Annotated in this window: 48 protein-coding genes (2 of these 48 only partly in view); 26 read left to right on the forward strand and 22 right to left on the reverse strand. The window is 69.7% G+C overall.

Annotated elements, in window-relative coordinates; all coding sequences use genetic code 11:
• The 4 genes from HNR01_RS00785 to HNR01_RS00800 form a co-directional block, all read right to left on the reverse strand.
• Positions 1–946, reverse strand: partial view of a microcin C ABC transporter permease YejB gene (locus tag HNR01_RS00785; protein ID WP_183666031.1) — the 5' portion only. 158 nt of this gene lie to the left of the window's left edge; the window shows 946 of its 1,104 coding nt (coding positions 1–946); the start codon lies at positions 944–946; its stop codon lies beyond the left edge, outside the window.
• Positions 947–955: 9 nt separating this feature from the next.
• Complete coding sequence (locus HNR01_RS00790) at positions 956–2,818, reverse strand: extracellular solute-binding protein (RefSeq protein ID WP_183666034.1); 1,863 nt, start codon at positions 2,816–2,818, stop codon at positions 956–958.
• Positions 2,815–4,728, reverse strand: a complete 1,914-nt coding sequence (locus tag HNR01_RS00795) for an extracellular solute-binding protein (RefSeq protein ID WP_183666036.1) — start codon at positions 4,726–4,728, stop codon at positions 2,815–2,817. The genes HNR01_RS00790 and HNR01_RS00795 overlap by 4 nt, the downstream gene beginning before the upstream one ends.
• Before the next feature lie 173 nt (positions 4,729–4,901).
• A complete protein-coding gene (locus tag HNR01_RS00800; protein WP_183666038.1) occupies positions 4,902–5,813 on the reverse strand; it encodes a c-type cytochrome in 912 nt (303 codons plus the stop codon).
• A gap of 296 nt (positions 5,814–6,109) precedes the next feature.
• On the opposite strand from HNR01_RS00800, the gene HNR01_RS00805 reads away from it, so the two are divergent.
• Together HNR01_RS00805 and HNR01_RS00810 are read left to right on the forward strand one after the other, a co-directional pair.
• Positions 6,110–6,853, forward strand: coding sequence for a 3-deoxy-manno-octulosonate cytidylyltransferase (locus HNR01_RS00805; protein WP_017482745.1), 744 nt, complete (start codon positions 6,110–6,112; stop codon positions 6,851–6,853).
• Between the two features lie 14 nt (positions 6,854–6,867).
• Positions 6,868–7,725: a prephenate dehydratase gene (locus HNR01_RS00810; RefSeq protein WP_017482746.1), complete on the forward strand. Its 858-nt coding sequence runs from the start codon at positions 6,868–6,870 to the stop codon at positions 7,723–7,725.
• 72 nt (positions 7,726–7,797) lie between these two features.
• Here the strand turns inward: HNR01_RS00810 and grpE are convergent, their stop codons facing one another.
• Positions 7,798–8,406 carry a nucleotide exchange factor GrpE gene (gene grpE / locus HNR01_RS00815; protein ID WP_153875340.1) on the reverse strand — a complete coding sequence of 203 codons (609 nt, stop codon included), beginning with the start codon at positions 8,404–8,406 and terminating at the stop codon, positions 7,798–7,800.
• 92 nt (positions 8,407–8,498) lie between these two features.
• Positions 8,499–11,321, reverse strand: coding sequence for a [protein-PII] uridylyltransferase (locus HNR01_RS00820; RefSeq protein ID WP_255538576.1), 2,823 nt, complete (start codon positions 11,319–11,321; stop codon positions 8,499–8,501).
• A 124-nt stretch (positions 11,322–11,445) separates the two neighbouring features.
• Between HNR01_RS00820 and HNR01_RS00825 the strand changes: the two genes are divergently transcribed.
• The 9 genes from HNR01_RS00825 (at position 11,446) to HNR01_RS00865 (ending at position 18,196) form a co-directional block, all read left to right on the forward strand.
• Positions 11,446–12,420, forward strand: a complete 975-nt coding sequence (locus HNR01_RS00825) for an aliphatic sulfonate ABC transporter substrate-binding protein (RefSeq protein WP_183666040.1) — start codon at positions 11,446–11,448, stop codon at positions 12,418–12,420.
• Positions 12,421–12,428: 8 nt separating this feature from the next.
• Positions 12,429–13,061: a LysE family translocator gene (locus HNR01_RS00830; RefSeq protein ID WP_183666042.1), complete on the forward strand. Its 633-nt coding sequence runs from the start codon at positions 12,429–12,431 to the stop codon at positions 13,059–13,061.
• Positions 13,062–13,121: 60 nt separating this feature from the next.
• Entirely contained in the window at positions 13,122–13,961 is an 840-nt protein-coding gene (locus HNR01_RS00835) for an ABC transporter permease (protein WP_183666044.1), read from the forward strand.
• A gap of 46 nt (positions 13,962–14,007) precedes the next feature.
• The gene (locus HNR01_RS00840) at positions 14,008–14,307 is read left to right on the forward strand and encodes a nucleotidyltransferase family protein (protein ID WP_153875345.1); all 300 of its coding nucleotides are present in this window, start codon (positions 14,008–14,010) and stop codon (positions 14,305–14,307) included.
• Positions 14,307–14,657 (forward strand): HepT-like ribonuclease domain-containing protein, encoded by a 351-nt coding sequence (locus HNR01_RS00845; RefSeq protein WP_153875346.1) that lies wholly within the window; start codon positions 14,307–14,309, stop codon positions 14,655–14,657. The genes HNR01_RS00840 and HNR01_RS00845 overlap by 1 nt, the downstream gene beginning before the upstream one ends.
• A 28-nt stretch (positions 14,658–14,685) precedes the next feature.
• Positions 14,686–15,465 carry an ABC transporter ATP-binding protein gene (locus tag HNR01_RS00850; RefSeq protein ID WP_183666046.1) on the forward strand — a complete coding sequence of 260 codons (780 nt, stop codon included), beginning with the start codon at positions 14,686–14,688 and terminating at the stop codon, positions 15,463–15,465.
• 72 nt (positions 15,466–15,537) lie between these two features.
• Positions 15,538–16,047: an OsmC family protein gene (locus HNR01_RS00855; RefSeq protein ID WP_183666048.1), complete on the forward strand. Its 510-nt coding sequence runs from the start codon at positions 15,538–15,540 to the stop codon at positions 16,045–16,047.
• A 26-nt stretch (positions 16,048–16,073) separates the two neighbouring features.
• Positions 16,074–16,763, forward strand: a complete 690-nt coding sequence (locus HNR01_RS00860; protein WP_183666049.1) for a response regulator transcription factor — start codon at positions 16,074–16,076, stop codon at positions 16,761–16,763.
• Between the two features lie 5 nt (positions 16,764–16,768).
• A complete protein-coding gene (locus HNR01_RS00865) occupies positions 16,769–18,196 on the forward strand; it encodes a sensor histidine kinase (protein ID WP_183666051.1) in 1,428 nt (475 codons plus the stop codon).
• Between the two features lie 89 nt (positions 18,197–18,285).
• On the opposite strand, the gene HNR01_RS00870 is transcribed toward HNR01_RS00865, so the two are convergent.
• Positions 18,286–18,501, reverse strand: coding sequence for a hypothetical protein (locus HNR01_RS00870; protein WP_017482756.1), 216 nt, complete (start codon positions 18,499–18,501; stop codon positions 18,286–18,288).
• Positions 18,502–18,825: 324 nt separating this feature from the next.
• Between HNR01_RS00870 and HNR01_RS00875 the strand changes: the two genes are divergently transcribed.
• Positions 18,826–21,783, forward strand: a complete 2,958-nt coding sequence (locus HNR01_RS00875) for a bifunctional [glutamine synthetase] adenylyltransferase/[glutamine synthetase]-adenylyl-L-tyrosine phosphorylase (protein ID WP_183666053.1) — start codon at positions 18,826–18,828, stop codon at positions 21,781–21,783.
• A 5-nt stretch (positions 21,784–21,788) separates the two neighbouring features.
• Here HNR01_RS00875 and HNR01_RS00880 read toward each other — a convergent pair whose 3' ends face one another.
• Complete coding sequence (locus tag HNR01_RS00880; protein ID WP_183666387.1) at positions 21,789–23,003, reverse strand: oxalate decarboxylase family bicupin; 1,215 nt, start codon at positions 23,001–23,003, stop codon at positions 21,789–21,791.
• A gap of 150 nt (positions 23,004–23,153) precedes the next feature.
• On the opposite strand from HNR01_RS00880, the gene HNR01_RS00885 reads away from it, so the two are divergent.
• Together HNR01_RS00885 and aqpZ are read left to right on the forward strand one after the other, a co-directional pair.
• The gene (locus tag HNR01_RS00885) at positions 23,154–24,047 is read left to right on the forward strand and encodes a 3'-5' exonuclease (RefSeq protein ID WP_183666055.1); all 894 of its coding nucleotides are present in this window, start codon (positions 23,154–23,156) and stop codon (positions 24,045–24,047) included.
• Between the two features lie 324 nt (positions 24,048–24,371).
• The gene (aqpZ, locus tag HNR01_RS00890; RefSeq protein WP_153875349.1) at positions 24,372–25,112 is read left to right on the forward strand and encodes an aquaporin Z; all 741 of its coding nucleotides are present in this window, start codon (positions 24,372–24,374) and stop codon (positions 25,110–25,112) included.
• A 69-nt stretch (positions 25,113–25,181) separates the two neighbouring features.
• Here aqpZ and HNR01_RS00895 read toward each other — a convergent pair whose 3' ends face one another.
• On the reverse strand, positions 25,182–25,898 hold the full coding sequence (locus HNR01_RS00895; protein ID WP_183666057.1) for a PhoH family protein: 717 nt from the start codon (positions 25,896–25,898) through the stop codon (positions 25,182–25,184).
• A gap of 380 nt (positions 25,899–26,278) precedes the next feature.
• Complete coding sequence (locus tag HNR01_RS00900; protein ID WP_183666059.1) at positions 26,279–28,663, reverse strand: ATP-dependent helicase; 2,385 nt, start codon at positions 28,661–28,663, stop codon at positions 26,279–26,281.
• Between the two features lie 115 nt (positions 28,664–28,778).
• On the opposite strand from HNR01_RS00900, the gene HNR01_RS00905 reads away from it, so the two are divergent.
• The 3 genes from HNR01_RS00905 (at position 28,779) to putA (ending at position 35,934) form a co-directional block, all read left to right on the forward strand.
• On the forward strand, positions 28,779–29,030 hold the full coding sequence (locus HNR01_RS00905; protein WP_017482763.1) for a hypothetical protein: 252 nt from the start codon (positions 28,779–28,781) through the stop codon (positions 29,028–29,030).
• 155 nt (positions 29,031–29,185) lie between these two features.
• Positions 29,186–32,719, forward strand: a complete 3,534-nt coding sequence (locus HNR01_RS00910; protein ID WP_183666061.1) for an AsmA family protein — start codon at positions 29,186–29,188, stop codon at positions 32,717–32,719.
• 107 nt (positions 32,720–32,826) lie between these two features.
• Positions 32,827–35,934 carry a bifunctional proline dehydrogenase/L-glutamate gamma-semialdehyde dehydrogenase PutA gene (putA, locus tag HNR01_RS00915; protein WP_183666063.1) on the forward strand — a complete coding sequence of 1,036 codons (3,108 nt, stop codon included), beginning with the start codon at positions 32,827–32,829 and terminating at the stop codon, positions 35,932–35,934.
• Between the two features lie 97 nt (positions 35,935–36,031).
• On the opposite strand, the gene HNR01_RS00920 is transcribed toward putA, so the two are convergent.
• The 4 genes from HNR01_RS00920 to HNR01_RS00935 all read right to left on the reverse strand — a co-directional run bounded on the left by HNR01_RS00920 (position 36,032) and on the right by HNR01_RS00935 (position 38,065).
• Complete coding sequence (locus tag HNR01_RS00920; protein WP_017482766.1) at positions 36,032–36,274, reverse strand: DUF2188 domain-containing protein; 243 nt, start codon at positions 36,272–36,274, stop codon at positions 36,032–36,034.
• A gap of 90 nt (positions 36,275–36,364) precedes the next feature.
• Entirely contained in the window at positions 36,365–36,592 is a 228-nt protein-coding gene (locus HNR01_RS00925) for a hypothetical protein (protein WP_017482767.1), read from the reverse strand.
• 348 nt (positions 36,593–36,940) lie between these two features.
• Positions 36,941–37,507, reverse strand: coding sequence for a glutathione peroxidase (locus HNR01_RS00930; protein WP_183666065.1), 567 nt, complete (start codon positions 37,505–37,507; stop codon positions 36,941–36,943).
• 87 nt (positions 37,508–37,594) lie between these two features.
• A complete protein-coding gene (locus tag HNR01_RS00935) occupies positions 37,595–38,065 on the reverse strand; it encodes a response regulator (protein ID WP_017482769.1) in 471 nt (156 codons plus the stop codon).
• A 409-nt stretch (positions 38,066–38,474) separates the two neighbouring features.
• On the opposite strand from HNR01_RS00935, the gene argJ reads away from it, so the two are divergent.
• The 4 genes from argJ to HNR01_RS00955 are packed head-to-tail and all read left to right on the forward strand — an operon-like array spanning position 38,475 to position 42,427.
• On the forward strand, positions 38,475–39,719 hold the full coding sequence (argJ, locus tag HNR01_RS00940) for a bifunctional glutamate N-acetyltransferase/amino-acid acetyltransferase ArgJ (protein ID WP_183666067.1): 1,245 nt from the start codon (positions 38,475–38,477) through the stop codon (positions 39,717–39,719).
• A 47-nt stretch (positions 39,720–39,766) separates the two neighbouring features.
• Positions 39,767–40,438, forward strand: coding sequence for an SIMPL domain-containing protein (locus HNR01_RS00945; protein WP_153875386.1), 672 nt, complete (start codon positions 39,767–39,769; stop codon positions 40,436–40,438).
• Complete coding sequence (locus tag HNR01_RS00950) at positions 40,435–40,851, forward strand: (deoxy)nucleoside triphosphate pyrophosphohydrolase (protein WP_017482772.1); 417 nt, start codon at positions 40,435–40,437, stop codon at positions 40,849–40,851. The genes HNR01_RS00945 and HNR01_RS00950 overlap by 4 nt, the downstream gene beginning before the upstream one ends.
• Positions 40,852–40,882: 31 nt before the next feature.
• Positions 40,883–42,427 (forward strand): DUF6880 family protein, encoded by a 1,545-nt coding sequence (locus HNR01_RS00955; protein ID WP_183666069.1) that lies wholly within the window; start codon positions 40,883–40,885, stop codon positions 42,425–42,427.
• Between the two features lie 9 nt (positions 42,428–42,436).
• On the opposite strand, the gene HNR01_RS00960 is transcribed toward HNR01_RS00955, so the two are convergent.
• Positions 42,437–42,793, reverse strand: a complete 357-nt coding sequence (locus tag HNR01_RS00960) for a DUF427 domain-containing protein (RefSeq protein WP_153875360.1) — start codon at positions 42,791–42,793, stop codon at positions 42,437–42,439.
• Positions 42,790–43,683 (reverse strand): methyltransferase domain-containing protein, encoded by an 894-nt coding sequence (locus HNR01_RS00965; RefSeq protein WP_183666071.1) that lies wholly within the window; start codon positions 43,681–43,683, stop codon positions 42,790–42,792. The genes HNR01_RS00960 and HNR01_RS00965 overlap by 4 nt, the downstream gene beginning before the upstream one ends.
• A gap of 196 nt (positions 43,684–43,879) precedes the next feature.
• Between HNR01_RS00965 and HNR01_RS00970 the strand changes: the two genes are divergently transcribed.
• Both HNR01_RS00970 and HNR01_RS00975 read left to right on the forward strand, forming a co-directional pair.
• Positions 43,880–44,107 carry a hypothetical protein gene (locus HNR01_RS00970; RefSeq protein ID WP_017482776.1) on the forward strand — a complete coding sequence of 76 codons (228 nt, stop codon included), beginning with the start codon at positions 43,880–43,882 and terminating at the stop codon, positions 44,105–44,107.
• Between the two features lie 29 nt (positions 44,108–44,136).
• Entirely contained in the window at positions 44,137–44,904 is a 768-nt protein-coding gene (locus tag HNR01_RS00975) for a ComF family protein (protein ID WP_183666073.1), read from the forward strand.
• A gap of 91 nt (positions 44,905–44,995) precedes the next feature.
• Here the strand turns inward: HNR01_RS00975 and HNR01_RS00980 are convergent, their stop codons facing one another.
• The 4 genes from HNR01_RS00980 to HNR01_RS00995 form a co-directional block, all read right to left on the reverse strand.
• The gene (locus HNR01_RS00980) at positions 44,996–46,255 is read right to left on the reverse strand and encodes an MFS transporter (protein WP_183666075.1); all 1,260 of its coding nucleotides are present in this window, start codon (positions 46,253–46,255) and stop codon (positions 44,996–44,998) included.
• Between the two features lie 265 nt (positions 46,256–46,520).
• Entirely contained in the window at positions 46,521–50,267 is a 3,747-nt protein-coding gene (locus HNR01_RS00985; RefSeq protein WP_183666077.1) for an AAA family ATPase, read from the reverse strand.
• Positions 50,268–50,277: 10 nt separating this feature from the next.
• Entirely contained in the window at positions 50,278–51,525 is a 1,248-nt protein-coding gene (locus tag HNR01_RS00990) for an exonuclease SbcCD subunit D (protein WP_183666079.1), read from the reverse strand.
• A gap of 131 nt (positions 51,526–51,656) precedes the next feature.
• Positions 51,657–51,929 carry a hypothetical protein gene (locus HNR01_RS00995; RefSeq protein ID WP_096483339.1) on the reverse strand — a complete coding sequence of 91 codons (273 nt, stop codon included), beginning with the start codon at positions 51,927–51,929 and terminating at the stop codon, positions 51,657–51,659.
• Between the two features lie 341 nt (positions 51,930–52,270).
• Between HNR01_RS00995 and HNR01_RS01000 the strand changes: the two genes are divergently transcribed.
• Both HNR01_RS01000 and HNR01_RS01005 read left to right on the forward strand, forming a co-directional pair.
• Entirely contained in the window at positions 52,271–53,191 is a 921-nt protein-coding gene (locus HNR01_RS01000; RefSeq protein ID WP_153875366.1) for a L,D-transpeptidase, read from the forward strand.
• Positions 53,192–53,262: 71 nt separating this feature from the next.
• Entirely contained in the window at positions 53,263–55,143 is a 1,881-nt protein-coding gene (locus tag HNR01_RS01005) for a S9 family peptidase (protein ID WP_183666081.1), read from the forward strand.
• 110 nt (positions 55,144–55,253) lie between these two features.
• On the opposite strand, the gene HNR01_RS01010 is transcribed toward HNR01_RS01005, so the two are convergent.
• Both HNR01_RS01010 and HNR01_RS01015 read right to left on the reverse strand, forming a co-directional pair.
• The gene (locus HNR01_RS01010) at positions 55,254–55,601 is read right to left on the reverse strand and encodes a hypothetical protein (RefSeq protein WP_017482783.1); all 348 of its coding nucleotides are present in this window, start codon (positions 55,599–55,601) and stop codon (positions 55,254–55,256) included.
• A 138-nt stretch (positions 55,602–55,739) separates the two neighbouring features.
• Complete coding sequence (locus HNR01_RS01015) at positions 55,740–56,774, reverse strand: alpha/beta hydrolase (protein ID WP_017482784.1); 1,035 nt, start codon at positions 56,772–56,774, stop codon at positions 55,740–55,742.
• Between the two features lie 146 nt (positions 56,775–56,920).
• On the opposite strand from HNR01_RS01015, the gene meaB reads away from it, so the two are divergent.
• Positions 56,921–57,399: the start of a methylmalonyl Co-A mutase-associated GTPase MeaB gene (gene meaB / locus HNR01_RS01020; RefSeq protein ID WP_017482785.1), read on the forward strand. The gene runs 511 nt beyond the window's last position; only the first 479 of its 990 coding nucleotides appear in the window; it begins with the start codon at positions 56,921–56,923; its stop codon lies beyond the right edge, outside the window.

Consider the following 57,399-nt stretch of genomic DNA (forward strand, 5'->3'; position numbering starts at 1 on the left):
CGAGGCCGTCGAGGGAGAAGATCGTCTCGATCAGAAGCGAGCCGGTGAAGAAAGCCGTGATGAAGGCGCCGGGGAAGCCGGCGATCACGATCAGCATCGCGTTGCGGAAGACGTGCCCGTAGAGCACGCGCCGCTCGGTGAGACCCTTCATGCGGGCGGTGACGACGTATTGCTTGCGGATCTCGTCGAGGAAGGAGTTCTTGGTCAGCAACGTCGAGGTGGCGAAGGCCCCGAGCACGAGGGCGGAGAGCGGCAGCACCAGGTGCCACGCATAGTCCACGGCCTTGCCCCAGAGGCTCAGCGTCTCGAAGTTCTCGGAAGTCAGCCCGCGCAAGGGGAAGATCTGCAGGAAGGAGCCGCCGGCGAACAGGATGACGAGGAGGATGCCGAAGAGGAAGCTCGGGATCGCGTAGCCGACGATGACGACGGCGGAGGTCCAGACGTCGAAGCGCGAGCCGTCGGCGACCGCCTTGCGGATGCCGAGCGGGATCGAGATCGCGTAGGAGATCAGCGTCATCCACAGGCCGAGCGAGATCGAGACCGGGAGCTTCTCCTTGATCAGCTCCAGCACCGTGACGTCGCGGAAGTAGCTCCGGCCGAAATCGAAGCGGAGATAGTCCCACAGCATCTTGCCGAAGCGCTCGTAGGCGGGCTTGTCGAAGCCGAACTGCGCTTCGAGCTTCTTGATGAAGGCCGGGTCGAGCCCCTGCGCACCGCGGTACTTCGACGTCTCGCTGCCGCCCCCACCGCGGGCCGCACCGCCGCCGAGATCACCCTGGCCGCCGGTGATGCGCGAGAGCGAGCCTTCCTGCTGCCCCTGCAGCTGGGCCAGCACCCGCTCCACCGGGCCGCCCGGGGCGAACTGGATGATGGCGAAGGTGATGAGCATGATCCCGAAGATCGTCGGAATCATCAGCGCGATGCGGCGCAGGATGTAGGCCAGCATGGATGCTCCTCAGCCCCGACCGATGCGGCGCGCCTTCGCCTCGTCGTACCACCACAGCGCCGGCACGCCGAGCCCGTAGGTCGGCAGCTTCGCCGGTCGGCCGAACATGTCCCACAGGGCGAGGCGGTACTCGGGCGAGTACCACATCGGGATCCAGTAGCGGCCGGCCCGCAGCACCCGATCGAGGGCGCGGCAGGCTACCGTGAGGCTCGCGCGCGAATCCGCGTTGGCGATGCGGTCGAGCAGGGTGTCGATCACCGGATCGCTGATGCCGGCGAGATTGTTGGAGCCGGGGACCGCCGCCGCCCGCGAACCGTAGGCCTCGCGCAGCTCCGGTCCCGGCGTCGCGTCGCCCGAAGAGGCGCGGGAGACGATGTCGAAGTCGAAGTCGCGCACCCGCGCCTGAAACTGCGCGGCATCCACCGCCCGCTGGCGCGCCTTGATGCCGATGAGGCCCAGATTTCGGATGAACGGCTGGACGATCGGCTCCCAGACGGAGTCGGAGTCGAGAAATTCGAACTCGATCGGCTTGCCGCCCGGCAGGCGAAGGGTGCCGCCTTCGCGGGTGCAGCCGGCCTCCTTGAGCAGGGCCACCGCGCGGGCGAGCAGCGCCCGGTCCTGGCCGGTTCCATCCGACACCGGCGGCGTCCAGGCCTCGCCGAAGACTTCGGCCGGCACTTGACCGTTGAAGGGTTCGAGCAGGGCTAGTTCCTCGGCCGACGGCTTGCCCGTCGCCATCAGGTCGGTCTTCTGGAAGAACGAGACGGTGCGCTCGTAGGCGCCGAACATCGCCGTGCGGTTGGTCCAGGAGAAGTCGAAGCAGAGGCCGATCGCCTCGCGCACGCGGGGATCCTTGAACACTTCGCGACGGGTGTTGAAGAACCAACCCTGGATGGCTGCGGGCGAGGTGTCGGGCAGGGTCTCGCGCTTGACGCGGCCCTCGCGCACGGCGGGGAAATCGTAGCCCGTCGCCCAGATCCGCGAGGTGAATTCCTGGCGGTAGGTGTAGGCGCCGCCCTTGAACGCCTCGAAGGCGACCTGTCGATCGCGGAAGTACTCGTAGCGGAGCTGATCGAAATTGTTCTGCCCGACCATCACCGGCAGGTCTGCCGCCCAGTAGTCGTTCACCCGCTCCAGTTCGATGAAGCGCCCGATATCGATCCGCCCGACCTGATAGGGGCCGGACCCGAGCAGGGGCGTGAGGGTCTGGGCCTCGAAGTCGCGCCCCTCGAAGAATTTCGCCGAGAAGATCGGCAGCCCGGCGACGATCAGCGGCAGGTCGCGGCTGCGGCCGGGGGCGAAGCGGACGATCAGGGTCCCGTTGCCCTCCGCCGTTGCCTCGGCGACATCGCGGATCACCTGCGAGATCGTCGGATGCCCCTTCTCCTTGAGGATGGTGAGGGAGAAGGCCGCGTCCCGCGCGGTCAGGGGCGAGCCGTCGTGGAAGCGCGCCTGAGGACGCAGGGCGAAGCGATAGGTCAGGCCGTCGGCGCTGATCTCGACCGAGCGGGCGACGAGCCCGTAGAGCGCGTCCGGCTCGTCGAGCGCGCGCACCATCAGGCTGTCGAAGGTAAGATTGATCCCGGCCGCGCCGTTCCCGCGGAAGACGTAGGGGTTGAGCGTGTCGAAGGTGTCGAACGCCTGACTGCCGAAGGTCTGGACGATCTGCGTCGAGAAGCGGCCGCCGCGCGGGGCCATTGGGTTCACGTAATCGAAGTTCGTGAAATCGCGTGCGTATTTCAGCTCGCCGAAGCTCGATAGCCCGTGGGCGGCGCGGGTACCTTCGGCGCGGGCCGGGCGGGGCAGGGCGCTCGCGAGGGCGAGCGCGCCCGTACCGAGGACGACGTCCCGGCGGGTCGCGCCGCCACTCACCGCGGCGCCCCCGTCTTGGCGGCGAGCGTCTCGTCGTACCACCACGTCGTCGGGAAGCCCGAGGCACCGTATTTCGGGAGCACCGCCGGGCGGCCGAAGCGATTCCAGCGCAGGGTGCGCGTGACCGCCGAGGACCATTGCGGCACCACGAAGTTGTGGGCCAGGAGCGCCCTGTCGAGGGCGTGGGTCGTAGCAACCAGCGTCTCGCGGTCCTGGGCGAAGATCAGCTTCTCGATCAGCGCGTCGATGCCCGCATCCTTGATGCCGGCGATGTTGCGCGAGCCCGGCTTGTCGGCGGCGGCAGAGCCCCAGTACTCGCGCTGCTCGTTGCCCGGCGAAAGCGATTCCGGCCAGTTCGAGGTCGTGATGTCGAAATCGAAGCTGCGCAGGCGGTTCTGGTACTGTGCCTGGTCGATCACGCGGATCGAGCTCTCGATGCCGATCAGCTTGAGCTGTGCGGCGTAGGGCAGGATCACCCGCTCGAACACGTTCTGAAATTCGAGAAACTCGACGGTCAGCGGCTCGCCGGTGGCCTTGGCGACCATCTTGCCGCCCTTCAGCTCGTAACCGGCCTCGCGCAGGAGCCCGACCGCCTTGCGCAGGTTGGCGCGCACCGCCTCCGGCGTATCGTTGACGGGGTTGGCGTAGGTCTCGGTGAAGACGCGCTCGGGAAGCTTGTCCCGCACGCTTTCCAGGATCACCTTCTCGAGCCCGTCCGGCAGGCCGGACGAGGCGAGCTCCGAGCCGTAGAAATAGGAGTCGATCCGGCTGTAGAGCCCGTAGAAGAGCTGCCGGTTCATCTCCTCGAAGTTCAGGGCGAGATTGAAGGCGCGGCGCACGCGCTCATCCTTGAACTTGTCCCGGCGCAGGTTGAACACGAAGGCCTGCATGATGCCGGTGCCCCGGCCCGGAAACTCCTCCTTGATCAGTCGTCCTTCCTTCACGGCGGGGAAGTCGTCGTAGGCGGTCGCCCAGTTGCGGGCGATGTTCTCGGTGCGGAAGTCGTAGAGGTCGCCCTTCAGCGCCTCCAGCAGAACCGATCCGTCGCGGAAATACTCGAAGCGGATCGTGCCGAAATTGTTGCGGCCGCGGTTCACCGGCAGGTCCTTGCCCCAGTAATCGGCCACGCGCTCGTACACGGCCGAGCGGCCGGCATCGATCCTGGCGAGCCGATAGGGGCCGGATCCGAGCGGGATCTCCAGGGTCGTCTCGGTGGCGTTGCGCGGCTTGCCGTTCTTGTCCGTGCCGGTCCACCAGTGCTTGGGCAGCACCTGCATCTGACCGAGCACCTGCGGCAACTCGCGGTTGCCGGCTTCGCCGAAACGGAACACGACCTCGCGCTCGGCCCCCGGCTCGGCCTTGACCACGGTGTGGTAGTAGGCAGCGTAGAACGGGCTGTTGGCCTTCAGCGTGTCGAAGGACCAGATCACGTCCTCGACGGTGACGGGCTTGCCGTCGTGCCAGCGCGTGTCCTTGCGCAGGCGGTAAGTGACCGACCTGCCGTCCTCGGCGATCCGCACGCCTTCGGCCAGAAGGCCGTAGGAGGAGAACGGTTCGTCGCCGGAATCCTCCATCAGCGTGTCGTAGATCTGGGTGATCCCGCCTTCGAGGTCTCCCTTGAGACCGTTGACGATCATGTTGAGGTTGTCGAAGCCCCCCTGGGCGCCGAGCCGCACCAGGCCGCCGACCGGCGCCTTCGGATCGGCGTAGTCGAAGTGCTGGAAGTCCGGGCCGTATTTCGGTTCGCCGAGCAGGGTCAGCGCATGGCGCCAGGTGCCGGGAGCTTCCTGTGCCGAGACCTTCGAGGCGGATTCGGCGGGCTCCTGGGCTAAGGCGGGGCCGCGCAGCCCCAGGAGAACGAGCGCTCCGGCGAGGAAGCTGCGGCGAGCGATCACGGCGTTGTCTGTCACGTTGGCGCGGTCTCCCGGTCCCGTGAGAGGGCAGTCGGGCGCCGTTCTAGGACGGGCCCGGGTCCGGCGCCAACCCGCCGCGAGCGCGCAGGGGCGTCGCGGGCCGCCACGATACGAGAAAGGCCGGGCTTCTGGGCCCGGCCTTTCTCGAGTTCCGTCGCGTGTGCTCGACCTTACGGCTTCGGCGCCTCGGGATCGGCCTTGGCCGGCGCCTCGGTCGCCGGCGTGCTCTCAGAGCCGGGGGTCGCCTTGGTCGGGATGTCGCCCGAGGGCTTGGCCTCCGGCGCCTGCGTCGGGGCAACCTCGTTGCGCTGCGGCTGCGTCTGCGGCGCCGGGACCGGGCGGGCAGTGTCCTTGCTGTCGCCGGACTGGGTGTCGCCCTTCGGCGCGTTGGTCTCGGGCGCCTTCTCCTTGTTGCCGGTCGCGCTCTCGACCGACCTCTCCTCGGCCTTGCCGGAGGCCTTGCTCTTGTCCTCGGGCTTAGCCTCCGCAGGCTTGGCAGCCTCGGCCTTCTTTTCGCCCTCCGGCGAGGCCTCGGCCTTCTTCTCGGCGGCCGGCAGCGGCTTCGGGCTGTCGGAGAGGGTGCGCAGATAGGCGATGACGTTGGCACGCTCGGTCGGCGAGCCGATGCCGGCGAACGCCATCTTGGTGCCCTTCACGTAGCCCTTCGGGTTCTCGAGGAAGTGGTCGAGATCCTCGTAGGTCCAGGTGCCGCCCTTCTCCTTCAGGCCGGCGGAGTAGTCGAAGCCTGCGGCATGCGCCTTCTCGCGCTCGACGATGTCCCAGAGGTCGGGGCCGACCTTGTTCGGGCCACCCTTCTCGAAGCTGTGGCAAGCCTGGCAGGCCTTGGTGCCGCCCTTGCCCTTGTCGGCGTCGGCGCTGGCGAGCCGCACGGCGACCGGCTCGGCCTTCGGCGCCTCGGCCGCTGCCCCGCCACTCTTCGGCTCAGGCTCGGGCAGAGGGTAGCCGGCATTTCCGGCGGGCTTCGGGTGATAGATCAGCTCCGCCACGAAGCCCGACCCGACCGCGAACAGGAGGGCACCCAGGACAGCGCCCGCAACCTTGTTCAGCTCGAAGGAATCCATGCTCGACAGCTCCGGCGCACGGGATCAGGACCCGGCGGATGAGGGCCCGACGGGCAGACGCCGGACTTTGGAGGATTTCAAGGGTGATTAGCCGCTCGGGGCCGATCTTGACAATGGGCCACGCGCGCTGCGCGCTGTCGCATACCATTATTGTTCATGGTCGACGTGCGGGCAGGCGCCGCCCGTTGCAGCCCTGCCTCACCTCCGGGGCGCCGGGACCGGTCATGACAAGCCGGACGGCCGCTGCTAGAGCCGCCGCTGCCTCTGACCGATCCCGCATCGTACCGCCCTAGGCCATGTCCGACCCCCTCATCCTGATTCCGGCCCGTCTCGCCGCGACCCGGCTGCCGTCGAAGCCGCTCGCGGAGATCGCCGGCGAGCCGATGATCGTGCATGTCTGGCGCCGCGCCGTGGAGGCCGGAATCGGCCCCGTCGTGGTCGCGACCGACACCGACGCGATCGCCGACGCAATCGAGGCGCAGGGCGGTCTGGCGGTGATGACCCGGGCGGATCACCCTTCCGGATCCGATCGTCTGGCGGAGGCGCTGGAGATCGTCGATCCGGACGGCCACCACGATGTCGTGGTCAACGTGCAGGGCGACCTGCCGACCATCGACCCGGCGATCATCGCCGCGGCGGTGACGCCGCTCGCAGACCCGCACGTCGATATCGCGACCCTCTGTGCGGTGATCCACCGCGCGGAGGAGATGGACGATCCGAACGTGGTCAAGATCATCGGCCACACGGTGGGACCGAACCGTTTGCGGGCGCTCGCCTTCACCCGCGCGCGCGCGCCGTGGGGCGACGGCCCGCTGTTCCATCATATCGGCCTCTACGCCTATCGCCGGAAAGCGCTGGCCCGCTTCGTCGCCCTGCCGCAGGGCGAATTGGAGCGTCGCGAGAAGCTGGAACAGCTGCGCGCGCTCGAAGCCGGCATGCGCATCGACGCGATGATCGTCGAGGACCTGCCGCTCGGCGTCGACACCCCCGCCGATCTGGAGCGCGCCCGCACGCTGCTCGCCGTCCGCCGCCTCAACTGAACCCACGAATCACAATGACCGATCGCACCATTGCCTATCAGGGCGAGCCCGGGGCCAACTCGCACATCATCTGCTCGCAGGCCTATCCCGGCTGGACCGCGCTGCCCTGCGCCACCTTCGAGGATGCCTTCGCCGCGGTGAACGAAGGGAAGGCGGCTCTGGCGATGATCCCGATCGAGAACTCGATCGCCGGCCGGGTCGCCGACATCCACCACCTGATCCCGACCTCGCGGCTGCACATCATCGCCGAGCACTTCCTGCCGATCCACTTCCAGCTCATGGTTCTGCCGGGCGTGGCGGTGGAGGGGCTGACCAGCGTTCACAGTCACGTCCACGCGCTGGGCCAGTGCCGCCGGATCATCCGGCGCCTCGGCCTCAAGGCGGTGGTGGCCGGCGACACCGCCGGGGCTGCCCGCGAGGTGGCCGAGGCGCAGGATCCGACCCGCGCAGCGCTCGCTCCGGCCATGGCAGCGGAGGTCTACGGCCTCGATATCCTCGAGCGCGATGTCGAGGACGAAGCGCACAACACCACCCGCTTCGTGGTGTTCTCGCCCGAGCCCGCCGAGATCGAGCCCGGCAACGGCGCGACGGTCACGAGCTTCATCTTCCGGGTCCGCAACATCCCGGCCGCGCTCTACAAGGCGCTCGGCGGATTCGCCACCAACGGCGTCAACATGTCGAAGCTCGAGAGTTACATGGTCGAGGGGCAGTTCACCGCGACCCAGTTCTACGCCGAGGTCGACGGTCACCCGGAGGATGACGGCCTGCGCCGGGCTCTGGACGAATTGCGCTACTTCTCGAAGGAGCTGCGCATCATCGGCACCTACCCGGCGCACCCGTTCCGCGAGACCACGCGGCAGGCCGCGGAGTAGCAGGACGCGCTCACGATAAAGGCCGGCGCGCAGGCGGGCCGGCCTTTCTCGCTCTCGACGATCGGCGGAAGATTACGCGGCGTCGGCGGGCTTGTCCTTGCTCGCCTCGGGCTTCGGGCCGCCCTTGGAGACGCCGACCAGGGCAGGGCGCAGCGTCCGATCGCCGATGACGTAGCCGGTCTGCACCACCTGAACGACGGTGCCGTTCGGAACCTCGGTGTTCGGGATCTCGAACATCGCCTGATGCCGGTTCGGGTCGAAGCGCTGACCCTGCGGATCGACCACCTTCACGCCGTGGCGCTCCAGGGTCTTGGCGAGATCCCGCTCAGTCAGCTCGATGCCCTCGATCAGGCCCTTGAAGGCACCCTCGGCGCCCGAGCGCGCCTCGGCGGGCACGCTGTCGAGGGCGCGGCGGATGTTGTCGGCGGCGTTGAGCATGTCGCGGGCGAAGTTCGTCACCGCATAGGCGCGGGCATCCGCGACCTCGCGCTCGGTGCGGCGGCGAAGGTTCTCCATCTCGGCAAGCGTCCGCAGCAGACGGTCCTTGAACTCGTCCCGCTCGGCGATCGCGGCCGCGAGGCCCTCGGCATCCGCGCCCGCATTCGAAGCGGCGGATTGCGGCGGAACCTCCGCCTCCGCGCCGTCATGCCGCTCCTGCTTCTCCATATCGTCAGCCATCATTGTGCGATCGATCAGGTCTCGAAGAGTTCCGGGATGCGGCTGATATCATTCGGCCAAACCTCGAAATCAAGCGACGGCGACGCCATCACCGCCTACAACTCCCGCGGCGGCGGCGAATCGACCAGTGCATCAAGGCCTTCGGCGCGCAAGGCGGCCACGTCGCTGGCGAACACTTCCATCACCGCGGCGCGGATCATCGCGAGCCGGTCGGGCTGCATCACCCGGGTGCCGGTGAGATCGGTCACGTAGAACACGTCCACCGCCCGCTCGCCGAAGGTCGCCACATGCGCCGAGGTGATGTTGAGGCTCAGGCGGTTCAACGCCGTCGTCAGTTCGTAGAGCAGGCCCGGCCGGTCGAGGCCGGTGATCTCGACCACGGTCTCGCGGCTCGACAGGGCATTGTCGATCGAGACGTCCGGCGGCACCAGGAAGGTCTTGGGCGGCTGCTTCGGGTGCTTGTCGGCGACGAGTTCGGCGATCTTGATCTCGCCCTTGAGCGCCCGCTCGATCGCGGTAGCGATGCGGCCCGCCCGGCGCAGCTCGTCCTCGTCCCGCTCGAAGGCGCGGGAAATGAAGATCGAATCGAGGGCGAAGCCGTCGGTCGTGGTGAAGATCTGCGCATCGACGATGTTGCCGCCGGTGGTCGCGCAGGCGCCGGTGATGATGGCGAGCAGGCGCGGATGGTCGGGCGAGTAGACCGTCAGTTCGGTGACGCCGCGGACGGGATCGGTCTCGTAGGTCGTGGCGCTGGTGCGGCCCTCCTCCATCACCGTTCGGAGGAAGCGGGCATTCTTGTAGTGGCGCGTGCTGTCGACTTTCAGCCAGTAGGCTTGGTTGTGGCGCGCCGCGTAGGCGTCGAACACCTCCGAATTCCAGTCGGAGAGCTGCTCACGCAGAGCCATCTGGATCAGCCGCACCCGGTCGGTACGGGCGATCTCCGAATGGCCGCCGGAGAGCACGACCTCGGTCTCGTCGTAGAGGGTGCGCAGCAGCGTGCCCTTCCAGGCCGTCCACACGCCGGGGCCGACCGCCTTGATATCGGCGACGGTGAGGATCGCGAGCAGCTTCAGCCGCTCCAGGCTCTGCACCTCGCTGGCGAATTTCTCGATGGTTCTGTGGTCGGAGAGGTCGCGGCTCTGCGCCGTCATCGACATGAGCAGGTGATGCTCGACCAGCCAGGACACCGTCTCGGTCTCCGCCTGGCTGAGGCCGAAGCGCGGTCCGAGCTTGCGGGCGATGGCCGCGCCGGCGATCGAGTGATCCTCCGGACGACCCTTCGCAATGTCGTGCAGCAGGATCGCGACGTAGAGGGCGCGGCGGTTGTGGATCGTGTCGATGAGGCGCGTCGCCAGGGGATGCTCCTCGCGCACACGGCCGGAATCGATCGCGGCGAGCACGCCGATCGAGCGCAGAAGATGCTCGTCCACCGTGTAGTGGTGGTACATGTTGAACTGCATCATCGCGACGATGCGCCCGAATTCGGGGATGAACCGGCCGAGCACGCCGGCCTCGTTCATTGATCGCAGGATCGTCTCGGGCGCGTTCTTGGAGATGAGGATGTCGAGGAACAGGCGGTTGGCTTCCGCGTCCACACGCACCGCGTGGGTGATCAGGCGGAGCGAGCGGTTGGCCAGCCGTGCCGCGTCGGGGTGGATCGGTAGGTTGTGGCGGTCGGCCAGCCAGAACAGGCGGATCAGGTTGACCGGATCACGCTCGAACGCGTCCTCGCCGCGGATGTTGACCCGGCCGTTGTCGATCCAAAAATCCTCGGCCTCGATCGAGGTCGCGCGGAAGCGGTCGCGGAAGCGGCCGATCCAGCGGTCGAGCACCGGCGTGCGCTTGGCGTGGCGCGCTTCGAGCTCGGCGCAGACGATGGCGGTCAGGTCGCCGACATCCTTGGCGATGAGGAAGTAGGCCTTCATGAAGCGCTCGACGCCCGAGAGGCCGCCGCGGGCGCCGAAGCCGAGGCGCTCGGCGATCTTGGGCTGAAGCCCGAACGACAGCCGCTCCTCCGCGCGCCCGGTCACGAAGTGGATGTGGCAGCGTACCCGCCACAGGAACTCCTCACAGCGCTCGAACAGCTTGTACTCGTCCGACGTAAACAGCCCGGCATGGACCAGCTCGACCGGATCTCGCACCCGGTAGGTGTACTTGGCGATCCAGAACAGCGTGTTGAGGTCGCGGAGTCCCCCCTTGCCGTCCTTGACATTGGGCTCGACGAGGTAGCGCGATGCGCCCGCCTTAGCGACGCGGGTGTCGCGCTCGCGCAGCTTCGCATCGACGAATTCCGAGGCCGAGCCAATCACCAGCTCGGAATCGAATCGCGTGACCATCTCCTCGAACAGCGTGCGCGAGCCGAACAGGTAGCGGGATTCGAGCAGGGCGGTCCGGATCGTCATATCGGCGCGACCCTCGCGCAGACATTCGTCGACCGAGCGCGTCGCGTGGCCGACCTTCAACTTCAGATCCCACAGGACGTAGAGCATCGCCTCGACGACGCTCTCGGACCACGCAGTCTGCTTGTAGGGCAGCAGGAACAGCAGATCGATGTCCGAGCCCGGCGCCATCGTCCCGCGCCCGTAGCCGCCGGTCGCGACGATCGCCAATTGCTCGCCCGTGGACGGGTTGTCGTTCGGATAGAGGCGCCAGACCACGGCATCGTAGATCGCACGCACTACCGCGTCGGTGAGGCGGCACAGCCGCTGCGCGCAGGCGATGCCGTCCCGCTCCTTTAACAGCAGCCGCTCGGCCTCCCGGTGCCCGGCCTCGATCACCTTGCGCAGCTCGGGCACCAGAAGCCCGCGCAGCTTGGTGGGTTCGCGCGCCTCGCGGTCGAGGGAGGCGACGACTTTTTCGAGGACGGGAACGGGGTCGAACATGGCCGTTCCGTTAGCATGTAAAGCGGGCTGCGGCATCGGCCGGCTGCAGGCGACTCAACTGTTCTATTCGGCGAATTTTTTGTTTGACGAAACGAACGTGACTGTTTTAGCCATCGGATGGATCCAGGCACCAAGCCGGACCGACGAGGGAGACAGCCAGATGATCCGACGCCGCCACGTCCTGTCCGCTTTCGTCGGATTCCTCGGGCTCCTCGCGGCCGGCTCGGACTTGCGCGCCGCCGACGTCTCGGAGATCCGGCTCGATTGGGCGACGTACAACCCGGTCAGCCTCGTGCTGAAGGAGAAGGGTTTTCTGGAAGAGGCGCTGAAGGCCCGCGGCATCAAGGTGCGCTGGGTTCAGTCGCTCGGCTCCAACAAGGCGCTCGAATTCCTCAACGGCAGCGCCATCGATTTCGGCTCCTCCGCCGGCGCAGCGGCGCTTCTGGCGCGCATCAACGGCAATCCGGTCAAGGTCGTCTACGCCTATTCCCGGCCGGAATGGACCGCGCTGGTCACGCGCAAGGAGACCGGGATCACGAAGCCCGCCGACCTCAAAGGCAAGCGCATCGCGGTCACCCGCGGCACCGATCCGCACATCTTCCTGATCCGCGCGCTTCAGAGCGCCGGGCTGACCGAGAAGGACGCCAAGCTTGTTCTGCTCCAGCACGCCGACGGACGCACGGCGCTCGACCGCGGCGACGTCGATGCCTGGGCCGGCCTCGATCCGATGATGGCCGCCGCGGAGATCGAGAGCGACGACGTGCTGTTCTTCCGCGATGCCGCCGCGAACACCTGGGGCGTGCTCGACGTGCGCGAAGACTTCGCCAAGGCGCATCCCGACCTCGTGAAGGTCGTGATCGCGGCCTACGAGCAGGCCCGCGCCTACGCGCTGGCCAACCCGGAGGCGTTGAAGAGCGCGCTCGTCGCCGCCACCAAGCTGCCCGAGGCGGTGATCGCCAAGCAGATCGAGCGCACCGATCTGAGCCAGCCTAATATCGGCCCGGCCCAGGCCGAGAGCATCCGCGCCGCCGGCCTCGCGCTGCAGCAGGCGGGGGTGATCCCCGCCTCGACCGACGTGGCGGCGGCGGTGGAGGGTCTCATCGACCCGCAATTCAACCCGGCCCCCGCGCGCTGAGACCGCCGATGCCGGACGCCGCGCACCTCGCCGCCTTTGCCCTCGTCTCCCTCGGGATGGTGCTGACGCCGGGCCCGAACATGGCCTACCTCGTCTCGCGCACGGTCGCCCAGGGACGGGCGGCCGGGCTGGTATCGCTGACGGGCGTGGCGGCGGGCTTCCTCGTCTACCTGCTCTGCGCGGCCTTCGGCATCACCGCCCTCCTCGTGGCGGTGCCCTTCGCCTACGACGCCCTGCGATTTGCGGGCGCCGCTTATCTCCTCTTCTTGGCATGGCAGGCGCTGAGGCCGAACGGGCACTCGCCCTTCGATACGCGCCCGCTGCCGCCCGACGCGCCCGGGCGGCTCTTCGCTATGGGCTTCCTGACGAACCTGCTGAATCCGAAGATCGCGGTCATGTACCTCTCGCTGCTGCCGCACTTCATCGAGCCGGCGGCGGGCGGGGTACTCACGCAATCCCTCGCGCTCGGTCTCGTCCAGATCGCGGTGAGCCTGGTGGTGAATGCGGGGATCGTCCTGGCGGCCGGGTCCGTTGCCGCCTCCCTGAAGGGAAAGCCCCTCTGGCTGCGAGCGCAAAGGTGGTTCATGGGAACGGTGCTGGCGGGGCTCGCACTTCGCGCGGCGACCGACGCGCGGCGCTGAACCGCCGGTCCGGCAGGGGATGTTCGAGAACACGATGCAGATCCGGCGCGACACCTCCGCATGAGCCTCACCACCGTCCTCTCCGACGACGCCGGGGCGAAGGCCGCTCCCGCGCGTCGGTTCACCGCTCTCGGCAGCTCCGCGCGGCTGGCGCTCGGCCTGCTGCTCCCGCTCGTCCTGGCGCTCGGCTGGGAGATCGCGGTCGCGACGGGTCTCGCCTCCGGCCGCCTGCTGCCGCCGCCGAGCCGGATCGGCGCCGCGCTCTGGACGCTCGCGGCCTCGGGCGAGCTCTGGACCCATGTCGAGGCGACCCTGATCCGCGTCGGCCTCGGCTTCGCCTTCGGGGCGAGCGCCGGCATCCTCGCGGGGACGCTCACCGCGACGCTGCCGCCCTTGCGCTGGCTGGTCGATCCGAGCCTGCAGGCCCTGCGCGCCGTGCCGTCATTGGCCTGGGTGCCGCTCTTCATCCTCTGGTTCGGCATTCTCGAGACGCCCAAGGTGGCCCTGATCGCCGTCGGCGTATTCTTCCCCGTCTATGTCGGCGTGGCCGGCGCCATCGCTTCGGTCGATCGCAAGCTGGTGGAGGTGGGCCGCATCTTCCGCCTCTCGAAGCTCGCGCTCGCCCGGCGCATCCTTCTGCCCGCCGTGCTGCCCGCGACGCTGACCTCGCTCCGCACCGGCCTCGGCCTCGGCTTCCTGTTCGTGGTCGCCGCCGAGCTGATGGGCGCCTCCGAAGGGCTCGGCTACCTGCTCCTCGATGGTCAGCAATTCAGCAAGCCCGATCAGATCCTGGCGGCGATCATCAGTTTCGCCGTCGTCGGCAAGGCGGCCGATGCCGTGCTCGTTGCGCTGACCACCCCGCTGGTCCGCTGGCAGGACACCGCGCGGGAGACGCTGTGAGGAGGCGACGGATGACGGGCGGGACCGCCTTCGCTAAGGTGCCGGTATGACCCGAGACGAGGTAATCCGCCGGCTGCGCTGCGTAGAGGACGATCTCCGCGCGCACGGCGTCTCGGCCCTGTTCCTGTTCGGATCGCGCGCTCGGGATGAGGCGAGGCCGGATTCCGATCTCGATGTCTTCGTCGATCCTGCGGACGAGGGCAGTTTTGGGCTCGCGGCCTTCGACGAAACCTACGCTCTGGTCGAGCGCGCCTTCCCCGACATTCCTGTCGGATACTCGACGCGTGACGGATTGGTCCCGGTTTTCCGCGAGTACATCGAGCGCGAGGCCATCCGGGTTTTCTGATGGAATCCGCAAAGCTGCCCGAAGTCAGGCTTCGGCACATTCTTGAACAGATCGACGGCATCCTCGCGGCGACGCACGGCCGGACTTTCGAGGAGATTCAGGGCAACTTCCTCTACGAACGCGCCGTCGAACGCGCCGTCCAGATCATCTCGGAGGCGGCCAAGGAGCTGCCGCCCGAACTTCGACAGCGGCACGCGGACGTTCACTGGCACCCGATCATTCGGATCGGTAACCTCCTGCGGCACGAGTATTACCGCATCCGGGCACGCGACATGTGGGAGATCGCCTCGGTGCATCTGCCGGTACTTCGTCCGGCGATCATGCGCATGCTCGCCGAATTCGACGCTTGATCCCTTCGGTGCGATTCCTGCCGCGACTATGCTGAGCATCCAGAGCCTCTCCAAGACCTATGCCGACGGCACCCGTGCGCTCGACGGAATCGATCTGGACGTGCCGAACGCCGAGATCGTCGCGCTGATCGGCGGCTCGGGCTGCGGGAAGACCACCCTGCTTCGCCTCATCGCCGGCCTCGACCGACCGAGCACCGGGCGCATCGCGCTCGACGGCGAGCCGATCACCGGGCCGCATTCCGGTGTCGGCTTGGTGTTTCAGGAGCCGCGCCTGCTGCCCTGGCTCAGCGTCGCCGACAATGTCGGCTTCGGCATCGACCATCTGCCGAAGCGCGAGCGGGACGACCGTGTCACCCACGCCCTGGAGCGCGTCGGCCTCTCCGAGCATGCCGGGCGTTGGCCCCGTGAACTCTCGGGCGGTCAGCAGCAGCGTGTGTCGATCGCCCGCGCCTTCGTGGCCAATCCGCGGGTGCTGCTCCTTGACGAGCCGTTCTCGGCACTCGACGCCTTCACCCGCAAGGATCTCCACCGCCATCTCCTGGCGCTGTGGGAGGAGGTGCGGCCGACCGTGCTGATCGTGACTCACGACGTGGCCGAGGCGGTGGCGCTCGCCGATCGTGCCATCGTCATGCGTCCGCGTCCCGGCCGCCTCGACGACACCGTCGTCCTGCCGATGCGCCGGCCGCGCGACCCGGCGGCGCCGACGAGCGAGGCGGCCACGCGCACGATCCTGTCGGCCCTCGATCACTCGCTGCGCCCGCGCGACGGCTCCCGTCCCCCGCAAGTCGCGGGCGGCAGCTCGTTCTGAGGTGTCGCGCCCGCGCGAAAACCGCTAAGCCCGACGCGCCAAGAAGACCCGCCGAAAAACCGGAGGAAATCCATGGACGCCAACGCCCTGCGCGCTCTCCAGGCCCCGCTCAAGAACAAGTACCGCGAGACCCCGGATTCCGCCGTCGTCACCCTCAAGGCGAAGGGCTCGCTCGACGACACCAGCATCGCCTGCAAGGTCGAGACCGGCCGCGCCTTGGCGGTCGCCGGCCTGCACCCCGCCACCGGCGGCTCGGGCGCCGAACTCTGCTCCGGCGACATGCTGCTCGAAGCCCTCGTCGCCTGCGCCGGCGTGACGGTGAAGGCGGTGGCGACCGCTCTCGAAATCCCACTTAAGGCCGGCACGGTCAGCGCCGAGGGCGATCTCGACTTCCGCGGCACGCTCGGCGTCGACAAGGAGGCGCCGGTGGGCTTTCGCGCGATCCGTCTGAAGTTCGACCTCGACACCGACGCGCCGCAGGAGAAGCTCGACCAGCTTCTGAAGCTCACCGAGCGCTACTGCGTCGTGTTCCAGACCCTGAACCACAAGCCGGAATTGTCGGTGAACGCCTCGCGCTCCTGAGCCGCGAAGCTTATCTAACGGGCGTCATGCGCCTGCTCATCATCGAGGACGATCGCGAGGCCGCTGCCTATCTGGTCAAGGCGTTCCGGGAAGTCGGACACACCGTGGACCATGCCGGCGACGGCCTCGACGGTTACGCGCTCGCCCGCGAGGGCGATTACGACGTGCTGATCGTCGATCGCATGCTGCCGAAGCTCGACGGGCTGTCGCTCGTGCGCGCCCTCCGTGAGCAGGAGATCGCCACACCGGTCCTGATCCTCTCGGCACTCGGCCAAGTGGACGACCGGGTGAAGGGATTGCGCGCGGGCGGCGACGACTACCTGCCCAAGCCCTATGCTTTCTCCGAGTTGCTCGCCCGGACCGAGGTGCTGGCCCGCCGCCGCACCGCCGCGACCGGCTCGAGCGAGGCCACGGCCTATCGCGTCGGCGATCTCGAACTCGACCGGCTCTCGCACCGGGTGACGCGGGCGGGGCGCGAGATCGTGCTGCAGCCGCGCGAATTCCGGCTGCTCGAATACCTCATGCGCCACGCCGGACAGGTCGTGACCCGCACGATGCTGCTGGAGAATGTCTGGGACTACCACTTCGACCCCCAGACCAACGTCATCGACGTTCACGTCTCGCGTCTCCGCTCGAAGATCGATCGCGGCTTCGAGCACCCGATGATCCACACGGTCCGCGGCGCAGGCTACGTCATCCGGCCGGACGAGACGTAGCGCCCGTGAGCCCCGCCCTATCGCAGCCGCCGGATGGGCCCCTCGCGCGTCTCGGTAAGATCTTCCGCACGACGGCCTTCAGGTTGTCGCTCGCCTATCTCGTGCTGTTCGCAGTGCTGGCCTCGCTCGGGCTCGGTTACGTCGCCTGGAACGCCCGGCGGGTGCTCGACGACCAGATCGTCTCGACCATCGATGCCGAAATCAACGGCCTGTCGGAGCAGTACGCGGCGGGCGGCCTGCGCCGCCTCATCGCCGTGGTGGAGCGGCGCGCCAAGGAGCCGGGCGCCTCGCTCTACCTCGTTACCACACCGGCCGGCGAGCACATCGTCGGCAATGTCAGCCGCGTCTCGCCCGACATCCTCGCCCGGCCCGGGCAGTACGAGGGCTATTACGGACGCGGTTCCGAGGCGGACCAGGGCGAGCACCGCGCGATCATGCGCGTCTTCAATCTCGCCGGCGGTTTCCGCTTACTCGTCGGCCGCGACACCGAGGAGAGGGACCGCCTGCGCGCGGCGATCGGGAACACCTTCGGATCGTCGGTGGCGCTGGTCGTCGTGCTCGGCGTGCTCGGCGGATGGTTCGTGGCGAGCCGCGTGCTGAAGCGCGTCGACGACATGACCGAGACGACCCGCACCATCATGGCGGGGGATCTCGACGGTCGTCTGCGGGTCGCCGGCACCGGGGACGAGCTCGACCGACTCGCCCAGAACCTCAACCTGATGCTGGAGCGCATCGGCGAGCTGATGCGCGGCATGAAGGAAGTCTCCGACAATATCGCGCACGATCTCAAGACGCCGCTCACGCGCCTGCGCAACCGTGTCGACGAAGCCCTTCGCACCGCCGAAACGCCGGACGCTCTGCGTACGGCGATGGAAGGCGTGATTGAGGACAGCGATGGGCTGATCCGGGTGTTCAACGCGCTGCTCACCATCGCGCGCCTGGAGGCGGGCAATGCCCCGGAGAGCGTCCGCCGCTTCGATGCAGGGGCGGTGGCGCGGGAGGTGGCCGAGCTCTACGAGCCCCTGGCCGAGGACAAGGGCCTGAGGCTCACCGTCGAGACCGAGCCGGATCTGATCCTCGACGGCAACCGCGAGCTGGTCGGCCAAGCCATCGCCAATCTCATCGACAACGCCATCAAGTATGGCGCGCGATCGTCCGAGGCTGGCCCGCAGCCGATCGCCGTCCGGGCCGCGCGCGCCGATGGCGTCGTCCGGCTCACCGTGGCGGATCGCGGCCCCGGCATCCCGCAAGGGGAGCGCGGACGGGTACTCGATCGCTTCGTACGTCTCGACGCCGCCCGTTCACGCCCCGGCTTCGGCCTGGGCCTCAGCCTCGTCAATGCCGTCGCGCGGCTTCATAGCGGCCGGCTCGATCTCGCGGACAACGGTCCGGGACTCGCGGTGACGCTGAGCCTGCCGACCGGCGCGCCCTAGCGTCTGCCACGAAACATCCGCCGCGCCGTCCTTTGCCGGGTGAAAGCGGTCGGAAATCGGGCGCCTGTCGAGGCACCTCCGGGAAAGACTCAGTTCAGGAAGTTGCGCACGCCGTCCGGGTCGGCGAGCGTCATCTGCGGACTTCCGGGCAGAGCGAAGACGACGAGCAAGACCGCGAGCGTGATGGTAGCCAGTCCCAGCACCGCCCCGAGCCGTTGCGGATCGAACCGGCGGCTCGCGATCAGCGCGCAACCGAGTGTGAAGACCGCGGCCTCGGTGAAGGGAACCAGGGTGGGGCTGCTCATCGATTCGCTTTCATCATCGGAGGACCTATCGTCCGCCGGAGGTCTTACGAAAAAAACACGGCTCCCCGGCACGCCGGGGATCAACCAACGAGCGGCAAGACGGCTCCGCACTCATTCGCTCCACGATCGCCTCACGGCAGTCTGATCGGACGATCGAAACTTTCCCTCACCGCCGGGCATCTCGCCCGACGGGTACGACTCGGTGGCGCACGCCCTTCGTCGCGGGCTGCGGCAAACCCCTTGGCAGAATCCGATTTGCGCGTTTGATGGGCATCGTAACAGCTCGACGGCGATGCGGCCGCTCCGAATCGAAGAAGGGACGGCATGGGCAGGCGAAACGACGGGCAGACTGCCCGCGGCGATGGCACGGCTCCCCTGATCGCGCGACTGGGACACCCGCCGCCACTCTCGAACCCTGAGGCAGCGTGGGCGCGCGTCGATGAGATCGCCGACGCACTTCCCTCCGTCCTGCGCGAGGGAGCGGCCCGCAATCTCCTCGCGGCGCTGGCCGACCACTCGACCTTCCTCTGGTCCCTGGCCTCGCGCGATCCCGCTCGCCTCGCCCGACTCTTCGAAGAGGCACCGGAGGCCGCCGATGCCCGTATCGTCGCCGCCCAGCGTGCCGCCGGTCGACCGGGGGAGGACTCGGCACCCGATCTCGATGCGGTCGGACGGACCCTGCGGCGGAACCGGGCCGAGCACGCGCTCCTTGTGGCGTTGGCCGATATCGGCGGGATCTGGCCACTGGAGGGTGTGACCGCCGCGCTCTCGGACTTCGCCGACGCCTCGGTCGCGGCCGCCGTCGACGCGATGCTGCTTCAGGCCGCCGCCTCCGGCCGCTTCCTGCCGAAGGATCGATCTGCGCCGCAGGCCGGCTCGGGCCTCGTCGTGCTTGGGTTGGGTAAGCTCGGTGGGCGCGAGCTGAACTATTCAAGCGACATCGACCTGATCGTCTTTTTCGATCCCGGGGCCACACCCCTGAAGGAGGGACTCGAGCCGACGCCGTTCTTCACGAGGCTGGCTCAGGGCGTCGCCAAGCTGCTGCAGGAGCGCACCCGCGACGGCTACGTTCACCGCGTCGATTACCGCTTGCGTCCCGATCCCGGCTCGACGCCCACCGCCATGAGCCTCGCCTCGGCCTACGTCTACTACGAGACGACGGGCCAGAATTGGGAGCGAGCGGCCTTCATCAAGGCCCGCCCTATCGCCGGGGATATCCCCGCGGGCGAGCGGTTCCTCGCCGACCTGACGCCCTTTATCTGGCGCAAGTATTTCGACTTTGCCGCAATCGCCGACGTCCATGCCATGAAGCGGCAGATCCACGCCGTGCGCGGGCACGAGGCGCTGGCGGTCGCCGGCCACGATATCAAGCTCGGTCGCGGCGGCATTCGCGAGATCGAGTTCTTCGTCCAGACGCAGCAACTCGTCTTCGGCGGCCGGCGCCCAATGCTGCGCGGGCGTTCCACCGTGCCGATGCTGGCAAGCCTGCATGAGGACGGCTGGATCTCGGCGGAGGCGCGGGACGAGCTCTCCCAAGCCTACGCGTTCCTGCGCACGGTCGAGCACCGCCTGCAGATGGTGCGCGACGAGCAGACCCAGCGCCTGCCGACCGACCGCATCGAGCTCGAAAACTTCGCGCGCTTCGCCGGATATCCCGATCTCGCCGGCTTCGAGGCGGCCCTGCTGGCCCATGCCCGCCGGGTGCAGGCGCACTACGCCCTGTTGTTCGAGGCGGGGCCCGATCTCTCGTCGGAGGTGGGTGATCTCGTCTTCAGTGGTGCCGCCGACGATCCGGCGACGCTGGCAACCCTGCGCAGCCTCGGCTTCCGGGATCCCGAGCGGGTGACCGACACCGTGCGCGGCTGGCATTTCGGCCGCCGCGCGGCGGTGCGCAGCCCGCGCGCCCGCGAGGTGCTGACCGAGTTGGTCCCCGCCCTGCTCAAGGCGCTCGCCGGAACGCCGGACCCCGACGCGGCGCTCGCCAACCTCGACCGCGCCTTCGGCCGCATGCCGGCGGCGGTCGAGCTTCTGACCATCCTGCGCGAGCACGAGCGCCTGCGGCTGCTCTTCGCCGATCTGCTCGGCAGCGCTCCGCGCCTGGCCGGCACCGTCGCCTTCTCGCCGCACGTGCTCGACGCGGTGATCGACCCCGACTTCGTCGATCCGACCGTCGATACGGCGGCCATCGCGGCGCATTACCGAGCCCTGCTCGGCCGGCCCGACAGCCATGAGGTGTTCCTGGACCGCAGCCGGGACGCGGCCCGGCAGCTCCGCTTCCTCACCGGCGCACGGATGCTTTCCGGCATCCTGACCCCGCAGGCAGCGGGCTGCGCCTTCTCGGCCATCGCGGACGCCGCTGTCGCGTCCGCCCTGGAGGCCGTGTCGGCGACGTTCTTTGCCGATCATGGCCCGGTCCCGAGAGGGCGCATGGTCGTGCTCGGCTATGGCCGGCTCGGCTCGCGTCAGCTGACGGCGGAATCCGATCTCGATCTCGTCGTGCTCTACGATTTCGATCCCGAGAACCGCACCAGCACCGGCCCGAAGCCGCTCGACGCGGCGGTGGCCTATAATCGGCTGACGCAGCGCCTCGTGGCGGCACTCACCGCCCCGACTCGACGCGGACTGCTCTACGAGGTGGATCTGCGCCTTCGGCCCGGCGGCGGCCAGGGCGCAACCGCCGCGCAATTCCGCAGCTTCCGCGCCTATCAGCGGGAAGAGGCCGAACTCTGGGAGCACATGGCGCTGACCCGCGCCCGCGTCATCGCCGGCGACGAGAGCCTCGCCGGGGAGGCACAATCCGTGATCCGCGAGGCGCTGAGGCAGGCCCGCGAGCCGGAGGCGGTCAATCGCTCGGTTCGGGCCATGCGTGCCACGGTCGAGGAGGAGAAGGGCGATCACGGTCCCCTCGACCTCAAGCTCAGCCCCGGCGGCCTGCTCGATCTCGACTTCCTCGCCCAGGCCCTGGTGCTCGGCCATGCCGACGCCCATCCCGAACTGATCGGTCTCGATGCGCCCGAGGTGTTTTCGCGGGCGGCGAAGGGAGGCCTCCTCGCGGCCGACGAGGCCGAGCAACTCGGCGGCGCCTATCGGCTCCTCGACGACGTGCACCACTGGCAGCGCCTGATGGTCGAAGGCGATCCGACGCAGGCTTCCGACGTGGCGCTCGCCCGCCTCGCCCGCGCCGTCAATCTGCCCGATGCCCGGGCGCTCGCCGCCCGGCTGGACGAGGAGCGGCGAACGGTGCGTACGCTGTTCGACCGCCGCCTCGGCCAGCCGGGTTGACGTGATCAGCCCGGCACGACCTGCGATTTGGTCTGCGGCAGGGCGTCGATTGCCGCGCGGTCGAGCCCGGTATGCGCTTGCACCAGCGCGTGCGGGGTCAGCGCCATCCACTGGCGGAGAGAGATGTCGGCGTAGCGGGGACTGCGAAACATCTCGAGAAAGGTCAGCGGCGTGTCGCCGGTATTCTCGATGTAGTGACCCATGGCGAACGGCACGTAGCCCACATCGCCGGCCTGATAATCGAAGCTGCGCGCCTTTGATTCCGAGCCGAACACCGTCATTCGTCCCTGTCCCGAGAGGTAGTATTGCCACTCGTCGCCGTTGGGGTGCCAGTGCAGTTCCCGCATCGCGCCGGGCTGCAGCTCGACCAGCGCCGCGGCGATGGTGGTGGAGGCGGGGAAGATCGCGGAATCCGTGATCCGCACGCTGCCGCCCTTCGTGCGGACCGGCTCCTGCGCCAGCATCCTGTGGCTGAAGCGCTTCGGCACAGGCCCTGCGCCGCCGAGCTGGTCATCGGCCAGGGCCCCCGGCTTCGGGCCGGGAAAGATGTAGAGTTCCTTCTCGGGGACGGTATCGAACGCGCTCTCCAGCCATCCGAAGTTTTTCGCCAGCACGTCCCGAGGCGTGTGTGCGAGCCAATCGGTGATGAGGAAGGTCGAGTCCTCCGAGAATCCGCCGTCATCGAACACGAGCAGAAACTCGCAGCCGTCCTCCGGCCCGTCGAGCCCTTGGATCGAGTGCGGGATGCCGGAGGGAAAGTACCAGAGGTCGCCCTCGCCGACATCGTCGGCGAAGGTTCGCCCCTCGCCGTCGATCGCGGTAATCCGGGCGCGGCCCTTGATCATGTAGGCCCACTCGGCCTCCTTGTGCCAATGCATCTCGCGCACGACGTTGGCCTTCAGGCGCATGTTCACGCCGGCCATGGCCTTCGAGATCGGAAGCTCCCGCGTTGTCGTCTGGCGCGCCCAGCCCCCTTCCTCCAGCCGCATGTGGCTGTCGGCGAAGGACCATTTCAGGTTCGGCATCGTGCCGTGATCGGTCTTCGGCGGGGCCATCGTGAAGGGGTCTTCCGCTTCCCGCGCCGCGTTGCGGGGGCCGAGGATGTCTGCGCCCTTGCCGCCGCGGACCGGCGATGGCCCCTCGGCCGAACGGGCGGAGTTGGCGCCCAAAGCCACGCCGCCCGCGGCGGCGATCAGGCCCCGGCGTGAGAACACGTTCATGACGACCTCGCTCATCCCATTGTCGCCCGGTAACGAGTTCGAGCCGCGTTCGTGTCCCTCTATGCGATCACGACATCCGGCGCGTGCGGCGGTCGGATCCCGTCCGCCGCGCCTTGCGGGATCGGTCCACGAGCCCCTAATCTCAGGGGCATGAGCGTCGTCGCGATCGATTTCGAGACCGCCAACGAGCGGCGCGACAGCGCCTGCGCGGTCGGGCTCGCCTGGATCGAGGGCGGCCGGGTGGTGCGGCGCGAATCCCGGCTGATCCGCCCGCCGCAGATGCGGTTCTCTCCCGGCAACATCCGCATCCACGGCATCCTGCCGGCGGACGTGCGCGACGCGCCGAACTGTGCCGAGGTCATGGCCGAATTCCTGCCGGACCTGTCGGGCGGTCTGATGCTCGCCCACAATGCCGGTTTCGATATGGGCGTCCTCGCCGCCTCGCTCGCCGCCTGGGGCGAGACGGTGCCCGAATTGGCCGGGTTCTGCACCCTGCAGATCGCCCGGCGCATCTTCCCCGATCCCGCCGGCCACGGCCTCGCCAAGGTGGCGGGGCGCCTGGGCATCCGCTTCGAGCATCACGATGCCGGCGAGGATGCTTATGCCTGCGCCGAGATCGCGCTCGCGGCCCTGCGCGAGACCGGCGCGACGGACATCGCCGACCTCGCCCGCGGCCTCGGGCTGACCCCGATCCGCGCGGTTGCCGGACCGCGGCGCGACTTCACCCGCTCCACCTCCGCCCACGCCCTGCGGGCCTCCGGCATCGTCGATCTGCGGCCTAAGGGCGAGTTGCGTTTCGCCATGCGCGGCAGCACCGGCAACCGCTATGTGCTGGAATTCGAGGAGCGGACGGACGGGCCGTATCTCCGCTGCTCCTGTCCGGCGGGCACGCATCGCCGCCGCTGCCGGCACGTCGATGCGCTCGTCGAGGGCGACGTCACCGATCTCACCTCGAACAATTTCGACGATGTCGAGCGGCTGCGCCAGCGGCTCGACGGCAAGAACGTCGGGCCGGCGCGGACGAGGGGTGTCGCGGCCGCTTAAGGTCGGCGGTGCCGCATGCTGATCCCAGGGCCGCCCAACACCGGTGACCGCGTCCGTGCCGGCGGTTCTTCGGCGATGCAGTGCCGGCAACGGGACGGCGCCTCATCGCCGGGAACGCTGGATTGAATACGGAAGCGGTACGACTCTTTAGTGCCGCTCGACTCATGACGCCGATCATTGTTGACGCGACGCGGGTGTGAAATCTTCGCTCGACGCGTCTGGCGGGTGCCGACGCCGACGACTTGGTCTCGCGGTGCGCCGACCAGACTGCCGATACGACCGCTTCGTGCGCGCCCCGCGACCTCCGTAGCAAGAGGTGCCGCCATGGATCACGATACGATGCGTCGGACGACCGCCGAATTTTTCGGTACCTTCTGGCTGACCTTCGGCGGGTGCGGGGCCGCCGTCCTGTCCGCCGCCTATCCGGAACTCGGGATCGGCTTTCTGGGGGTGGCCTTCGCCTTCGGCTTCACCGTGCTGACGATGGCCTACGCGGTCGGCCATATCTCGGGCGGCCACTTCAATCCGGCCGTCACGATCGGCTTGTGGTCGGCCCGACGCTGCGCCAGCCGGCACGTCCTGCCCTACATCGTCGCCCAGGTCATCGGGGCCGCGGTGGCGGCTTTCACCCTCTACACCATCGCGTCCGGCAAGGCGGGTTGGGTCCCCAATGGGTTCGCCTCGAACGGCTACGGTGAACTCAGCCCCGGCAAGTACGGCCTGGCCGCCTGCCTGATCACCGAAGTGCTGACGACATTCATCTTCATCTTCATCATCGTCGGGACGACGTCGAAGGGTGCAGCGGCGGGCTTCGCCGGCATTCCCATCGGCTTCGCCCTCGTGCTCATCCACCTGATCTCGATTCCCGTGACCAACACGTCGGTCAACCCGGCCCGGAGCACGGGCCCGGCCCTGTTCGCCGGCGCCGAGTATGTCGCGCAACTATGGTTGTTCTGGTTGGCGCCGATCGCCGGAGCGATCCTGGCCGGTATCGTGGCGCGCTGGCTCTACGAGCCCGCCGACATCGTCGAGACGGCGATCGTCGAAAGGGGTGTCGAAATCTGAAGCGAAACGCGAACGAGAACGAGGCCCTGAGCGACCTCGTTCTCGCGTCTGGCAGCGCTCTCAGGACGCTTAGAGCCGCTCCTCCTCGAACGCCTTCACCCATTCCGCGCAGATGCCGGAACGGACGATGTCGTCGAGGGTGAACTCCACGATCGGGATCGCCATCATCCGGCTCTTCACGAGGTGGATGACGGTGCGAAGCCCCGACGTCTCACGCAAGTCGGTCTGCGAGACGTCGCCGTTGATGATGACCTGGCAATCGTCGCCGATTCGGGTCAGGAACATCTTGATCTCGGCGGTGGTCGTGTTCTGCGCCTCGTCCAAGATCACGAGGCAATTCTTGAAGGTGCGCCCGCGCATCACCTCGAACGGCACCGCCTCGATGTCGCCGGCCTTCACCGCGATGTCGAAGGCGGCTGCGCCCATGCGCTCCTTCATCGTCTCGGTCAGGGGGGCGACCCAGGGCGCGATCTTCTCTTCCAGCGTGCCGGGGAAGAAGCCGAGCGAGCGGCCCGAGGGAACGTTGGGACGGGTGATGACGACCTTCGAGATCCGGCGTTGCCGAAGAAGATCCGCGGCGCGTGTACCGGCGATGAAAGTCTTGCCCGTGCCGGCAGGGCCTAAAACGATGACTTGCGAAGATGACGCGAGGGCGTCGAGGTACTGGCCTTGTTTATCCGTCAGGGGTTGGATCGGTGCTGGATTACGTTCCTCGTCGAAGCGTGTCCGATGCATCCGGATCGGTCGGTCCTCAACCAGTTCAAGCCGTGCGCGTCGTCTCTTCATGGATCAACACTCCACCTTGACTCGTGCGTGACTCTCGCAAACTCGCTTTTTCGACCAGTCTCGACTGTCCGACTTCTCCCTTGATTCGGCGAAGACATCGCCGATCTTCGTTCATCTGTACGCAAGAGCAAAGCCAAACCCGGTGAGTCGGTTCCACGGCTCGACGCGAAGGCTGTGGAACGCGGCTTTAAGGCAACGCTTCGCCCGCCCCATGAGGGTTGCAAGCGCGGGCGACGGGGGCGTGACGGCTCTGCGAAGAAGTGATGACCCGAGCGCCTCGTGGCGCTGCCGGCGGATCGGAGCGATCCTGACCAAAGCCATCGCGGGCGTCGCCCTCCCGGGGCGGCGGCGCAGCCGGCGGAGGCCGCCGGCGGGACGCTTCAACCGGGCTGGAGGAAGCTGTCGAGCACCATCTTCCGACCGGCCTTGTCGAAGTCAACGGTGAGCTTGTTCCCGTCGATGCCGGCGACCGTGCCGGGGCCGAACTTGGTGTGGAAGACGCGGGCGCCGTGCTCGAAGGAGGAGGGCGCACCGGTCGATTTGGCGATCAGTTCGCCCTCGATCTCCCGCGGTCCGCTCGTGCGGCCGCCCGCCCGACCATTCCCGAGCCCCCCACCGAACCCGCCCGCGGTGTTGGCTTGCGCCCGTTGCCAGCCCGGCGTGCCATAGGAGGAGCCGAATGGGGCCGGGTTGCGATCGAAGCGGGAAGCGCCGGCCGAGAAATGCGCAGGCGCCTCGACCACGTCCACGGCCTGCGGCGGCAACTCGTCGATGAAGCGCGAGGGAATGGTCGAGGACCACAGGCCGTGGATGCGCCGGTTGACGGCGAACGAGAGCTTGGCGCGCTTGCGGGCTCGCGTCAGGCCGACATGGGCGAGCCGCCGCTCCTCCTCCAGGCCGGCCCGCCCGCTCTCGTCGATGGCGCGCTGGTTCGGGAACAGGCCGTCCTCCCATCCGGGCAGGAACACCGTGTCGAATTCCAAACCCTTGGCGGCGTGGAGCGTCATCAGCGAGACGCGGTCGGCCCCTTCCGCCTCGGACGCCTCCATCACCAGGGAGACGTGTTCGAGAAAGGCGGCCATGTCCGGGAATTCCTCCATCGAGCGGACGAATTCCTTGAGGTTTTCGAGGCGCCCGGCGGCATCGGCCGAGCGATCCTTCTGCCACATCTCGGTGTAGCCGGATTCCTCCAGAATGGTCTGGGCGACCTCCGGATGAGGCTTGGTCTCCACCAGCCGAACCCAGCGGGAAAAGCTCTCGACGAGGCCGCGCAGCATCGAGCGGGCGCGAGGCTTCAGCTCGTCGGTCTCGATCAGCTTCCGCGCGGCGGCGAGCAGCGGAATCCGGTCGGCGCGGGCATAGGCGTGCAGCGTCTGCAGCGTCGCGTCGCCGAGGCCGCGCTTGGGCGTGTTGAAGATGCGCTCGAAGGCGAGGTCGTCGGCGCCGTTCATGGTGACGCGCAGATAGGCCAGCGCGTCGCGGATCTCGGCGCGTTCGTAGAAGCGCGGGCCGCCGATGACCCGGTAGGGCAGGCCGACCTGTACGAAGCGGTCCTCGATCTCGCGCATCTGCGCCGAGATCCGCACCAGCACCGCGATCTCGGAGAGCGGATGCCCTTTCCGCTGGAGCGACTCGATCGACTCGGCGACCTGACGCGCCTCTTCTTCCGAATCCCACGCGCCGGTCACCGTGACGGGCTCGCCCGCCGCGTCCTCAGTGCGAAGCGTCTTGCCGAGCCGGCCCTCGTTCTTGGCGATCAGCCCTGAGGCGGCGGCGAGGATGTGGCCGGTCGAGCGATAGTTGCGCTCGAGCCGCACCACGGTCGCGCCGGGGAAGTCGTGCTCGAAGCGCAGGATGTTGTCGACTTCCGCGCCGCGCCAGCCGTAGATCGACTGATCGTCGTCGCCGACGCAGGCGACGTTCTTCCGCGCCTGGGCCAGGAGCCGGAGCCACAGGTATTGGGCGACGTTGGTGTCCTGATACTCGTCCACGAGGATGTAGCGGAAACGGTCCTGGTAGTTGGCCAAGATGTCCGGGTTCTCGCGCCAGAGCTTGAGGCAGAGCAGCAGCAGGTCGCCGAAATCGACCGCGTTGAGCGTGGCGAGCCGGGCCTGATAGGCGGCGTAGAGCTGGCCGCCCTTGCCGAAGGCGAAGGCCTGCGCCTCGCCCGGGGGCACCTGCTCGGGACCGAGGCCCCGGTTCTTCCAGCCGTCGATGGTGTGGGCGAGCGAGCGCGCCGGCCAGCGCTTCTCGTCGATGTTCTGGTCGGCGATGACCTGCTTCATCAGGCGCAGCTGATCGTCGGTCCCGAGGATCGTGAAGTCGGATTTGAGCCCGACCAGCTCGGCGTGGCGGCGCAGGATCTTGGTGCCGATGGCGTGGAAGGTGCCGAGCCACGGCATGCCCTCGCCCGCCGGGCCGATGAGCTGGCCGATGCGGTGCTTCATCTCCCGCGCGGCCTTGTTGGTGAAGGTCACGGAGAGGATGTCGTAGGGGCGCGCCTTGGCCGTCGCGATCAGGTGGGCGATGCGCGTCGTCAGCACCCGCGTCTTGCCCGTGCCCGCGCCCGCGAGAACGAGCACCGGTCCTTCCGTGGCCTCGACGGCGCGGCGCTGCTCCGGGTTGAGGCCGGCGAGGTAGGAGGCGCCCTCGGGCCGCAGGGCGGCCATGGCACGGGCTGCGATCGAGGTCGGGGCCGACGGCGCATCGTCGTCGGACGGGCGCGGCCGGAACGCGCCGGGCGCGTCGTTGGGCTCTTGCATCATGCGCGCATCCCTGGACCAAAAGGCGAACGCCGTCGAGACCCGATCCGGAACCGCCGGCCCTGCTCACGCGTCACTCCGGAAACCCGAAACCGACACCGATGAAGGAAACGAGGCCATGCGCGCCCCGTCGCTCGCCCTCCTGACCCTGCTTGCCGCCGTGACGCCGGTGATCACGCCGGCGCTCGCGCAGAGCCCCGGGAACCGGGGCGCCACGAGCCGGCAGAACGAGGGCTTCGAGTACCGCAACCAGAACCGCAACTTCGAGCAGCGCCAGACCCTGGAGAACAGCGCGATCCGCAATCAGATCCAGCGGGCGCCGCTCAACGTTCCGCCTCCGGCCGGACCGTCCTTCGGCCCCCGGCGCTGATCGTTGGTCCAAGCTTGAGCGTGAGGTGCGGGCGGCCCTCTCCCTGTGCTATGGCGGCAGGAACGGGTTTTCGCGCGCTTCCGGGCTTCGGCTCATCGAACGCGTGACCCGCGAACGAAGCCCTGCGGTCCGCAGGTTTGGCGGAAGCGATAACGGTGCGTGATTTCCTGACCGCGCTCGCGGGCGCCGTCGTGCTGGTTCTCGTGGCGGCCCTGGCCGTGCCGCCCTTCATCGACTGGTCGGGTTATCGCGCGCTGATCGACCGGACGCTGAGCGAATCCCTCGGTGCCGATGCCCGCAGCGAGGGGTCGATCGACCTGCGGCTGCTTCCCTCTCCGCATCTGCGCCTCGGTCGGCTGCGGCTCGGTGGCGAGGATGGGCCGGCCCTCGACGCGCAGGCCGTCGATGCCGAGATCGCGCTGGCGCCGCTGCTCAAGGGTGAGGTTCGCTTTGTCCAGACGGCGATCGAGCGTGCGCGGCTGACCCTGCCGGTTTCCGACGAGGCCCTGCTTCTGCCGCGCGAGCCGCAGACGCTGAGGCGCGACGTCGTGATCGACGATCTGCGAATCCGGCGCCTCAGTGTCACCACCGCACGGGCGGGCGCAGAGCCCCAACAGCCTCAGGAGCTGTTCGCGGCCGAAAATCTGCGGCTCCGAGCGCCGGCGCTGGTTGGGCCCTGGCTGGCGGAAGGAACGGCGAAGGGAAGCCCGTTTCATCTCGCAACCGGCACCGTCGGCAGCGACGGCAGCCTCTCGCTGAAGTTCACCGGCGGCGGCGACACCATGCCCCGCCTCGAGCTCGATGCCCGTCTCTCCTTCAAAACCGAGGACGCCCCAGGCGGCGACCGGAGCCATCGCGGACTCGTGCCGGAGGCGGAAGGCACGGCGCGATTGACCGTCGGGCCGCCGGTCCAGCCGGCCGGTCCCGTCCTGCCTCTCACCCTGGCAGCCAAGTTCGAGTCGCGCGGCCCCGTGGCGCAGGCCAAGACGGTCGAGATCGAGCTCGACCCCGGCGGCAAGGCAGCGCGGCTGTCGGGCAGCGGCCGCCTCGACCTTCGCGACGGCCGTCTCGGCCTGACGCTCCGTACGCGCCGCCTCGACCTCGACGGGCTGCTGCTTGCCGGCGGAGCGGGTGGACGTCTCGGGCAGGGCTTGTCGTCCGGCGCCCTGACGCCGCCGATGCTTCTCGACCTCGATCTCGCCGCCGAGAGCGTTGCACTCGGCCTCGATGACTGGTCCGGCGTCACCCTTCGAGGCACCTTCGACCGGAGCGGCGGCCTCGTGCTGCGGCGCTTCGAGGGCACGGCTCCGGGCGCGGCGAACGTCGCGGCGACCGGCGAAGCCGAACTGTCGGGTTCACCCCGCTTCACCGGCCATATCGACATCGCCGCTCGCAATTCCGAGGGGCTCGGGCGCTATCTCGGCCGGCTCGGCGCGGAAGAGAGCGTCGCGGCGATCCTCGATGGACGCGCCCTCGAGCTCGGCACCGACCTTTCCGCGGCGGGCGGCGACCTCTCGCTGCGCAATCTGCGGCTCGCCCTGGGCGAGGCTCGCGTCACCGGCAATGCCCGCTACGTTCGGGCCGCCGCGAACGGGCGCGGACGCTTCGACGCGCAGCTCTCCGCCAACGGCATCGACATCGCCGAATTGCCGCCGCTGGGCGACCTGATGTCCGGCCTGCACCGGCACGATCTCGGCCTGACGCTTCGGGCGCGCGACGTGCGCTACGGCCCCCCCGGCGCCCATTCGGGCAACGGCACCATCGCGGTCAGCCTGCAATCGGACGGTGCGAGCCTCGTCGTCGATACGCTCGACATCGCCGACCTCGCGGGGGCGAGCGCCCAACTCGCCGGGCGCATCGCACCGGACGGGTCAGGCCGGATCGAGGGCCGCGTCACCGCGGGCAAGGCGGCGCCGCTGCTCGCCCTGCTGGAGCGCGGCTTTCTGCCGGAGGCGCGCCTCGTGCCGCAGAGCTTCCGCCAGAGCGGATTGGCCCTAGACGTCTCGCTCGAGCGGGAATCGGGTGAGGCGGATGCGTTGCGCGCGCATGCCAAGGGGCGGGCGGGGGAGGGCGATGTCGACATCGCCCTCCTGACCCGCTCCGGCCGGATCGACCGCCTCGAGGCGACACTGACGACGCAGAGGACCGCCCGGTGGTTCGGCCGCGACGACATCGCCGCTCTGCGCCAACCCGGCCGCCTGCGGCTGACCGGCGCCCGACAAGCCGCCGAGTCCCGGCAGGAGACCGCGCTTCTCGCACTCGAAGTCGAGGGTGACCTAGCCGGGCTCGTCCTCTCGACGGCGCGTCCGATCCGGTTCGATGCCCTCGACCGTCCTCCGACCGGCGGCGCTGTGCGGCTGCAGGCGCCCGATCTCGCGCCCTTCCTGATCCTGGCCGGAGCGGCCGCGTCGGCGACCGCGCCGCTGCCCGCCTCCCTCACCCTCGACCTGTCGCGCCGGAGCGCGGCGCTCCACGCCAACGTCGCGGGGCAGATGGCAGGGAGCGATCTCACCGCCGCCCTCGACCGCGCCCCGGACGGGGCGCTCAGCGGCTCCGTTTCTCTCGCCCGGCTGTCCCTGCCGGCTCTGGCTGCGGCCACGGTATTCCCCACCGAGACCGGCGGGCGCTTCGCCGCCGTGCCGGCGCAGCCTCAGGTCAAACTCGATCTCAGGATTGCCCAGCTCGATCTCGGCCGGGGCCTGCTCGCCGACAGAGCGAACCTGACGCTGGTGCGCGAGGGTGACGCGCTGAGCCTGCGCGACCTCTCGGCCGGACTCGCAGGCGGGCGGCTGAGCGGAAGCGCGACTCTCGCCCGGCCAGGGGGCGCCGCCGCGGTGTCCGGTGAGGGACAGATCGACGACGCGGAACTCGGCGGCCTGATCGGGGCCGGGTCGATCGGTGGCAGGCTCTCGGCGGTCCTGCGCTTCGGTGCCACGGGCGTGAGCCTCGCCGCCCTGGCGAATGATCTTTCGGGTAACGGCGAGATCCGGCTCACCGGCCTCGTGCTGCCCGGCGCCGACGCGGGCGCTCTCGACCGGGCCCTGGGGAAGGCGCTCGCCGAGGACGATCCTCTGCGCGAAGGGCGGCTCCAGGCTCTCGTGTCGGACGAACTTTCGGCGGGTCCGCTCAGGGCGACGGGACCGGTCTCGGCCCCTTTCACACTGTCGGCAGGCACCCTGCGCACGGCTCCGTTCGCGATCGATCTCGGACAGGCGCGCTGGAACGGCACGCTCCAGGTCGATCCGCGCCAACGCAGCCTTGACGCCCGCGGCGTCCTGACCGCGGCGGCCGGACCGAAGGGGTGGTCCGGGGCTGCGCCCGCGATTCAGCTCGGCTTTGCCGGCCCGCTCGCTGCGCCCGAGCGGCGGCTCGACACGGCACCGCTGACCACCGGGCTCGCCGCTCTCGTGCTCCAGCGCGAGCTCGAGAAGATCGAGTTGTTCGACGCCGACCAGAGCGAGCGCCAGCGTCGCCGCGCCCGCATCGAGATGGACCGCGCCCGCGCCGCAGCGGAGGAGGCGGCGCGCCAAGCCCGGATCAAGGCGCAGCAGGCGGCCGAGGAAGTGGCGCGCCAGTCCCGTCAGCGCGAGGCGGAGGAAGCCGCCCGGCGCGCCCGCATCGAAGCCGAGCCGGCGCCCATGCCCGACGCGCAGCCGCTCGATATCAGCCCGCCGAGCGGACGGCCCTGACGGATCCGCGCGCTGAGCGGCGCCTCGTTCTCCTCAGTCACGAATCCGGCCCGTCTTAGGGGACGAAATCGGCCTGTCGGAACACAGAGAGGGTGCTACTCTCTTCCATGGTCCGTGACCCGATGTCCGCTCACCGCTTTCAGGCTCCCTACGCCCCGGACGATGCGGCGCTGGCCGAAGCCTTGCTGCGCGAGGCGCCGCTGCCGGCCGCTACGGAGGCCGCGGTCGATCGCTTCGCCGGAGACCTGATCGACGCGATCCGTGCGGATTCCGGCCACGGCGCCGTCGAGGCGCTGCTGCGGGAATATGCGCTGACGACGCGCGAGGGGCTCGCCCTGATGAGCCTCGCCGAGGCGCTGCTGCGGGTGCCCGACGCCGCCACCGCCGACCGGCTGATCGCAGACAAGCTGCGCGAGGGCGATTTCGTCCATCACGCGGTGCGCTCGGAGGGCGGGCTCGCCCACGCGGCATCCTGGGCGCTCGGCCTCGGCGCCCGCCTCGTCGGACCACAGGACACTCCCGAGGCGACGCTCAGCGGCATGGTTCGCCGTCTCGGTCGTCCGGCCGTGCGCGCGGCGGCCCACCGGGCGATGCGGCTCATGGGCGGCCAGTTCGTGCTGGCGGAGGAGATCGACGCGGCGCTCAAGCGCGCCGGCTCCGGCAGCGCGCGGCGTTCGCGCTACTCCTTCGACATGCTGGGGGAGGGCGCTCGGACTGCCGAGGATGCGGAGAGCTACCGCCAAGCCTATGCCCAGGCCATCGCGCGGATCGGGCGCGAGGCCGGCAACGCACCCCTACCGGCCCGGCCGGGCATCTCGGTCAAGCTGTCCGCCCTGCATCCCCGCTACACCCCGTTGCAACAGGCACGGGTGATGGCCGAGCTGGTGCCGGTGGTGCGCGACCTCGCCCGTGACGCCCGCGCCCACGACCTCAACTTCACTCTCGATGCCGAGGAGGCGGAGCGGCTCGAGCTCTCCCTCGACGTCTTCGCCGCGGTGCTGGCCGATCCGGCGCTTGCCGGCTGGGACGGGTTCGGGTTGGCGATCCAGGCCTATTCGAAGCGCTGCCTCGCGGTGATCGATCACGTCGCCGCGCTGGCCGAGCATCACGGCCGGCGGCTGATGGTGCGCCTCGTCAAGGGCGCCTATTGGGATACCGAGGTGAAGCTCGCCCAGGTGCAAGGGGCGGCGGACTATCCCGTCTTCACCCGCAAGGCGATGACGGATCTGAACTATCTGGCGGCCGCGCGGCGGCTGCTGGCCCTCCGCCCGCGGCTGTATCCGCAATTCGCCACGCACAACGCGCTGACGGTCGCGAGCATCCTCGGCCTCGCCGGACTCGCCGACCGGCCGGCGACAGAGGAGGCCGGTTTCGAGTTCCAGCGCCTGCACGGCATGGGCGAGGCGCTCTACCAGCGGCTCTCCGAGCGGGCTCCGGGTCTCGGCCAGCGCGTCTACGCGCCGGTCGGCGGCCATCGCGAGCTGCTCGCCTATCTTGTTCGGCGCCTGCTGGAGAACGGGGCGAATTCCTCCTTCGTCGCCCGCGCCGGCGATCCCTCGGTGCCGGCGGGCGCACTCCTCGCCCGTCCCCGGGACCTGATCGAGACGCCCTCGCTGGCCCGGCACCCCAGGATCCCGCTGCCGCGCGACCTGTATGGGCCCGAGCGGCGCAACGCGCCGGGGCTCGCCTTCGGCGACGGCGTGGCACTGCGCCGGCTGAGTGTGGCCGTCGCGCAGGCGGCCGGCCCGGCCGAGGCCACGCCGATCATCGACGGGATCGTCGCGACCGGCCGCACCCGACCGATGGTCAGCCCGATCGACGCGACCGTGATCGGCAGCGTGATCGAGGCGGGACCCGACATCGCGGCACGCGCCATGGAGGGGGCCGCGCGCGGCTTTCTCGCCTGGGCGAAGATGCCGGCCGGCGAACGCGCGGCCTGCCTGGAGCGGGCCGCCGACGCCTTCCTGCGGGAGCAGGCCCGACTCCTTCACCTGCTCCAAGTGGAGGCCGGCAAGACCCTCGACGACGCCCTGGCCGAGTGGCGCGAGGCGATCGACTTCCTGCGCTACTACGCGGCGCAGGGGCGGCACCTGTTCTCAGAGCCCGAGAACCTCCCCGGCCCAGCGGGCGAGACCAACAGCCTGCGCCTCGTCGGACGCGGCGTATTCGTCGCGATCTCGCCCTGGAATTTCCCGCTCGCCATCTTCACGGGTCAGGTCGCGGCGGCGTTGATGGCCGGCAACACGGTCGTCGCCAAACCGGCGCCGCAGACGCCGCTGGTAGCGGATCTGGCCGTGCGCCTGCTGCACGGCGCGGGCATCCCGGGCAACGCCCTGCACCTCGTTCCCGGCGGCCCCGACACCGGTGCCGCGCTGATCGATCATCCGGCCCTGTCCGGCGTCGTCTTCACCGGCTCCACCGCGACGGCGCAACGGATCAACCGGGCACTCGCCGCCCGCGACGGCGCGATCCTGCCGCTGATCGCCGAGACCGGCGGCATCAACGCGATGATCGTCGACGCCACGGCGCTCCCCGAACAGGTGGCCGACGACGTCGTCGCCTCGGCCTTCCGTTCGGCGGGCCAGCGCTGCTCGGCCCTGCGCCTGCTGCTCGTGCAGGAGGACGTGGCCGACCGGATGATCGCGGTGCTGGCCGGAGCGGCGCGCGAGCTCTTGGTTGGCGATCCCCGCAATCTGGCCACCGACCTCGGCCCGGTGATAGACGCGGCGGCCAAGGCGCGGCTTGAGGCGCATATCGCGGCGATGACCGCCTCGGCGCGCGCGCACGTTTCAGGAGCGGCGCCCGCCGGCTTGTACGTGACCCCCCACATCTTCGAGGTCGGCGGCGTCGCCGATCTGCGGGAAGAAGTGTTCGGGCCGATCCTCCACGTCGCGCGCTATCCGGCGGACGGCCTCGCGCGGGTCGTGGATGCGATCCGGACGGACGGTTACGGCCTCACCCTCGGCATCCAGTCGCGCATCGAGGAGGCGGCTGAGCGGATCGCCGAGGCGCTGCCGCACGGCAATGTCTACGTGAACCGCAACATGATCGGCGCGGTGGTCGGAAGCCAGCCCTTCGGCGGAACCGGCCTGTCCGGCACCGGCCCGAAAGCCGGCGGCCCGCATTATCTCACCCGTTTCGCCACCGAGCGGACGTTGACCGTCAACACGGCGGCCGCGGGCGGCAGCATCGGACTCATCACCCTGGACGATTGAGACCGGATCGGCGATTCGAGGGGATGCGGTTCGAGCGAGCCCGAATAGCGTGGGGGATCCGCTTCGCCTTGGGAGGCGATCGGCTCGCGCGGACGGCTCAGTCCTCCACGACCTTCGCCACCGGGCGGTCGTTGCCCTGCGCGGTCTCGTCGTGCCACTGCCCGCGCCCGTCCTGGTAGCGGATGCCCTCGGTCGAGCCGGGCACCTGCTGTTCGGCCGCCGCTGCCTGCGCCGCCTGGAGTGCTTCCTGTCGGCTCGGGAAAGTCTCGGAGAAGACGTCTCCGACTTTGTAGGCGAAGCCGCCGTCGTGCTCGACGATGTGATAGGTCACCTCGGTCATCGCGAAAAATCCCGTTCTTGTCCGGCGCGCATTGCTATCGCGTGCTGGAGCCCGAACCGGTTTCGGCGCCGGAGGTTCCGATTCCCGGCCTCAATGCCGGGTCGGTGCCCGGCGCGGAATACGCGCCACGGCGGCCTCGCAACCTGCGATCAGTGAGCCGCGCACGTCGTCCGGATCGAAGCCGACGCCGTTGGGAAAGGCGAAGACATGCGCCTGAGTGCCGTCTTCCGGCCGGATGCGGGCGATCCATCCTTCCGGCGTCCGCTCGAAGCGGACTTCGTAGACGATACCATCCTGTTCGAAGCTGTGCGGTTCCATGGTTCGTCTTTCCGGCCGCAATGATGACGCGGCCCGGTGGCATGTGGGGACGCGCCCCGTCCGGGTGCGAGTCCCGACCAACCGGAATTCCGCCGCCGATGCGTCCGAGCACACTCTTCGTCGTCGCAAACCTCTGCCTCGCCGCCTCGCCCGCTCTGGCGCAGGGTGTGCCGTCCAATCCCTTCGCGTCAAATTATCCGTCCGCGCCGCCCCGCGCCGTGGAGCGGGACGGGCGCCTGCCGGCTCCCCGCGCACGGCGTCCGCTTCCGCCGGAACGCGGCGTGCGGGGTCTTCTGCCACCCGCCGCTATTCCGGATCGGTGAGGGCGAAGGGCCGGAGGCCTGCGCCTCAGGCCTGTCCCAGTTCCGCGACGATCGCGCTGACGATGCGCGGATCGTTCGGATCGACCTGGGTCGCGAAGGCGGCGCGCAGGGTGCCGTCGCGGCCGACGAGATATTTATGGAAGTTCCATTGCGGGCTCTGTCCCGGCTTCTGCTCGGCCGCCCAGCGATAGAACGGGTGCGCAGCGGGACCGCGGACATGGGTCTTGTCCGTGACGGGGAAGGTGACGCCGTGGTTCTTCCGCGCCGCTTCGGCGATGGCGGTACCGTCGAGGGGTTCCTGGTTGCCGAAATCCGGGGAGGGCACCGCGATCACCGTCAGGCCCCGCTCGCCAAAGCGGGTCCAGAGTCCCTGGAGGCCGACGAATTGCGGAGCGTAGCCGCAGGCTGTGGCCGTATTGACGACGAGAACGGGCTTCCCCGTATAAGCCGCGAGCGGAAGGCGACCGCCCTCCGGCTTGTCGAAGGTGAAGGCCGCGGCAGGCCCGCCCTCTGCGGCACGGGCCGCAGTCATGGCACCGCCCGCCGTGAGCACGGTGAGCATCGCGAGGCAGTCGCGACGGCGAATCGTCATGGCATGGTTCCTCCCGCGCGGAGGCTGCCACAGGCAGCCCGCCGCCGGGTACGGGCCCGATCGTCGCGGATCCGAGTGGCGGGAGCGTCAGACGGCGCGGGCGGCCAGCGCCTCACGCACCGACGAGGCGACCGCCTCCTCCTCGCTCGGGCAGGGCACCAGCAGCGCATCCGCCGGCACGAGGTCGGCGCAAGCGCTGACGGCCGAGTCGCAGGCGACGACGATGCCCAGATTCGGGCGCAAGGCTCGTGCCTCCGCGGCGAGTTCACTGAGCCCGAGCGAGCCGTGCAACTCGGCGTCCGTCACGAGAACATCGACCGGCAGCCCCAGCACGAGAACGGTGAGGGCGTCGACGGCCGAGTCGACTGAGATCGCGCTGTAGCCGGCCCGGCGGATCTGCCCGTTGATCTCGTCGCGCCACTGCTTGCGTCGCCCGGCGACCAAAACCTGTACACCGTAGCAACTGCGCGGCGCGCCGGCTCCGCCGATGGAGCCGTCCGCGCGAACGGATGCCGGGTCGACGGTCGCCTGCTCACGGTCTTGGGTGCGCTGCATCATCTCAGGTTAAGCAGATCGCAAAATGCATTCAAGTGTCTCGGATTGATCATGCGGCCCGTGCACCTTCCGTGACACACCTTTCAAAACTCGATGATCCTCGCCGTCGTCTTGCAACCTGCAAATTGTGCGACGCCCACTCCGATCCGCTCACCTGCTCGATGCATGCGTGCCGCTCGCACGCGCGTGCCGGTGGGTGACCGTCGAGAGACCCGGCCGGAGGGGCGCGCGTATGCCTCAATCGGACCTTCCGCTCAAAGACGATGGTCCGCGTGTTGACGTGAAGCCCGGCGGGCGCAAGACAGCGGCCCGCGACCTTGAGCTTCATGCCCGTGTCGCCTCCGCGTGCGAGGCCGCGCCTCCCGACGCGGCCAAATGGGCGAAAACGGGTACGAGACGGAGCCGACGACCCATGTCATCCACGGAAATCTCCCCCCTGGCCCCCGCCACGTCGCCGTCGCTGCCGGAGATCGCGGGCGTTCGCCTCGCCACGGCGCAGGCGGGCATCCGTTACAAGAACCGCACGGACGTGCTCTACGTGGCTCTGGCCGAGGGCACGCAAGTCGCGGGCGTGTTCACCCGTTCGCGCTGTCCGTCCGCGCCGGTGGATTGGTGCCGCGAAGCCTTGACGGCGGGAGAGGGCGCGCGGGCGCTCGTGGTCAATTCGGGCAACGCCAACGCCTTCACCGGGATGAAGGGGCGCGATGCCGTGGCGCTGACCGCCGAGATTGCCGCCCAGGCCGCCGCCTGCGCGCCGAAGGCGGTGATGATCGCCTCCACCGGCGTGATCGGGGAGCCCCTCGACGCGCGCAAGTTCGAGGGCGTTCTGGCCGATTGCGCCGCCCGTGCCGAAGGGGGCGCCGAGGCCTGGTCGCAGGCGGCCCAGGCGATCATGACCACCGACACCTTCCCGAAGCTCGCCACGCGCCGCGTCGAGATCGACGGCGTATCCGTGACGATCAACGGCATCGCCAAGGGTGCCGGCATGATCGCCCCCGATATGGCGACGATGCTGGCCTTCGCCTTCACTGACGCGGCCCTGCCGCAGGACGTTCTGCAGGCGCTGCTGAGCGAGGGAACCAAGACCTCGTTCAATTGCGTGACGGTGGACGGCGATACCTCCACCTCCGACACGCTGCTGCTCTTCGCCACCGGGGCCGCCGGCAACGCGGCAGTCACTCGCGCCGACGATCCGCGGCTCGCCGGCTTCCGCTCCGCCCTGGACGATCTGCTGATCGAACTCGCGCAGCTCGTCGCCCGCGACGGCGAGGGCGCCAACAAACTCGTGACCGTCGAGGTCGAGGGCGCCGAGAGCGATCGATCCGCCCACCGCATCGCCATGTCGATCGCCAACTCTCCGTTGGTGAAGACGGCGGTCGCGGGCGAGGATGCCAATTGGGGCCGTGTGGTGATGGCGGTCGGCAAGGCCGGTGAGCCGGCCGACCGTGACCGCCTCGCGATCTGGTTCGGTGACGTGCGGGTCGCGGTCCAGGGCGCCCGCGATCCCGATTACAGCGAGGAGGCGGCGAGCGCGGTGATGCAGCGGCCCGAGATCACCGTGCGGGTCGATCTCGGCCTCGGCCAGGGCCGCGCCCGCGTCTGGACCTGCGACCTCACCAAGGCCTACGTCGCCATCAACGGAGACTATCGCTCGTGAAGTGTTCCGCGCTCGCCGCTTCCCTCCTGCTCCTCAGCGTGGCGGCAATGCCGGTCGCCGCCGATGACGAGTCCGGCCGCATCCGGGTGATCGGCCGCGCCTCTCAGGAGGTCGCGCCGGACTTCGCCTCCGTCGAGGTCGGCGTCGAGAGCCGCGGCGCGACACCGGCCGCCGCCCTCGATGCGGCGAGTCAGGCGGCGAAGGGCATCGTCACGACGGCGAAGGAGATGGGCGTGGCGGACGCCGATATCGGCACTTCCGCGATCACGCTGCAACCGCGGATCAAGAATGTCCGTCAGCCCGACGGGACGATGGGCGAGCGCGAGGATGGGTACACGGCGAGCAACCGCGTGCGGGTGCGGCTGGCCGAGATGGGCAAGCTCGGCGAGTTGATGCGGCGCACCCTCGATTCCGGCGCCAACCGGATCCAGGGGATCAGCTTCGGGCTGCGCGACCCGGCCGCGGCGGACGCCGCCGTGCAGGTCGCCGCCGTGAAGGACGCGCGGGCTCAGGCCGAGCGCATCGCCGAAGCGACCGGTGTGAAGCTCGGCACCGTCGTCTCGATCGATTCGCCGCCGCGCGCCGACACGCCACGCCCCGCGCCCTACGGTCTGGCGATGAAGGCCGCCCCCTCCCGCGGGCGAACCGCCGTTCCGGTAGAGGCCGGTTCGATCGAGACCTCGGCGGAAGTCGAAGCCGTGTTTGCGATCGGCCGATGAGCGCTTCGGTGAAGCTCTTGCTCGTCGTCGCGGCGGCGCTCGTCGATGCCGATGGCCGGGTGCTGATGGCTCAGCGCCCGGAGGGCAAGGCGCTGGCCGGCCTCTGGGAATTTCCCGGTGGAAAGGTCGAGCCCGGCGAGCGGCCGGAGGAGACGCTGATCCGCGAACTGGCCGAGGAACTCGGCATCACGGTGAAGGAGCCCTGCCTCGCGCCGCTCACCTTCGCGAGCCACGCCTACCCGGATTTCCACCTGCTGATGCCGCTCTACATCTGCCGGCGCTGGGAAGGGTTTCCGCAATCACGCGAGGCGCAGGCGCTCCGCTGGGTGCGCCCGGGGGCCCTGCGCGATCTGCCGATGCCGCCGGCCGACCTGCCGCTGATCCCCTTCCTGATCGATCTGCTCGGACCCTGACCGGGCTCGAGCCGAGAGAGGGACGGGAACGATGGCGCGACGGGCGAAGGCGGCGGTCGAGAGCGCGGCGTCAGCGAAGACGCCGACGGATTCGACGCTGCGGAAGAAGTCCCGAAGCACCACGCCGACCGCCGAAAGCCTCGCGGCGCTCAGTCAGGATCGGCTCATCGCCCTGATCCTCGAAGAGGTCGGCCAGAGCGCCGCCTTCAAGAAGCGGGTGACCGCCGCGCTCGCCGCGCTCCAGGGGCCGGACCGGGTGGCGGCGATGATCGACCGTCGCCTCTCTGCACTGGAGAAGGCCCGCGGCTACATCGACTGGCAGAAGCGCAGGGCCTTTGCCGCCGACCTCGACGCCACGCTGGCGACCATCCTCTCCGACCTGAAGCCGCTCGACACCGAAATGGCGCTCGACCGCATCCTGCGCTTCCTCCGGAGCGCGGACGCGACGCTGGAGCGGGTGGACGATTCCAGCGGTCAGGTCCACGCCATCTACGAGACGGCTGCCGAAGCCGCCGCGGGCCTTGCGACGGGACTGTCGGCAGAGGCCGCGCTCGCTTTCGTGACCCGCGCCATCGACGGTCTCGAGCGCGACGGTTTCGGCCTCATCGGTGCGCTGCTGGACGATCTTCTGCCGAACCTTCCGAAGGAAGCGCTCGCGCCGCTCGACGCGCGTCTGGTCGAAGCCATCGCTGCACTTCCCGCCCCGGCCCGGCGGAAGGCCGATCCGGCCGGCACGGCGCCGGCCGGTCAGGATTGGGAGCGGCGCTACCGCCGTCTGAGTCTGAACCGCCTGCGTCAGGTCATCGCCGACGCCCGCGGTGACGCCGACGCGTTCATCGCCCTCGAATTGGAGATGTCCCCCGAGCGACCCGACCGCGTCGCCGTGGCCGAGCGCCTGCTCACTGCGGGCCGTGCCGCCGAGGCCCTCGATTGGATCCGACGCGAGCAGAAGCGCGGACCGGCCGTCACGACCCGCGAGGGTCTGCTGGTCGGCGGTTTCGCTTCGCAGGGGCCAGAACGTGAGCGCGAGGCGGTGGAGATCCGCATCCTCGATGCCCTTGACCGGAAGGACGAGGCGCAGGCCCTGCGCTGGTCGCGCTTCGAGAAGAGCCTCGATCCTCAGGCACTGCGCGACTACCTTGCCCGCCTGCCCGATTTCGAGGACGAGGAGGCGCTGGAGCGCGCTCTCGCCCACGTCGCGAGCCGCAAGGACCCGCATGGCGGCCTCTACTTCCTGGTGCGCTGGCCGAACCTGGATCGCGCCGCGCGTCTCGTGCTCGATCGGCGCGAAGAGTGGTCGGGACGGATCTGGGAGGTACTGGCTCCGGCCGCCGAGGCGCTGGAACCGGACCATTCCCTGGCAGCGAGCGTGCTCTACCGCGCGCTGATCGCAGACATCCTTGAACGCGCCCGCTCACCGGCCTACGGCCACGGTGCCCGGTACTTGGCGCGTCTCGCAGAACTGGCACGGGACCTCTCGCCGGGCGCTCTCACACCGAGCCACGCCGATTATGTGGCGCAGCTTCGCAAGGCGCACGGGCGAAAGAGCGGGTTCTGGTCCCAGGTGGAGGCGTAGGTCCCCGCTTCATGCCTCGATGGCATCGACCCGGTCCGGGTAGAACGCGACGTGGCCGCGGATGCGAGCCACCGCCGGATAAGGATTTTCATAGGACCACGCCGCCGCTGCGCGCGGCGCGCCGTCGGCCGAAAGATCGAAATAGGAGGCCTCCCCCTTGTACGGGCAGTAGCTTCGCCGCGGGTTCAGGTTGAGCAGGCCCGGGCCGACATCCTTCCGCGGGATGTAGAGGACGGGACCGTAGCCCGCCTCGCGCAGCTCCAGCGCCTGCCGGGTCTCCGCGACGACTCGCCCTCCGAGCCGGATCCGCACCGGACCGGGGTGGGGCGTGATGGTGATCGGATGGGCCGGTCCCGGTTCCTTCATGACGCGTCTCCGTCGATCGGCAGGCGGTGCTCCGCAGCTCCGAGGGCGTCGGCGAGGCGCGTTTTCGCGCTGCCGGGCCGCAGCGGCTTCTGCTGGCTCTCGTGGGGCGCCCAACCGGACAGCCACAGGATCTCGAAGGTGGCCCGCAGCCGTCCGTCGGGATCGGAGAAGCGCTCGGCATAGATCGAGGCCGCCCGCATCAGCGTTTCTCGCCGCAGCGGCGTGCGGCGTCGATCGCTGAGGGCATTGGTCAGCCCCATGGCGCGCAGGTCACGCATCAGCGAGAACGGATCGCCGTAGCGCACGGTGATCGTCTCCGCGTCCACCACCGGCAGGGCGAATCCGGCCCGCTGCAGCAGGCCGCCGAGGTCGCGCAACTCGGCGAAGGGCGCGACGCGCGGGCTCACTCCACCCTCCGTCTCGCTCTCCGCCTGCAGGAAGGCCTGACGTAATTCTGTGAGCGTCGCGCCGCCGAGGAGTCCGGCCAGAAGGAGGCCGTCCGGCTTGAGCGCCCGCCGCAGCTGCAGCAGGGCGCCGGGCAAGTCATTGACGTGTTGGAGCGCGAGCACGGAAACGGCCAGATCGAACCCGGCACGGGAGCCGAACGGCAGCAATTCAGGATCGCCGACCACCGCGCCGTCCGATTCGGCCGTCGGGCTGAGGCGAATCATCCGCTCGACGCGGCCGCTGGCCCGCAACCGCTGCGACAGTGCCGGTACGGGCGTGCCGAGATCAAGGGCACGGGGGAAGGATCGCGTCACCGCCGCGAGACGATCCTCCAGATCCTCGATCATCCGCTCCACGAGGAAGCCGGCATAGCCGGCCCGTCGCGCGCGGGCGATACGTCGGCGGACAAGGGCGGGATCAAACAGGGGCGGGGACTCGTTCATCACAGAGGCAGATGGGGCTGAAAGCGCGCCGCGGCCAGGGCAATCGAGCCGTCCGGACCGCGCGCCTGGCAGGCTCCCGCTGCGAGGGTGAAGCGAATGCCGCGACCGGTCCATGCGCGCCATGCTTCGGCGGCGAAATGACCCGGAACGGAATCGTCATGTCACCGTTTTTGCACGTCGATCGAAGAGGTTGAAGATGACACGGATCCTGATCCGCGCCGCTCTGATCCTTGCCGCCGTTGCGCTGGCAGGAACAGCAGAGGCGAAAGGCTGCCTGAAGGGCGCCGTTGTGGGCGGAATCGCCGGGCACATGGCCGGACACGGCGTCGTCGGTGCGGCGGCGGGATGCGCCATCGGACGCCATGAGGCGAACAAGAAGGACAAGACGATCCGGCAGGGCGACCGGGACGGCAGCGCCCGCTGACGGCGCAAGCTCGAAGCGACCGCCTCTCGGTGCCGGCCCCCGGACTTCCTGTCCTGCGGCAGGGTTTGCGGCGCCTCGCCGCGTCCGTTGTCGGGCTGATCTATCCGCCGACCTGCGTGGCCTGTGGGGCGGCCACCGGACAACCCCACGCCCTCTGCGCCGTCTGCTGGAGCGGATTTCGCCTGATCGAGCGTCCCTATTGCGAGCGGCTCGGGACGCCCTTCGCCCTCGATCTCGGGGTCGGCAGCCTGATCTCGCCCGCCGCCATCGCCGAGCCGCCGGTCTTCGGACGTGCCCGGGCGGTCGCGCTCTACGACGGGACGGCGCGCGACCTCGTGCACCGCCTCAAATTCAACGACCGCCTCGACCTCGGCCGGACCATGGCCCGCATGATGGTCGCCGCCGGGCGCGAATTGCTGGAAGAGGCCGACCTCGTCGTACCGGTTCCGCTGCACGGCCTGCGCCTCTGGCGGCGGCGCTTCAATCAATCGGCCGTGCTGGCCCGCGAGATCGGACGGCGGAGCGGAAAGCCTTACGACCTGCGCGCGCTCGCCCGCGTGAAGGCGACCCGGTCTCAGGTCGGTCTGACGCGCCATCAGCGCGCGGAGAATCTTCAGGGGGCGTTCCGTGTGACCGACACCGGACGGTTACGGGTCGCGGGCCGACGCCTTCTTCTCATCGACGATGTGACCACGACCGGCGCGACGGGCAACGCTGCCGCCCGCGTGCTGCTGCGTGCCGGCGCCGCGGGCGTCGATCTGCTGACCTTCGCAACCGTGACGCGCGATGGGGTCTGATCGGCCATCACTGCCCCTCAAACGACCGCCCGGAACGGAAACGGGGGCCTGAAGGCCCCCGGTCCGACCGCCCGTCGATACGGCGTCCGCCTCAGGCGCCGGCGGGCTCCATCCGGCCAGCGGCCTGCACCTGTGCCTCGGTCGGCTGGTCCAGCACCTTGCCGCGAGGACCGACCCAGGCGCCGACCCACTTGCGCTGCCACAGGAACAGGCAGCCGAGCACGAGAGCCGTGAAAACGGCGTAGACGACGAAGCCCGAGGCGAAGCCGCCGGTATACTGCTTCGAGAAGCCCATCACGTTGGGCAGGATCGCGCCGCCGAGGGCGCCGACCTCGCCGATCATCGAGCCGGCGACCGCGGTGTTGGTCGGCCAGCGCAGGGGCACGAGCTGGAACAGCGCGCCGTTGCCGGCGCCGAGCGCGGCGAAGCAGAGCATGAACAGCAGCGTCGTCACGGCGAGCGAGGGCGTCGCGGTCAGCGCCAGGAACGAGCCGATCGCGGCCAGCAGCACCAGCGAGAGCACCAAGATGCCGCCCATCCGGTCGGCGAAGTAGCCGCCGAGGATCCGGATGCCGGATCCCATCAGGGCGGCGAGCATCGTCAGGCGCCCGGCCTCGACCTTCGTCACCGCGAACTGCTCGTAGAAGAAGGTCGGCAGGAAGTTCGACAGGCCGATAAAGCCGCCGAAGGTGATGACGTAGATCAGCGAGAAGGCCCAGCCGTCCTTGGTGAACAGGCAGGAGACGTGCTCCATGAAGGTCTGGCCGTGGCAGTCCGGCGGCTCCTTCGCGAGGAAGATCATCACGAGGATCGGCAGGATCATGACGATGCCGGCAAAGCCATAGACCGCCTGCCAGCCATAGGCCTGGGCCACCGGCGGCGCGAACAGCACGGCAAGCACGGTGCCGGAATTGCCGGCGCCCGCAATGCCCATGGCGAGCCCCTTGTGCTCCGGCGGGAACCAGCCCGAGCCGAGCGACAGCGCCACGCCGAAGGAGGCGCCGGCGATGCCGAGCAGCACGCCCATGGCGAGCACGTCGTTGTAGGACGAGACGAAGAAGAAGCCGTAGGCCATCGCCAGCACGATGACGCCCATCTCGGTCAGGGCCGCGTTCTTGCGGCCGATATACTGGGCCAGCACACCGAGCGGGAACCGCATGATCGCACCGGCCAGGATCGGCAGCGAGATCATGAAGCCGGTCTGGGCGGGGGTGAGCTTGTAGGTCTCGGTGATGAACGGGCCCATGGCGCCGTTGAGGACCCAGATCGCGAAGCAGAAATCGAAGTAGAGGAACGCGGCGAACAGGGTTGGGGGATGCCCCGACTTCATCACGGTCTTGAAGGAAGCCATCGGCGTTCTCGCTGGGCTCGAAGACGCGCCGCTCGGCCGGAGCCGGGCAGGGCCGTTCATGCGGGAGAGTGTGTCCGGACACGGCGCCGTCCGAGCGCGAGGCGCCGTTGCCCCGCCGGCTGCCCAGGGGGGCAGCGAAGGAATCAATGCAGAGTGCGTGCCAACTCGGATCCAGCCAGGGCGGCGGTATCCGGAAGCCGCCGGGCCGCTTCGTGCTGCCGCCGGATGCAGCACTGCCTAGGAACGAAGCAGCGGCTGCACGGCCTCAGACGACGGCAGCGCCGCGATCCACTACGCGGACCACGCTGCGCCCGGAGCCGCGCTTTTCCACGCGGATTTGCACGGCGATGCGCTCCATCATCCCCGCCACGTGGGTGATGACGCCGACCTTGCGGCCGCGGCCCTGAAGCGTCTCGAGGGCATCCACCGCCATGTCCAGGGTCTCGGCATCGAGCGAGCCGAAGCCCTCGTCGATGAACAGCGTGTCGACGAAGGCCTGCCGCCCCTCAAGCCCCGAGAGGGCAAGCGCCAGGGCGAGCGACACGAGGAAGCGTTCGCCGCCGGACAGGCTGCGGGTCGCACGGCGCTCGTCGCCCATGTCGCGGTCCACGACATGGAGGGCGAGATCGGCGCCCGCACTGCGGGCGAGGCGGTAGCGGGGGCTCAAGCCCTTGAGCTGATCGTTGGCGAGATGCACGAGGTGATCGAGCGTCACACCTTGCGCGAAGCGGCGGAAACGGTCGCCGCCGGCCGAGCCGATCGCTTCCTCGACCCGCTGCCAGGTCGCAAGCTCCGTCTTCGCCACCTCGATCTCCCGCGCGAGATCGGCCGCCTTGGCGCGGGCGGCCTCATCCCGTCGCAGCTCCGCGTCGAGGGCGCCGAGGCGCTGCTGCGCCTGTGCCGTGGCTTCGGCAAGCCGCGTCGCTTCGGCCTGGGCGGCGGGAACGTCGATCTCGACCTCGGTGCTCAGGGTCTCGACATCGGCGCGGCGTGTGGCGAGGGCGGTGGCTGCTTCGGCCTCCTCGCGGGCGAGCCGCTCGAGCTGGGTCCGCAGCGCCGCCCGTATCTCGGCCGGGACGGCGAGCAGGGCGGCCACGGCCTCGCGCCCGCGCTCGCCGCAGGCCTGCGCGAAGGCGGTCTCGGCCGCTTCGTGGCGCGCGGTTGCCCGCTCCAGGGCCGCGGCGGCGGCCGCGGCTTCGGTGACGGCGCCGGTGAGCGCGCGGGCGGCTTCGGCACTGGCGGCCTGGGCGGCCTGGAGTGTTTCGCGCGCCGCGCGGCGCTCGTTGTTGAGCCGCGTGCGGTGCGGACCGGTCGCCTCGCCCCCGAGCAGGCCGGCCCTGGCTGTACGCGCCTCGATGAGACGCGCTTGCCGCTCCGCCGCCTCCGTCCGGGCCTTCGCGGCCGACCGCGCCTCGGTATCGCTCAGGGCGGCGGCCGCCGCCCGCTCCGGCGACAGGGCCACACACTGCGCATCGAGACTGGCATGCTGCGTCCGCAGGGCCGCGTAGTCCCGCCCGAGCGCGAGGATCCGGTCGAGGCAGGCCTCCGGCGCACGGTCAAGATCGGACGGGCTGAGATCGGCGGCAGTGAGCGCCGGTCCCATCTCTGCGGCCAAGTCCATCATCCGCTGCAGGAGGGAGGCGTTGTGACCTTCCGCCCGTTCGGCCGCGAGGGTTGCCTCAGCCCGGCGATGCGCGAGCGCGTCGAGACCGCGGGTCTGCGTCTCGATCTGTACGTCGAGGGTGTCGCGGTCGCGGATCAACTCGTCGATCTCGCCGCGCAGTGCCCGTGCCGCCGCGAGGGTTCGCTGGCTTGCGTCGCGCTCGGCGCGCGCGGCGGCGCCGGCCTCGCCGAGCCGGGACAGATCCGGCTCCGGCGGCGGGGTGACGGCGAGCCCCGACGCATCGAGTGCGGTCATCAGAACGGGAAGACCGGCGCGGTAGCGGGCGGCGGTGGAGGCCGCCGCTTCGGCTGCAGCGGCCCCTCGCTCCTGCGCGTCGTCGTGGCGCCCCTCCGCCGCCGCGGCATCGCCCCGGGCCCGGTCGCGCGCCGTCTGGTACGCGGAGATTTGGGCGTCGAGCTCGGCACGGCGCGTGCGCAACTCCTCGGCCAGACGTCCGAGTGCGTCATCGGATCCGTGGGCATGCGGATGATCGAGGCCGCCGCAGACGGGGCAGGGCACTCCCTCCACGAGCAGGCTGCGCAGCCGCGCCGCCTCGCGCGACGCGCTTTCCTGCGCCAACTCGGCGAGCGGTGCGATCTCGGCCCGCCGAATTCCGGCCTCCTGCAGGGCTCGCTCTTCCGCTGCGAAGCGGGCGGCGGCTTCGGCGAACGCTGCGCCGGCCTCCGTCTCCACTTCAGAGGCGGCCGCCCGGTCTGCGAGCGCCGTCCCGTGGCGCTGCGCCAAGGCGTAGGCGTCGCGCAATGCGTCCAGCAATCCTTCGAGGGCGATGGCGCGGGTCTGCACGGCGGGCTCGGCGAGGGCATCGAGCGCCGCCTCCCGCGCAGTACGGGTGGCGGCCAGAGCCTCGCGGCGAGCGCGCAGCGCGGCGAGGCGAGCGGCGCCATTCTCGGCCTCCCCATCGCAAGCGGCGATCTCGGCCCGGCGCGCGGCGGCCTCCTGCGCCGCCATCTCCGCTTGCCCGCGCAGCCGCGCGCGCTCGCGGATGCGGCGGGCGAAGTCCTCGCCGCGCTCGGCCAGGATGCCATGGGATTGGTCGGCGGCGAGGCGGCCCGCCGCAGCGTCGCGCGCGTGCCGAGCCTCGGCGAGGCGCCGGTCGAGCGCGGCGAGCGCGGCGCCCGTTGCTTCGGCGGCCTCGGCCGAGCGGACGGCCGCCTGCGCGGCGCCCTCTGCCTCACGCTCTGCATGGGCGATCGCTTCATCGAGCTTCGCGGCCTGATCCCAGAGAGGCCCGAAGCTCTTGAACACGGCCTCCGCCGCCTCGTCCGCCGCACTCGCTTCCGTCCGTTGCGCCTCGGCCGTCTCGGCGCCCGCGCGCGCTTCCGCGACACGGGCTGCGACGGTCTGGACGTGAGCCTGCACCGCCACCCGCTCGCGGACGGCTTCTTCGAGGGCCTCCGCGCGTCCGCGGAGCGGCTCGACCGCCTCGAGTTCGGCCGACCGCATTCGGTCGGGGGCCGCTGCTTCCGACGCCGCCCGCGCCGCGGCGGCACGCTCCTTGGCCCGCGCGAGCGCCGAGCGGGCGGCCTCGATGCGGCGCGCGGCTTCGAGGGTGCGCTCCACCGCCGCCTGCGCTGCCCGCCACGCCGCCACCTCGGCGAGGCGCTCCGCGCGCTCGGCCTCGCGCGCCTGCACGCCGGCGGCGTCGAGCAGGCCGATCTCGCCCTGGCGAACCTCCAGCGCCTCGACCGCGCGACGATGCTCCTCGTAGCCGAGATGGACCCGCTTCGAGATCTCCGAATAGATCACGGTGCCGGTGATCTTCTCCAGCAGCTCGGCCCGCTCGCCCTCCGCCGCGAGGAGGAAGGCATCGAACTCGCCCTGCGCCAGCAGCACCGTGCGGCGGAACTGGTCGAAGGTCAGGTCGGTCAGGGCGACCACCTTGTCGAGCACCTGCGTCTTGCCCGCGGCAACCGCGCTGCCGTCATCGAGCCGATGCAGCCGCCGCCGCTCGGCCTGAATCTTGCCGGTGGGCTTGTTCCGGGCACGATAGGCCTCCCAGCCCACACGGTAGGCGATGCCGTCCCGGCCGATGAAATCGACCTCGGCAAAGCCGGATCCGGCGCCCCGGCGCAGGATCGCACGTCCGTCGCTGGCGCTGAGCGATTCGCCGCCCGGATCAGGCGCGTCCTCGCGGCGGGTCACCGCGACGCGGGGATAGCGGCCGTACAGCGCGAGGCAGAGCGCGTCGAGGATGGTGGACTTGCCTGCGCCGGTCTCGCCGGTGATGGCGAACAGGCCGGTGGCGCCGAGCGGTTCGGAGGCGAGATCGACGGCGAAGGGCGCGGCAAGGCTCGCGAGGTTCTCGCCGCGGATCGCGAGGATGCGCATGGCGGGCGGCTCAGACTTCCGCCCGCGCGCGGTGGAAGACGTCGAGATGGGCGGGCTCGGGCTCCTCGTCCCACTTCGCGCGGTAGGCGAGGCGGAACAGCTCCTCCGGATCGCGCTCCGACAGACGCGGCGGTGGCGCCTCGGATTCCGCGATCTCGATCGCGGCCCGCGGCGGAACCGTGACCCGCACATCGACCACGCGCACCGGGAAGCTCTCGGCGATACGGTCTACCTCGGCCCGGTAGCCGGGAACCAGGCCCTCGCGCGAGAGCCGCACCTGGATATAGGGCCGCGCCTCCATCGGCAGGTCGGGGTCGAGCGCAAGCGCGGCGAGATGGTCGCCGAGATCGGCGAGGGGCATGTCGCCGGAGGCCGGCAGGCGCAGGAAGGGGACCGGACGGGGGATCGCGATATGCTCAATCTCCGCTGCGCCCGTGCCGAGAGTCACCAGGGTGACGCCGTGGCGATAGGGCTGCTCGGCGGCCGAGAGCGGGATCAGCGAGCCGCAATACCGTACCTGCCCGCCGCCCAGGCCCTGCGCCCGATGGAGATGGCCGAGTGCCACGTAGCGCGCCTCCTCCGGGAACACGTCGGCCGGCACCGCGTGATCGCCGCCCACCAGAATGCGTCGCTCCGCGCCCTCCGATTCGAGGCCGCCGGCGACGTGGAGATGACCGGTGACGAGGAGCGGCAGGCCGGCGAGCCGGGGCCGGGCCGCCTCGAAGAGTTGCCCGTAAAGGTCGCGCACCGCCCGCACGATCGGCGAGGTCTCGCCGATGCGCCGCTCGCTGCCGAAGGAAGAGAGCGGCGGCAGGCAGGCGGCGGTGGGGTAGGAGACGGCGAGCACCTGTGCCGCCACCGCGCCGCCGGCCGACCGGATCGGCACGAGGTGGCGTTCAAGGTCGATGGCGCCGTCGCGGCGGCGGACATTGCCGACGACGTGGACGCCGATGGCTTCGAGCAGCGGGCGCGGCGCTTCCAGGCGTCCGGCGGCATCGTGGTTGCCCGCGGTGATGACGATGGTCATCTCCGGCCGCGCCGCGTGGAGGCGCGCCATTAGCGCGTAGAAGCGTGCCTGCGATTCCCCCGACGGGTTCTGGCTATCGAACACGTCGCCCGCCACGACGAGGGCATCGACCTCGCGCTCCACCACGATGCTCTCGAGGCCGCCGAACACGGCGTCGTGCTCGCGCTCGCGGGAGAAGCCGCGCAGGGTCTGGCCGATATGCCAATCGCCCGTATGGAGAACGCGGATCACTGAGGACGCCACTTACCGAGACCGGGCAGCGACCGCCGCCGCCGTCAGGCGGCTTGTAGCGGGTTGTGTCGCCGGCTTCGAGTGTATCCCGGCAGCGGGCCGGGATCTCCTGTGGCTCGCGGACCGCGGCCTCAGTGGCAGACGGTGACCGTCTTGACGATCCAGCCCTCGTCGGCCTGCCAGAGCTTGCGCCGCACGCGACCGCAATTGGCCGATTCGGCCGCGGTCCAGGCCGTTTGCGGCGCGGCGGGCGGCGCCTTCGTTTCCGTCTGCGCGACTTTTGTCTTCACGATCGTTTTGGCCGGGCGCTGCGGGGCCGCTTTGCGGGCAGCCATGGCCTCACCGGGAAGCATCAGGCCGAGGCAGAGCAATCCAAGCGAGAAGCGGAGGAGCGAGGCGCGCAAGGGAAGGAGTCCGTGGTCGGGGCCATACGGTCACGCTTGATCTAGGGTGGCGCCCGGCCAATGCAATCGCCGTTCGCCACAATTTGCCCCGCAATCCGCACATTTTTTGCGAAATCGTTAAAGCCGGCCGCCGGGCGCATGGCGGCCCTGCGTGTAACCTTTCGGACACAATGTTCGCGCACTTGGCAGTGCAGGAGCCGTGACGGTCGCGTCCGGCCCTGACGCCCGTGTCCTTCCTTGCTAGGGAACAAGCGGGGCAGTTCAGCCGGCCCGGATGATCGTGACCGTTCTTCCGTAATCCGGAGACGTTTCTCGGCCCGGCCCATTCGATCGAGCGATCCATGTCACTTCAGAACCGCCGTAAGCTTCTATTCGGAGCCGCGACAAGCCTTGGGCTCGCGATCCTGCCGGCGCACGTCCTCGCCCAAACCTTCGACGGTTTCGACGACGACCGCCTGTACCAGGACAGCAACGGCAACCTCTTCCGCCGCCGCGGTGGCCAGTACGTTCCCTATAACGGCCGCGTCAGCAACGGGAGACCGGTGCCCGATACCCAGACGGATCTCGACGCCGAGTCTTATGCCCGCCGTCGGGCCGAGCGTTACGGCGAGCCGCCAGCTGCGGCGGAAGCGCCGAACCAGACGCCGCGGCAGCAGCAGGCCGGCTACCCGGTGCCGCCGCAGGAGCCCGACAACGGCCCGATCGATTACACGCGCGCCTACGCGGCGATCGCCAACGAGCCGTTCCCGGTCCAGGCGATCGCCTACAAGAAGTTCAACCCGATCTACCTGCGCCAGGAGGTCGATTTCCGCACGAACGAGCCGCCGGGCACGATCGTGGTCGATCCCAAGGCGCACTTCCTCTACCTCGTCCTGCCGAACGGCCGGGCGCGGCGCTACGGCGTCGGGGTGGGCAAGCAGGGCTTCTCTTGGTCGGGCACCGCGACCATCAACTCGAAGCAGGCTTGGCCGGACTGGTATCCGCCCAAGGAGATGATCGCCCGCCGGCCGGATCTCGCCCGCGAGGTCGACAAGCTGCAGAGCGGTCTCGGCGTCCCCGGCGGCAGCCGCAACCCGCTCGGTGCGCGGGCCATGTATCTCTGGCAGAACAACAAGGACACGCTGTTCCGCATCCACGGAACGCTGGAGCCGCACTCGATCGGCAAGAGCGTGTCGTCGGGCTGCATCCGCATGATCAATCAGGACGCCATCGACCTGTTCAACCGCGTCGAGGTCGGCGCCAAGGTGGTGGTGCTCGGCTGATCCCGCGATAGTTTCCTCGAGAGCCGAGCGTCCCGCCATCTCGGGCGGGCGCCGGACTTCGAGGAGACGCCATGGTCGATCTGATCCCGCGCGAGCATCTGTTCGGCAACCCCACGCGCTACGGCCATCAGATCAGCCCGGACGGGCGCCGCCTCGGCTGGGTGGCGCCCCACGAGGGCGTGCTCAACATCTGGTCGGCGCCGATCGACCATCGCGACGCCGCCGCACCCGTCACCACCGACCGGCGGCGCGGCATCGACGCCTATGCCTTCGCCTATGACGGGCGGCACCTGCTCTACGTCCAGGATGCGGACGGAGACGAGAACCACCACCTCTACGCCGTCGATCTCGACACGGGCGAACGGCGCGACCTGACGCCGATCCCCGGCATCGCCGCGGCGATCGTCGGCCTCAGCCGCATCGTGCGCGATCGCGTGCTGGTGGCGATCAACGACCGCGACCCGCGCTTCCACGACCTGCACAGTATCGATCTCGCTACCGGCGAGCGCAGTCTGGTTGCCGAGAATCCAGGCTTCCTCGGCTTTCTCATCGATGAGCGCTACGCCGTGCGCTTCGCCTTCCGCAATCTTCCGGATGGTTCGAGCGAGCTGCTCGCGCCCGACGGCGCGGACTGGAAACCCTGGCTCACCTTCCCGCCCGAGGATGCGCGGGTCTCCGGTGCGGAAAACCTTGACGCCGCCGGCACCGCCCTGTTCTGCCGCGACAGCCGCGGGCGCGACACCGCGGCGCTCACCCGTATCGATCTCGCCACCGGCGAGACCCGCGTGCTCGCCGCGCACGAGGAGGCGGATATCGGCGCCGTGCTGCAGGATGCCGAGACGCACGAGCCCGTGGCCTATTCGGTCACGCACGCCCGGAAGTCCTGGCACGTTCTCGATCCGCGCTTCGCCGACGACTTCGCCTTTCTCGAAACCCAGGGGCTCGGCGACTGGTATCCGGCGAGCCGAACCGAGGACGATTCCCTTTGGATCGTCGTCGCCCGCTCCGACACCCGTGTCGGGGAGGCTGCGATCTACGACCGAAGGGCGAAGACGCTACGCTCCCTCGGCAGCGCGCGGCCCGAGCTCGTCGGCGCGCCTCTGGTTCCGATGAGCCCGGCGATCATCCGTTCCCGCGACGGCCTCGACCTCGTCTCGTATCTGAGTCGCCCGCTTGGCGCCGAGGGGCCCGGCCCCATGGTGCTCCTCGTCCATGGCGGGCCGTGGGGACGCGACAGCTTCGGCTTCGACGCGATCCACCAGTGGCTGGCCAACCGGGGCTATTCCGCGCTCAGCGTCAACTTCCGCTCTTCCATCGGTTTCGGGAAGTCCTTCGTCAACGCGGGCGACCGCGAATGGGGAAGGCGGATGGACGACGACCTCAGCGACGCCGTCGCCTGGGCGGTGGCCGAGGGCGCGGCCGACCCGGCACGCGTCGCGATCATGGGCGGGAGCTACGGCGGCTACGCCACGCTGATGGCCCTGACGCGCAACCCGGACGCCTATGCCTGCGGCATCGACCTCGTCGGCCCGTCCAATCTCGAAACGCTGGTTCGAACGATCCCGCCCTACTGGGAAGCGATGCGGACGCAGCTCCACCGTGCCATCGGCGATCCGGACACCGAGGAGGGCATGGCGCTGATCCGCGAGCGCTCTCCGGTCTACTTCGCCGATCGCATCAAGGCGCCGCTGCTGATCGTTCAGGGTGCCAACGATCCGCGGGTGAAACAGGCCGAGTCCGACCAGATGGTCGCCGCGATGGAGCGGGGCGGCATCCCGGTGACCTACCTGCTGTTCCCGGACGAGGGCCACGGCCTCGTGCGCCCGGCCAACCGGCTCGCCTTCTTCGCCCGTGCCGAGGACTTCCTGGCCCGCCATCTCGGCGGACGCTGCGAGCCGATCCGCGAGGCAGAATCGGCGGGGACGTCGATGCAGGTGGTGCGAGAGGGCTGAAACGGTGTCCGCTCGATCAGAGCGGACACCGTGCGGCCGGCCCGCAGGGCTCGACCGGATCGAAGGGATGCGGTGTCAGCCCGTCGGCGTCACAGCCGACGGGGCCGGCCTCACGCGTCGAGGGGCTGATCCTCGTCCTCGTCGTCGATATCCACCAGGAACACGATGTCGGCTTCTTCCTCGTCGTCGGAGCCGGTGCCCTCGGCGGCGTGATGCTCGTCGGGCTCGAAATCGCCCTCGCCGTCATCGGCCGCGAGCGCGTCCTCGAACTCCTCAATCTCGTCCTCGGTGGCCTTGCGCACCGTGAGCGCCGAGGTGCCGTTCCAGATCGGACGGCCGGCGGTCGTCATGGTCCGGATATCCTCCTTGAAACCGTCGCAGGTGAACAGGTCGCGGGCGGTCGCCTCGTCGCCGTTGATGACCGCGATCGCCGTGCCGTCAATCTCGAGCGTGAACATCGGGAGCGTCCTCGAAGGAGGGGAGAGAGCCGCGGGCCGGTGGGCGGCGCTACGCGGAAAACCCGGACCGGACTGGCCGGGTTCGGCGGCGCTTGTAGGACGCCGGGACCGGATTCGTCGATGGGTGTCAGCGCGCCATCACGCGCCGCTGCTTCCCCGGGCGATGGCGCGCTTCACGACCGCCTGCACCTCGCGGTTCGACAGGAACAGGTCGTGGTTGAAGAGGCCGCCACCGTAATCCGAGGCGTCGGCCACGCGCACGCCGAGCGCCTCCAAGCGCTCCCGGTCGGCGGCGCCCGCGCGGACGACGCCGCCGGCGATGGCCCCCGACAGCTCGAGCGCCCGGTCGTTGGTGGCCGAGATGACCGTGATCCGCTTGGCGTCGGGCCCCAGCCGCTCGACACCGTTGGCGAACAGATCGATGTCGATGTCGGGCGCGGCGAGCACCACAGCGCCGATCCGCGCGACCGCCGCCTCGCCGGCTTCGACCCGCAGCATGCGCAGGGTCTCCAGGGTGAGGAGCGTTCCCATGGAATGGGCGACGATATGGATGCGCCCGCCGCTCGGTGTGGTCGCCACCGTCTTCAGCAGGTCCTCGAAGGCGTCGCGGGACCACAGGGCGCTCTCGCGGTCGTAGCCATAATCGAAGGTCGCCGCGGCCGAGGGCCAGGTGAACAGCGCCGAGGCGCCGTTGAAGCGGATCCCGTCGGAGAGGCGGGCGGCGCTGACAGCGGCCGATTCGAAGCTCTCGCGGTAGCCGTGGACGTAGATCAGCACGTCGCGGCCGAAGGCCGACTGCGCGAAGGCGGCCGCGGCGCCGGGGCCGGTCGTGACCTCACCGACGGAGCGGACGCCCCAGTCGCCACCCACCACCGCCGAGACCTTGCCGATCAGCGAGCGGTCCGGAGCGGACATGCGCGCCTCGGCGAAGCTCAGGCCCCGCCCGCGCTCGGAGCCGAAGAACGGTGCCTTGGGCGGGGTGCCGGAGGCCGGACGGCGGGTCGTGGCCACGAGGAGCACCGGGCTCACGTCGAGCGCCGACTGCGTCTCGCCGACGGTACCGGTAGCGAGGCCGTCCATGACGCAGGCCGACAGGGCGGGAGAAAGGCCGGCCACTCCAGCGATGCCCAACAGGCGGAGGAGGGAGCGGCGAGTCGCGTCGGAGGGCTGCATGACCGGTTTCGGATCCCCGAAAAAACCCGTTCCGGTGGCAGGCCGGTGCCGGGCGCTCCTTCCTCGCGCACGATCTTGACCGTGGCGGGGCACGATTGGGATTTTGAGTACTCGACGCCCGCCCGCTGCCCCGGCATGAAGGAGCGATGAGCGCGACCCTTCCCGACATGGATCACATCCGCGAGCGGCTTCTGGCCGGCGACCGGGCGGCGCTCGCGCGCGCGATCACCCTTGCCGAATCGCGCCGGGCCGATCACCGGGCCGCGGCACGCGACCTGATCGACGCGGTGCTGCCGCAGACCGGGCGGGCGATCCGCGTCGGCATCACCGGCGTGCCCGGGGTCGGCAAATCGACCACCATCGACGCCCTCGGCTCACTGCTGACGGAGGCCGGGCACAAGGTGGCGGTGCTGGCGGTCGATCCGTCCTCGACCCGCACCGGCGGCTCGATCCTCGGCGACAAGACGCGGATGGCGCGGCTCGCCATCGATCGCAACGCCTTCATCCGGCCCTCGCCCTCCTCGGGCACGCTGGGCGGTGTCGCGGCCAAGACCCGTGAGACGATGCTCCTGTGCGAGGCGGCCGGCTTCGACGTGATCCTCGTCGAAACGGTCGGCGTCGGCCA

This window comes from Methylorubrum rhodesianum, assembly GCF_014199985.1.
In the GTDB taxonomy this organism is placed as follows: domain Bacteria; phylum Pseudomonadota; class Alphaproteobacteria; order Rhizobiales; family Beijerinckiaceae; genus Methylobacterium; species Methylobacterium rhodesianum.

Coding starts and splice junctions, on each gene's coding strand:
- HNR01_RS01015 (WP_017482784.1), bottom strand. CDS start 56,774: ATGCAGCCCTCCGACGCGACTCGCCGCTCCCTCCTCCGCCTGTTGGGC.
- HNR01_RS00930 (WP_183666065.1), bottom strand. CDS start 37,507: ATGACGATTCGCCGTCGCGACTGCCTCGCGATGCTCACCGTGCTCACG.
- HNR01_RS00950 (WP_017482772.1), top strand. CDS start 40,435: ATGAGCGCTTCGGTGAAGCTCTTGCTCGTCGTCGCGGCGGCGCTCGTC.
- HNR01_RS00945 (WP_153875386.1), top strand. CDS start 39,767: ATGCCGGTCGCCGCCGATGACGAGTCCGGCCGCATCCGGGTGATCGGC.
- HNR01_RS00960 (WP_153875360.1), bottom strand. CDS start 42,793: ATGAAGGAACCGGGACCGGCCCATCCGATCACCATCACGCCCCACCCC.
- HNR01_RS00985 (WP_183666077.1), bottom strand. CDS start 50,267: ATGCGCATCCTCGCGATCCGCGGCGAGAACCTCGCGAGCCTTGCCGCG.
- HNR01_RS00875 (WP_183666053.1), top strand. CDS start 18,826: ATGGGCAGGCGAAACGACGGGCAGACTGCCCGCGGCGATGGCACGGCT.
- HNR01_RS00810 (WP_017482746.1), top strand. CDS start 6,868: ATGACCGATCGCACCATTGCCTATCAGGGCGAGCCCGGGGCCAACTCG.
- HNR01_RS00885 (WP_183666055.1), top strand. CDS start 23,154: ATGAGCGTCGTCGCGATCGATTTCGAGACCGCCAACGAGCGGCGCGAC.
- HNR01_RS00925 (WP_017482767.1), bottom strand. CDS start 36,592: ATGGAACCGCACAGCTTCGAACAGGATGGTATCGTCTACGAAGTCCGC.
- HNR01_RS00830 (WP_183666042.1), top strand. CDS start 12,429: ATGCCGGACGCCGCGCACCTCGCCGCCTTTGCCCTCGTCTCCCTCGGG.
- HNR01_RS01010 (WP_017482783.1), bottom strand. CDS start 55,601: ATGTTCACGCTCGAGATTGACGGCACGGCGATCGCGGTCATCAACGGC.
- HNR01_RS00805 (WP_017482745.1), top strand. CDS start 6,110: ATGTCCGACCCCCTCATCCTGATTCCGGCCCGTCTCGCCGCGACCCGG.
- HNR01_RS01005 (WP_183666081.1), top strand. CDS start 53,263: ATGGTCGATCTGATCCCGCGCGAGCATCTGTTCGGCAACCCCACGCGC.
- HNR01_RS00840 (WP_153875345.1), top strand. CDS start 14,008: ATGACCCGAGACGAGGTAATCCGCCGGCTGCGCTGCGTAGAGGACGAT.
- putA (WP_183666063.1), top strand. CDS start 32,827: ATGGTCCGTGACCCGATGTCCGCTCACCGCTTTCAGGCTCCCTACGCC.
- grpE (WP_153875340.1), bottom strand. CDS start 8,406: ATGATGGCTGACGATATGGAGAAGCAGGAGCGGCATGACGGCGCGGAG.
- aqpZ (WP_153875349.1), top strand. CDS start 24,372: ATGGATCACGATACGATGCGTCGGACGACCGCCGAATTTTTCGGTACC.
- HNR01_RS00920 (WP_017482766.1), bottom strand. CDS start 36,274: ATGACCGAGGTGACCTATCACATCGTCGAGCACGACGGCGGCTTCGCC.
- HNR01_RS00820 (WP_255538576.1), bottom strand. CDS start 11,321: ATGCCGCAGCCCGCTTTACATGCTAACGGAACGGCCATGTTCGACCCC.
- HNR01_RS00880 (WP_183666387.1), bottom strand. CDS start 23,003: ATGAACGTGTTCTCACGCCGGGGCCTGATCGCCGCCGCGGGCGGCGTG.
- HNR01_RS00965 (WP_183666071.1), bottom strand. CDS start 43,683: ATGAACGAGTCCCCGCCCCTGTTTGATCCCGCCCTTGTCCGCCGACGT.
- HNR01_RS00870 (WP_017482756.1), bottom strand. CDS start 18,501: ATGAGCAGCCCCACCCTGGTTCCCTTCACCGAGGCCGCGGTCTTCACA.
- HNR01_RS00850 (WP_183666046.1), top strand. CDS start 14,686: ATGCTGAGCATCCAGAGCCTCTCCAAGACCTATGCCGACGGCACCCGT.
- HNR01_RS00845 (WP_153875346.1), top strand. CDS start 14,307: ATGGAATCCGCAAAGCTGCCCGAAGTCAGGCTTCGGCACATTCTTGAA.
- HNR01_RS00905 (WP_017482763.1), top strand. CDS start 28,779: ATGCGCGCCCCGTCGCTCGCCCTCCTGACCCTGCTTGCCGCCGTGACG.
- HNR01_RS01000 (WP_153875366.1), top strand. CDS start 52,271: ATGTCACTTCAGAACCGCCGTAAGCTTCTATTCGGAGCCGCGACAAGC.
- HNR01_RS00980 (WP_183666075.1), bottom strand. CDS start 46,255: ATGGCTTCCTTCAAGACCGTGATGAAGTCGGGGCATCCCCCAACCCTG.
- argJ (WP_183666067.1), top strand. CDS start 38,475: ATGTCATCCACGGAAATCTCCCCCCTGGCCCCCGCCACGTCGCCGTCG.
- HNR01_RS00970 (WP_017482776.1), top strand. CDS start 43,880: ATGACACGGATCCTGATCCGCGCCGCTCTGATCCTTGCCGCCGTTGCG.
- HNR01_RS00860 (WP_183666049.1), top strand. CDS start 16,074: ATGCGCCTGCTCATCATCGAGGACGATCGCGAGGCCGCTGCCTATCTG.
- HNR01_RS00825 (WP_183666040.1), top strand. CDS start 11,446: ATGATCCGACGCCGCCACGTCCTGTCCGCTTTCGTCGGATTCCTCGGG.
- HNR01_RS00800 (WP_183666038.1), bottom strand. CDS start 5,813: ATGGATTCCTTCGAGCTGAACAAGGTTGCGGGCGCTGTCCTGGGTGCC.
- HNR01_RS00935 (WP_017482769.1), bottom strand. CDS start 38,065: ATGATGCAGCGCACCCAAGACCGTGAGCAGGCGACCGTCGACCCGGCA.
- HNR01_RS00900 (WP_183666059.1), bottom strand. CDS start 28,663: ATGATGCAAGAGCCCAACGACGCGCCCGGCGCGTTCCGGCCGCGCCCG.
- HNR01_RS00895 (WP_183666057.1), bottom strand. CDS start 25,898: ATGAAGAGACGACGCGCACGGCTTGAACTGGTTGAGGACCGACCGATC.
- HNR01_RS00835 (WP_183666044.1), top strand. CDS start 13,122: ATGAGCCTCACCACCGTCCTCTCCGACGACGCCGGGGCGAAGGCCGCT.
- HNR01_RS00855 (WP_183666048.1), top strand. CDS start 15,538: ATGGACGCCAACGCCCTGCGCGCTCTCCAGGCCCCGCTCAAGAACAAG.
- HNR01_RS00955 (WP_183666069.1), top strand. CDS start 40,883: ATGGCGCGACGGGCGAAGGCGGCGGTCGAGAGCGCGGCGTCAGCGAAG.